At 49.1% G+C, this 57,671-nt stretch carries 42 protein-coding genes and 3 pseudogenes (2 of these 45 only partly in view); 29 read left to right on the top strand and 16 right to left on the bottom strand.

From position 1 onward, the window contains the following. The 5 genes from BBP27_RS03835 to BBP27_RS03815 all read left to right on the top strand — a co-directional run. Positions 1–31, top strand: the 3' end of a protein-coding gene (locus BBP27_RS03835) for an acyl-CoA thioesterase (RefSeq protein WP_003746615.1). The gene continues 452 nt to the left of window position 1, outside the view; 31 of the gene's 483 nt are visible here — the last part of the coding sequence; its start codon lies off the left edge, out of view; its stop codon occupies positions 29–31. A gap of 127 nt (positions 32–158) precedes the next feature. Next, the gene (gene gyrA / locus BBP27_RS03830; RefSeq protein ID WP_188212004.1) at positions 159–2,930 is read left to right on the top strand and encodes a DNA gyrase subunit A; all 2,772 of its coding nucleotides are present in this window, start codon (positions 159–161) and stop codon (positions 2,928–2,930) included. A 64-nt stretch (positions 2,931–2,994) separates the two neighbouring features. Then, entirely contained in the window at positions 2,995–4,836 is a 1,842-nt protein-coding gene (gene uvrC, locus BBP27_RS03825) for an excinuclease ABC subunit UvrC (protein ID WP_188212005.1), read from the top strand. Positions 4,837–4,863: 27 nt separating this feature from the next. Then, positions 4,864–5,613 (top strand): type I 3-dehydroquinate dehydratase, encoded by a 750-nt coding sequence (gene aroD / locus BBP27_RS03820; RefSeq protein WP_188212006.1) that lies wholly within the window; start codon positions 4,864–4,866, stop codon positions 5,611–5,613. Positions 5,614–5,748: 135 nt separating this feature from the next. After that, entirely contained in the window at positions 5,749–6,318 is a 570-nt protein-coding gene (locus tag BBP27_RS03815) for an acetate uptake transporter (protein WP_188212007.1), read from the top strand. Between the two features lie 77 nt (positions 6,319–6,395). Here BBP27_RS03815 and yfaE read toward each other — a convergent pair whose 3' ends face one another. The 4 genes from yfaE to nrdA all read right to left on the bottom strand — a co-directional run bounded on the left by yfaE (position 6,396) and on the right by nrdA (position 11,148). Next, entirely contained in the window at positions 6,396–6,695 is a 300-nt protein-coding gene (gene yfaE, locus BBP27_RS03810) for a class I ribonucleotide reductase maintenance protein YfaE (protein WP_003686421.1), read from the bottom strand. Positions 6,696–6,756: 61 nt separating this feature from the next. Beyond that, entirely contained in the window at positions 6,757–7,134 is a 378-nt protein-coding gene (locus tag BBP27_RS03805; RefSeq protein WP_009427512.1) for a DUF6979 family protein, read from the bottom strand. Between the two features lie 75 nt (positions 7,135–7,209). Further along, positions 7,210–8,343 (bottom strand): class Ia ribonucleoside-diphosphate reductase subunit beta, encoded by a 1,134-nt coding sequence (gene nrdB, locus BBP27_RS03800; RefSeq protein WP_049331034.1) that lies wholly within the window; start codon positions 8,341–8,343, stop codon positions 7,210–7,212. Between the two features lie 525 nt (positions 8,344–8,868). Then, the gene (gene nrdA / locus BBP27_RS03795; protein WP_188212008.1) at positions 8,869–11,148 is read right to left on the bottom strand and encodes a class 1a ribonucleoside-diphosphate reductase subunit alpha; all 2,280 of its coding nucleotides are present in this window, start codon (positions 11,146–11,148) and stop codon (positions 8,869–8,871) included. 399 nt (positions 11,149–11,547) lie between these two features. Here nrdA and BBP27_RS03790 point away from each other — a divergent pair, with 399 nt between their 5' ends. Next, entirely contained in the window at positions 11,548–11,880 is a 333-nt protein-coding gene (locus tag BBP27_RS03790) for a stress response protein (protein ID WP_188212009.1), read from the top strand. Positions 11,881–11,931: 51 nt separating this feature from the next. Here BBP27_RS03790 and BBP27_RS03785 read toward each other — a convergent pair whose 3' ends face one another. Beyond that, positions 11,932–12,666 (bottom strand): epoxyqueuosine reductase QueH, encoded by a 735-nt coding sequence (locus tag BBP27_RS03785; RefSeq protein WP_049331023.1) that lies wholly within the window; start codon positions 12,664–12,666, stop codon positions 11,932–11,934. Positions 12,667–12,766: 100 nt separating this feature from the next. Next, a complete protein-coding gene (locus BBP27_RS03780) occupies positions 12,767–14,224 on the bottom strand; it encodes a patatin-like phospholipase family protein (RefSeq protein WP_188212010.1) in 1,458 nt (485 codons plus the stop codon). Positions 14,225–14,364: 140 nt separating this feature from the next. Here BBP27_RS03780 and recO point away from each other — a divergent pair, with 140 nt between their 5' ends. The 10 genes from recO (at position 14,365) to BBP27_RS03730 (ending at position 26,351) form a co-directional block, all read left to right on the top strand. Continuing rightward, positions 14,365–15,108, top strand: coding sequence for a DNA repair protein RecO (gene recO, locus BBP27_RS03775; RefSeq protein WP_003746635.1), 744 nt, complete (start codon positions 14,365–14,367; stop codon positions 15,106–15,108). 68 nt (positions 15,109–15,176) lie between these two features. Continuing rightward, a complete protein-coding gene (pdxJ, locus tag BBP27_RS03770; RefSeq protein ID WP_003746637.1) occupies positions 15,177–15,905 on the top strand; it encodes a pyridoxine 5'-phosphate synthase in 729 nt (242 codons plus the stop codon). A gap of 88 nt (positions 15,906–15,993) precedes the next feature. After that, the gene (gene acpS / locus BBP27_RS03765) at positions 15,994–16,371 is read left to right on the top strand and encodes a holo-ACP synthase (RefSeq protein ID WP_003746639.1); all 378 of its coding nucleotides are present in this window, start codon (positions 15,994–15,996) and stop codon (positions 16,369–16,371) included. Between the two features lie 154 nt (positions 16,372–16,525). Then, complete coding sequence (locus BBP27_RS03760) at positions 16,526–17,326, top strand: NUDIX domain-containing protein (protein WP_188212027.1); 801 nt, start codon at positions 16,526–16,528, stop codon at positions 17,324–17,326. 1 nt (position 17,327) lies between these two features. Beyond that, the gene (locus BBP27_RS03755) at positions 17,328–17,750 is read left to right on the top strand and encodes a hypothetical protein (protein WP_188212011.1); all 423 of its coding nucleotides are present in this window, start codon (positions 17,328–17,330) and stop codon (positions 17,748–17,750) included. A gap of 767 nt (positions 17,751–18,517) precedes the next feature. Continuing rightward, on the top strand, positions 18,518–19,393 hold the full coding sequence (prpB, locus tag BBP27_RS03750) for a methylisocitrate lyase (protein WP_036490908.1): 876 nt from the start codon (positions 18,518–18,520) through the stop codon (positions 19,391–19,393). 84 nt (positions 19,394–19,477) lie between these two features. Next, the gene (prpC, locus tag BBP27_RS03745) at positions 19,478–20,632 is read left to right on the top strand and encodes a bifunctional 2-methylcitrate synthase/citrate synthase (RefSeq protein WP_070837983.1); all 1,155 of its coding nucleotides are present in this window, start codon (positions 19,478–19,480) and stop codon (positions 20,630–20,632) included. Between the two features lie 400 nt (positions 20,633–21,032). Further along, complete coding sequence (gene acnD / locus BBP27_RS03740; protein ID WP_188212012.1) at positions 21,033–23,639, top strand: Fe/S-dependent 2-methylisocitrate dehydratase AcnD; 2,607 nt, start codon at positions 21,033–21,035, stop codon at positions 23,637–23,639. 117 nt (positions 23,640–23,756) lie between these two features. After that, entirely contained in the window at positions 23,757–24,926 is a 1,170-nt protein-coding gene (gene prpF, locus BBP27_RS03735; protein ID WP_188212013.1) for a 2-methylaconitate cis-trans isomerase PrpF, read from the top strand. Between the two features lie 213 nt (positions 24,927–25,139). After that, on the top strand, positions 25,140–26,351 hold the full coding sequence (locus BBP27_RS03730; RefSeq protein ID WP_188212014.1) for an acetate kinase: 1,212 nt from the start codon (positions 25,140–25,142) through the stop codon (positions 26,349–26,351). 58 nt (positions 26,352–26,409) lie between these two features. Here the strand turns inward: BBP27_RS03730 and purM are convergent, their stop codons facing one another. Further along, positions 26,410–27,444 (bottom strand): phosphoribosylformylglycinamidine cyclo-ligase, encoded by a 1,035-nt coding sequence (purM, locus tag BBP27_RS03725; protein ID WP_188212015.1) that lies wholly within the window; start codon positions 27,442–27,444, stop codon positions 26,410–26,412. A gap of 202 nt (positions 27,445–27,646) precedes the next feature. Here purM and BBP27_RS03720 point away from each other — a divergent pair, with 202 nt between their 5' ends. Continuing rightward, positions 27,647–28,717, top strand: coding sequence for an AI-2E family transporter (locus BBP27_RS03720; RefSeq protein WP_188212016.1), 1,071 nt, complete (start codon positions 27,647–27,649; stop codon positions 28,715–28,717). Between the two features lie 66 nt (positions 28,718–28,783). Further along, complete coding sequence (locus BBP27_RS03715) at positions 28,784–29,500, top strand: S-methyl-5'-thioinosine phosphorylase (RefSeq protein ID WP_188212017.1); 717 nt, start codon at positions 28,784–28,786, stop codon at positions 29,498–29,500. A gap of 45 nt (positions 29,501–29,545) precedes the next feature. Here the strand turns inward: BBP27_RS03715 and BBP27_RS03710 are convergent, their stop codons facing one another. The 3 genes from BBP27_RS03710 to BBP27_RS03700 form a co-directional block, all read right to left on the bottom strand. Next, the gene (locus BBP27_RS03710; protein ID WP_049349748.1) at positions 29,546–30,040 is read right to left on the bottom strand and encodes a hypothetical protein; all 495 of its coding nucleotides are present in this window, start codon (positions 30,038–30,040) and stop codon (positions 29,546–29,548) included. Between the two features lie 145 nt (positions 30,041–30,185). Further along, positions 30,186–30,620: a hypothetical protein gene (locus BBP27_RS03705; protein WP_188212018.1), complete on the bottom strand. Its 435-nt coding sequence runs from the start codon at positions 30,618–30,620 to the stop codon at positions 30,186–30,188. Further along, positions 30,613–31,920: a homoserine dehydrogenase gene (locus BBP27_RS03700; RefSeq protein WP_036490890.1), complete on the bottom strand. Its 1,308-nt coding sequence runs from the start codon at positions 31,918–31,920 to the stop codon at positions 30,613–30,615. The genes BBP27_RS03705 and BBP27_RS03700 overlap by 8 nt, the downstream gene beginning before the upstream one ends. A gap of 206 nt (positions 31,921–32,126) precedes the next feature. Here BBP27_RS03700 and BBP27_RS03695 point away from each other — a divergent pair, with 206 nt between their 5' ends. Next, entirely contained in the window at positions 32,127–32,501 is a 375-nt protein-coding gene (locus BBP27_RS03695) for an Mth938-like domain-containing protein (protein WP_188212019.1), read from the top strand. A gap of 279 nt (positions 32,502–32,780) precedes the next feature. Here BBP27_RS03695 and BBP27_RS03690 read toward each other — a convergent pair whose 3' ends face one another. The 6 genes from BBP27_RS03690 to BBP27_RS03665 form a co-directional block, all read right to left on the bottom strand. Then, positions 32,781–33,398, bottom strand: coding sequence for an NAD(P)H-binding protein (locus BBP27_RS03690; protein WP_049360043.1), 618 nt, complete (start codon positions 33,396–33,398; stop codon positions 32,781–32,783). Positions 33,399–33,490: 92 nt separating this feature from the next. Then, entirely contained in the window at positions 33,491–35,311 is a 1,821-nt protein-coding gene (gene hutW / locus BBP27_RS03685; RefSeq protein WP_049360044.1) for a heme anaerobic degradation radical SAM methyltransferase ChuW/HutW, read from the bottom strand. 274 nt (positions 35,312–35,585) lie between these two features. Then, entirely contained in the window at positions 35,586–36,311 is a 726-nt protein-coding gene (locus BBP27_RS03680) for an ABC transporter ATP-binding protein (protein ID WP_049360048.1), read from the bottom strand. 46 nt (positions 36,312–36,357) lie between these two features. Beyond that, entirely contained in the window at positions 36,358–37,299 is a 942-nt protein-coding gene (locus BBP27_RS03675) for a FecCD family ABC transporter permease (RefSeq protein ID WP_188212020.1), read from the bottom strand. A 139-nt stretch (positions 37,300–37,438) separates the two neighbouring features. Beyond that, a complete protein-coding gene (locus BBP27_RS03670) occupies positions 37,439–38,230 on the bottom strand; it encodes a heme/hemin ABC transporter substrate-binding protein (protein ID WP_049360052.1) in 792 nt (263 codons plus the stop codon). A 72-nt stretch (positions 38,231–38,302) separates the two neighbouring features. Continuing rightward, positions 38,303–40,501, bottom strand: coding sequence for a TonB-dependent hemoglobin/transferrin/lactoferrin family receptor (locus tag BBP27_RS03665; RefSeq protein WP_070822204.1), 2,199 nt, complete (start codon positions 40,499–40,501; stop codon positions 38,303–38,305). Between the two features lie 146 nt (positions 40,502–40,647). Between BBP27_RS03665 and BBP27_RS10640 the strand changes: the two are divergent. The 10 genes and pseudogenes from BBP27_RS10640 to BBP27_RS03615 form a co-directional block, all read left to right on the top strand. Continuing rightward, positions 40,648–40,767 (top strand): annotated as a pseudogene (locus tag BBP27_RS10640) (IS30 family transposase); the annotation flags it as partial. Positions 40,768–41,097: 330 nt separating this feature from the next. Beyond that, the gene (locus BBP27_RS03655; protein WP_188212021.1) at positions 41,098–44,289 is read left to right on the top strand and encodes a TonB-dependent receptor domain-containing protein; all 3,192 of its coding nucleotides are present in this window, start codon (positions 41,098–41,100) and stop codon (positions 44,287–44,289) included. A 132-nt stretch (positions 44,290–44,421) separates the two neighbouring features. After that, positions 44,422–45,285, top strand: coding sequence for a Slam-dependent surface lipoprotein (locus BBP27_RS03650; protein WP_070837965.1), 864 nt, complete (start codon positions 44,422–44,424; stop codon positions 45,283–45,285). 329 nt (positions 45,286–45,614) lie between these two features. Continuing rightward, on the top strand, positions 45,615–47,081 hold the full coding sequence (locus BBP27_RS03645; RefSeq protein WP_188212022.1) for a surface lipoprotein assembly modifier: 1,467 nt from the start codon (positions 45,615–45,617) through the stop codon (positions 47,079–47,081). A 615-nt stretch (positions 47,082–47,696) separates the two neighbouring features. Further along, positions 47,697–51,887, top strand: coding sequence for a DUF6531 domain-containing protein (locus BBP27_RS03640; RefSeq protein ID WP_265511160.1), 4,191 nt, complete (start codon positions 47,697–47,699; stop codon positions 51,885–51,887). A gap of 24 nt (positions 51,888–51,911) precedes the next feature. After that, positions 51,912–52,466: a hypothetical protein gene (locus BBP27_RS03635; RefSeq protein WP_265511159.1), complete on the top strand. Its 555-nt coding sequence runs from the start codon at positions 51,912–51,914 to the stop codon at positions 52,464–52,466. Between the two features lie 186 nt (positions 52,467–52,652). Continuing rightward, a pseudogene (locus BBP27_RS03630) lies at positions 52,653–54,899 on the top strand (RHS repeat-associated core domain-containing protein); the annotation flags it as partial. Between the two features lie 12 nt (positions 54,900–54,911). Then, positions 54,912–55,361, top strand: a complete 450-nt coding sequence (locus BBP27_RS03625) for a hypothetical protein (protein WP_070849145.1) — start codon at positions 54,912–54,914, stop codon at positions 55,359–55,361. Positions 55,362–55,423: 62 nt separating this feature from the next. Further along, a pseudogene (locus tag BBP27_RS03620) lies at positions 55,424–57,118 on the top strand (RHS repeat-associated core domain-containing protein); the annotation flags it as partial. 13 nt (positions 57,119–57,131) lie between these two features. Continuing rightward, a protein-coding gene (locus BBP27_RS03615; protein WP_070849153.1) for a hypothetical protein crosses the window boundary here: on the top strand, positions 57,132–57,671 show its 5' portion. The gene runs 117 nt beyond the window's last position; the window shows 540 of its 657 coding nt (coding positions 1–540); it begins with the start codon at positions 57,132–57,134; its stop codon lies beyond the right edge, outside the window.

Raw genomic sequence — 57,671 nt, 5'->3', positions numbered from 1 at the left:
GGCGTCCAATGAAGTTTCTTGCAGCCTTTAAATGATTGCTTAGAAAGAATAGAGGCCGTCTGAAACCCTGTTTCAGACGGCCTTCACGCAAAAGCCATAAACCGCTTGTTTTGTGGTAGAATCAACAAGATTTTTGCCATAAGAAATTACAGATAATCATGACCGACGCAACCATCCGCAACGACCATAAATTTGCACTCGAAACCCTGCCTGTCAGCCTCGAAGACGAAATGCGCAAGAGCTACCTCGATTACGCCATGAGCGTGATTGTGGGTCGAGCCCTGCCGGATGTCCGCGACGGTCTCAAGCCGGTACACCGCCGCGTGTTGTACGCGATGCACGAGTTGAAAAACAACTGGAACGCCGCCTATAAGAAATCGGCACGTATCGTCGGCGACGTTATCGGTAAATACCATCCCCACGGCGATACGGCCGTTTACGATACCATCGTCCGCATGGCGCAAGATTTTTCCATGCGTTATGTACTGATCGACGGTCAGGGCAACTTCGGTTCCGTTGACGGATTGGCCGCAGCAGCCATGCGTTATACCGAAATCCGCATGGAAAAAATTTCTCATGAAATGCTGGCGGATATTGAAGAAGAAACCGTCAATTTCGGCCCCAACTATGATGGCAGCGAACATGAGCCGCTGGTATTGCCGACCCGTTTCCCTGCGCTGTTGGTAAACGGTTCGTCCGGTATTGCCGTCGGTATGGCAACCAATATCCCGCCGCACAATTTGGGCGATACCATCAATGCCTGCCTGCGCTTGTTGGATGAGCCTGAAACAGAAATCGACGAGCTGATTAACATTATCCAAGCGCCCGATTTTCCAACCGGCGCGATTATTTACGGATTGAGCGGCGTGCGCGAAGGCTATAAAACCGGCCGCGGCCGCGTGGTCATGCGCGGTAAAACCCATATCGAGCCTATCGGCAAAAACGGCGAGCGCGAAGCCATTGTAATCGATGAAATCCCATATCAAGTAAACAAAGCCAAGCTGGTTGAGAAAATCGGCGAATTGGTACGCGAAAAAACGCTGGAAGGCGTATCCGACCTGCGCGACGAGTCCGACAAATCCGGTATGCGCGTCGTGATTGAATTGAAACGCAATGAAAATGCCGAAGTCGTTTTGAACCAACTCTACAAACTGACCCAGCTGCAAGACAGCTTCGGTATCAACATGGTGGCCTTGGTTGACGGCCAGCCGCGTTTGCTGAACCTGAAACAAATCCTGTCAGAATTCCTGCGCCACCGTCGCGAAGTCGTTACCCGCCGTACTTTGTTCCGCCTGAAAAAAGCGCGTCATGAAGGCCATATTGCCGAAGGTAAAGCGGTGGCCTTGTCCAACATCGACGAAATCATCCGTCTGATTAAAGAATCTGCCAATGCGCCGGAAGCCAAAGAAAAACTGCTGTCCCGCCCATGGCGCAGCAGCTTGGTTGAAGATATGCTCAGCCGTACGGATTTGGACCTGCAAATGATGCGCCCTGAAGGCTTGCCAGAGAATTTGGGTCTGCACAGCCAAGGCTATTACCTGAGCGAATTGCAAGCCGATGCCATCCTGCGCATGAGCCTGCGCAACCTGACCGGCCTTGATCAGGAAGAAATTGTCGGTGAATATAAAAATCTGATGGGTAAAATCATTGATTTCGTGGATATTCTTTCCAAACCAGAGCGCGTTACCCAAATCATCCGCGAAGAATTGGCAGACATTAAAGCCAACTTCGGCGACGAGCGTCGCAGCGAAATCAATCCGTTTGGCGGTGATATCGCCGATGAAGACCTGATTCCGCAACGCGAAATGGTCGTTACCCTGACTCATGGCGGCTATATCAAAACCCAGCCGACAACTGATTATCAGGCGCAGCGTCGCGGCGGCCGCGGTAAACAGGCAGCGGCCACCAAAGACGAAGACTTTATCGAAACCTTGTTCGTTGCCAATACGCATGATTATTTGATGTGCTTCACCAATTTGGGCAAGTGCCACTGGATTAAGGTTTACAAACTGCCGGAAGGCGGCCGTAACAGCCGTGGCCGTCCGATTAACAACGTCATCCAATTGGAAGAGGGCGAAAAAGTCAGCGCCATCTTGGCCGTCCGCGAGTTCCCGGAAGACCAATACGTCTTCTTCGCCACCGCACAAGGCATGGTGAAAAAAGTCCAGCTGTCTGCGTTTAAAAACGTCCGCAGCCAAGGCATCAAAGCCATCGCGCTTAAAGAAGGCGATTACTTGGTCGGCGCAGCGCAAACCGGCGGTGCGGACGATATTATGTTGTTCTCCAACTTGGGCAAAGCCATCCGCTTTAACGAATATTGGGAAAAATCCGGTAACGATGATGCAGAAGATGCCGATATCGAAACCGAAAACGAAGATTCAGACGGCCTGGATGATGAAAATGCCGAAAACGCATTGCCAAGCGGCAAACACGGTGTCCGTCCGTCCGGTCGCGGCAGCGGCGGCCTGCGCGGTATGCGCCTGCCGGCCGATGGCAAGATTGTCAGCCTGATTACCTTCGCACCCGAAGCCGAGCAAAGTGATTTGCAAGTATTGACCGCTACCGCCAACGGCTATGGCAAACGTACCCCGATTGCCGATTACAGCCGTAAAAACAAAGGCGGCCAAGGCAATATCGCCATCAATACTGGCGAGCGCAACGGCGATTTGGTTGCCGCGACTTTGGTCAGCGAAACCGACGACCTGATGTTGATTACTAGCGGCGGCGTCCTGATTCGTACCAAAGTTGAGCAAATCCGCGAGACCGGCCGTGCTGCCGCAGGTGTCCGCCTGATTAATCTGGATGAAGGCGAAACCTTGGTCAGCTTGGAACGCGTGGCTGAAGAGGCCGAAGATGAAGCCCCTTTAGAAACCGATGCAGCCGAAAACCAAGTGGTAGAAGCTGAAGATACTCCGTCTCAAGAATCTTAAACGTCAATGAAAAAGGCCGTCTGAAAAGTTTTCAGACGGCCTGCTTATTCCAAAAGAAAATCCCGTGAGCGCAACCGAACCGTTCGATTTACCTCTTTTTCTGAAAAATCTGCCCAATCTTCCGGGCGTGTACCGTTTTTTTGACGAAGACAACAATGTTTTGTATGTCGGCAAAGCGGTCAATCTCAAGCGGCGCGTTTCCAGCTATTTCCAAAAAAACGACCATTCGCCGCGCATCGCATTGATGGTAAAACAGGTTCATCATATCGAAACCACCATCACGCGTTCCGAAGCCGAAGCGCTGATTCTCGAAAACAACTTCATCAAAGCCTTGTCGCCGAAATACAATATCCTTTTCCGCGATGACAAAAGCTATCCTTATTTGATGCTCAGCGGCCATCAATATCCGCAAATGGCATATTACCGCGGCACGCTGAAGAAGCCTAATCAATATTTCGGCCCGTATCCGAACAGCAACGCCGTGCGCGACAGCATTCAAGTGTTGCAAAAAGTCTTTATGCTGCGTACCTGCGAAGACAGCGTGTTTGAACACCGCGACCGTCCTTGTCTGCTGTACCAAATCAAACGCTGTACCGCACCTTGTGTCGGTCACATCAGCGAAGAAGATTATCGCGACAGCGTGCGTGAAGCCGCGACTTTCCTTAATGGCAAAACCGACGAACTGACGCGCACCTTGCAACACAAAATGCAAACCGCCGCCGCGAATTTGCAATTTGAAGAAGCTGCCCGTTACCGCGATCAAATTCAAGCGCTCGGCATCATGCAGAGTAATCAGTTTATCGACAGCAAAAATCCGAACAATCCAAACGATATCGATTTGCTTGCGCTGGCGGTTTCAGACGGCCTGGTCTGCGTACACTGGGTCAGCATCCGCGGCGGACGGCATGTCGGCGATAAAAGCTTTTTCCCCGACACTAAAAACGATCCCGAGCCAAACGGACAAGATTACGCCGAGGCCTTCGTTGCCCAACACTATCTGGGCAAAAGCAAACCCGACATCATCATCAGCAACTTTCCCGTCCCCGACGCGTTGAAAGAAGCCTTGGAAGGCGAACACGGCAAACAGATGCAGTTCGTGACCAAAACCATAGGCGAACGCAAAGTCTGGTTGAAAATGGCGGAGCAAAACGCACAAATGGCGATTGCCCAACGCCGCCTGCAACAAAGCAGCCAGCAACACCGCATCGATGAACTGGCCAAAATCCTCGGCATGGATTCAGACGGCCTTAACCGCCTTGAATGTTTCGATATCAGCCACACGCAAGGTGAGGCTACTATTGCGTCTTGTGTTGTGTACGATGAACAAAACATCCAGCCTTCGCAATACCGCCGCTACAACATCACTACCGCCAAACCCGGCGACGACTACGCCGCCATGCGCGAAGTGTTGACGCGCCGTTACGGCAAAATGCAGGAAGCCGAAGCCAACGGCGAGGCCGTCAAATGGCCGGATGTCGTGTTGATTGACGGCGGCAAAGGACAAATCGGCGTAGCCGTATCGGTATGGGAAGAACTCGGGCTGCACATACCTTTGGTCGGTATCGCCAAAGGCCCCGAGCGCAAAGCCGGTATGGAAGAACTTATATTGCCTTTTACCGGAGAAGTTTTCCGCCTGCCGCCCAACAGCCCGGCTTTACATTTATTGCAAACCGTACGCGATGAATCGCACCGCTTTGCCATTACAGGCCACCGCAAAAAACGCGACAAAGCACGCGTTACTTCCTCACTCAGCGAAATCCCCGGTATCGGCAGCAAACGCCGCCAAGCATTGCTCACCCGATTCGGCGGCCTGCGCGGCGTGATTGCAGCCAGCCGAGAGGACTTGGAAAAAGTGGAAGGCATCAGCAAAGCCTTGGCGGAAACCATTTACGATCATCTGCACTGATTGGCTTGAACAGCAAAAAGGAACAATATGAAACCTGTCATCATCAAAAATATTGAGATCGGCAAAGGCCTGCCTAAAATTGCCGTGCCGCTGGTGGCCGCCAATACGCAGGAATTGGAGCAGGCTTTGCACGTATTAAAAGAGACGGCTTTTGACATCATTGAATTTCGTGCGGATTTTTTTCAAGAGGCGCTTGATGCCGATTTTATTGCCAAGCACTTAGGCATTGTCCGACAGGCTTTTCCTGCCAAGCCTTTGCTGTTTACATTTAGAAGGGCGCAAGAGGGCGGTAATACGCCTTGTTCGGAAGACTATTATTTTGAATTATTGGAAAAAATCATCTGTTCCAAACAAGCCGATATTATCGACATCGAGCTTTTTGCCGAGGAGGGCGGCGTAAAACAAACCATTGCTTTGGCGCATGAGTATCAAACTGCCGCCTTACTTTGCAATCACGATTTTCAAGCCACGCCGTCTTTGGCAGACATTACAGGCCGTCTGAAAACAATGGCCGAGTGGGGCGCGGATATCTGCAAAATTGCCGTTATGCCGCAATCGCCGCAAGATGTGTTGACCCTGTTGCAGGCAACATATGATGCTTCACAAATTATCGACCGCCCGATTATTACCATGTCCATGGATAAAACCGGAGCCGTCAGCCGCTTGGCCGGCTCGACTTTCGGCTCAGCCGTTACCTTTGGCGCGGCACAAAAAACGTCGGCACCCGGCCAAATTGATGCTAATGAATTGAGGAAAATCTTGGCAATTTTGGGATAGTTTAATTATTAATATTCAAGGCCGTCTGAAAAATATTTTTCAGACGGCCTGATTTTTTTAAATTTATTTCTTTTAATTTTAAATAAAACCTGTAACAATGGGTTTCCTATTTCTAATAACTAGAGGAGAAATAAAATGATTACTACTAAAGAAAACCTGGCGAACCCAGGTCCAGTAGGCCTGGGTGGCTTTGCATTGACAACTTGGTTGCTCAGTCTGATTAACGGCGGCTTTTTTACTGCTCAAGAGGGTGTCGGCTTAGTTTTGAGCATGGCTCTCGCCTTTGGTGGTATCGCCCAAGTTATTGCCGGTATGTTTGAGTTCAAGAAAGGTAATACGTTTGGCTTTACCGCTTTTATCAGCTATGGTGCATTCTGGTGGACATGGGCTTTGTTTACCATCTTTTTTAAAGGTGAAACAGCCCCGGCATTTATCGGCTGGTATCTTTGCGCATGGGGTATGTTTTCACTGATGATGTTTGTGGCTACCTTGACCAAGCCTAAAGTATTGAGCGGTATTTTCTTTTTCTTGACACTGACTTTTTTTGCTTTGGGTATTGGCGATGGCATGGAAAATCATAGCATCGTCCATATCGGCGGTTGCTTAGGCTTGGTAACTGCACTTGGTGCGTTCTACTTGGCCGCTGCGGAAGTCATTAACGAATCTTTCGGCAAAACAGTTTTGCCGGTTGGCGAGCGTAAATAAGCTTTGTCATACAAAATGCCGTCTGAACGGTGGACATGAAATCAAAGATTTCGGCCATAATGTTCAGACGGCATTTTTTATTTGTCTTCAAATAAATCGACATCAAATAAATCCGGCTCTTTGATGCGCTCACGACAATCAAGCTTGATGTCTTCAGTAACCCGGCAGCAGCACGGCAAAATTTCTCCGGGCGCGACAAAAGCGAGTGGAAAATTATCATAAGAGACTTTCCCATCCAAGATTTTAACCCGGCATGAACCGCAATAACCGCTGCGACATTGGTATTCAACTTCGTGTCCAGTGCGCTCCAAGCCCTCCAATAAGGTTTCGCCTTGTTGGAGTTGGAAGGTTTTGTCGTGTGTGCTAATGAGTGCCATGTGTGTTTTAGGGCATAGAGGCCGTCTGAACAATGTTTCAGACGGCCTTAAATATATAAATTCAAATAATCAAGCCTTTTTCCCACAAGGCCAAAACGACATGAAGCTGGCTGTTATATTTTTTTTCATTACCCACAATTTCGCGCCAGAAAACGGATTTTTTCTGATTTGCCCATTCGGGATCATTTTTTAAAAGGCTGACCGCTGCAACGGCATATTCTCCGTTTTTGGAATGTTTGGTTTTGACTTTTTCCGGGTTGATTCCTTTAACCAACCCCGCACGACACAATCCCAAAAATGCATTCTTTGGGCATCCTTTTTTTCTAATTGACTCCTTGATGGGAAATGATGCCGCAATCTCTGTCCAAGCTTGTTCCATATCTTCATATTTAGAATATGATTCAGCTGCTTTTACCGCAATGTCGCCATAAATCTTCATTTTTGGTTATACCTTGAGGATTGAAAAGAGATTTTCAGACGGCCGGTTACGCCCAAAGGCCGTCTGAAACGCGGTTTACAGCTCGAAATCGCCCAAATCGTCCGCGCTGACTTCCGAATCAATCTGACCGATTAAGTAAGAAGAAATTTCCACTTCCTGCGGCGCAACCTGTACATTGTCAGAAGACAGCCACGCGTTAATCCAAGGAATCGGGTTTTGGGTCGCACCTTCAAATCCGGCAGGCAGGCCAACCGCCTGCATACGCAGATTGGTAATATATTCAACGTATTGAGCCAAAATTTCTTTGTTCAGGCCAATCATTGAGCCGTCTTTAAACAGATAGGCCGCCCATTCTTTTTCCTGCTCGGCTGCTTTTTTGAAGAGGTTGAAACACTCATCCTGCAATTCATTCGCAATTTCAGCCATTTCAGGATCATCGGCACCGGCGCGCATTAGGTTGAGCATATGCTGGGTGCTGGTCAAATGCAAGGCTTCGTCACGGGCAATCAGCTTGATGATTTTGGCGTTGCCTTCCATCAATTCGCGCTCGGCAAAGGCAAACGAACAGGCGAATGAAACGTAGAAGCGGATGGCTTCCAATACATTGACGCACATCAGGCAGAGATAGAGTTTTTTCTTCAACTCGCGCAAAGATACGGTAACAAGCTTGCCGCCGATATTGTGCGAACCTTCGCCCAACAGATTGTAATACTGGGTGTATTCAATCAAATCATCGTAATAGCAGGCAATGTCTTCCGCACGGGCGATGATGTATTTGTTTTGCACAATATCATCGAACACGACTGAAGGATCATTCACGATATTGCGGATGATATGAGTGTAGCTGCGCGAGTGGATGGTTTCGCTGAAGCTCCACGTTTCAATCCATGTTTCCAGCTCGGGAATAGACACCAAAGGTAAGAACGCAACATTCGGGCTGCGGCCTTGGATTGAATCGAGCAGGGTTTGATATTTCAGATTGCTGATGAAAATATGTTTTTCGTGTTCGGGCAGATTGGCGTAGTCAATACGGTCGCGCGACACGTCGATTTCTTCTGGACGCCAGAAGAAAGACAATTGTTTTTCAATCAGTTTTTCAAATACTTCGTATTTCTGCTGGTCATAACGGGCGACATTTACCGGCTGACCAAAAAACATCGGCTCTTTTAGCGCATCGTTTTTAGTTTTGGAAAAAGTGCTGTAGGACATAGTTAAATGTTCGCATGACATTGTAGAAATCCTTTAAATAAAAAAGCCCGCAGTAAAAACTGCGAGCTGGTTATTATAACCGATTACCGTAATGGTGGTCGGCGAAAATGCTTGCGAACATGTTCGAAGTTACCATTACGGAAACGACGATAAGCTCTTACAGGAACAGTTTTCCCGTGCATTCAAGCTCCTTTCATAAAGCACAAAGTGTATTTTTTGTGTAGAAAACTAAACTCTACAAAAAATAAATACTTATATTGAGCTCATGAGATTTAGCTTGTACTAACCTTAAAATCGCAGTATCATTCGAATTCCAGCAATAAATCTAATGAAATCATACGATTGAGTTAGGTCTTTAGGTTCTCATGAATGACCTAAAGAAATTTTTAACGTACGCCAATACGTTAAAAATCTTTCAATAGCTTGATACACGCCAATGTATCAAGCTATTTTCATTTTTTAGAGAACTTCTTAATTTCAGACGGCCGTTTAGATATGCAAAAGGCCGTCTGAACTCCTTCCTTATCAAATCTTACAAGCCCCACCAGCGCAACCATCATCCTGAATATCGGTCTGCGTATCGTCCGCGCCATCGCGGGTGTTATGGTAGTACAGGGTTTTGACGCCGTATTTGTAGGCGGTCAGCAGGTCTTTCAGCATTTGTTTCATGGAAACTTTGCTGCCTTCAAATTTGTTCGGGTCGTAGGCAGTATTCGCGGAAATCGATTGATCGACGAATTTTTGCATTACGCCGACGAGTTTCAGGTAGCCTTCGTTGCCGGGAAGCTGCCACAGGGTTTCGTAGGCATCTTTCAGGGTTTCAAACTCCGGTACGACTTGTTTCAAAATACCGTCTTTTGATGCTTTAACGCTGACCAGGCCGCGTGGAGGCTCGATGCCGTTGGTGGCGTTGGCAATTTGCGAGCTGGTTTCAGACGGCATGAGTGCGGTCAGGGTAGAGTTGCGCAGGCCGTATTTGACGATGTCGGCGCGCAGGCTTTCCCAGTCGTAGTGCAAAGGCTCGTTGCACACGGCATCCAAGTCTTTTTTGTAGGTGTCGATAGGTAGTTTGCCTTGCGAATAAACGGTTTGGTTGAACAGCGGGCATGCGCCGTATTCTTTGGCAAGGTTCACCGATGCTTTGAGTAGGTAATACTGCATAGCTTCAAAGGTGCGGTGGGTCAGGCCGAGCGCGGAATCGTCGCTGTAACGGACGCCATTTTTCGCCAGATAGTAGGCGTAGTTGATGACGCCGATGCCGAGTGTGCGGCGGTTCATGGTTGCGGTGCGTGCGGCTGCAACCGGATAGTCTTGATAATCCAACAGGGCATCAAGTGCGCGTACGGTCAAATCGGCGAGTTCTTCCAGTTCGTCCAAGTCATTTAATGCGCCCAAGTTGAAGGCGGACAAGGTACACAGGGCGATTTCGCCGTTCGGATCGTTGATGTTGTCCAAAGGTTTGGTCGGCAGGGCGATTTCCATGCACAAGTTGGACTGATGAACAGGCGCAACGCGTGGATCAAACGGGCTGTGCGTGTTGCAGTGGTCAACGTTTTGGATGTAGATACGACCGGTACCGGCGCGCTCCTGCATCAGAGTGGAGAACAGTTCTGTTGCCGGCAAAGTGCGTTTGCGGATGTTTGGGTCTTGCTCGTATTGAGTGTAGAGGCGCTCGAATTCGTCTTGGTCGGCGAAGAAGGCATCATACAAACCCGGAACCTCATTCGGCGAGAACAGGGTAATGTTGCCGCCTTTAATCAAACGGGTGTACAGCAGGCGGTTGATTTGTACGCCGTAGTCCAGCTGACGGATACGGTTGTCTTCTACGCCGCGGTTGTTTTTCAATACCAACAGGCTTTCGGCTTCGATGTGCCACAATGGGTAGAACAAGGTTGCCGCGCCGCCGCGCACGCCGCCTTGCGAGCAGGATTTAACCGCCGCTTGGAACATTTTGAAGAATGGGATACAGCCGGTGTGTTGCGCTTCACCGCCACGGATTTCGCTGCCCAAGCCGCGGATACGGCCGGCGTTGATGCCGATGCCCGCACGTTGGGAAACGTATTTCACAATTGCGCTGGTGGTGGCGTTGATGGAATCGAGGCTGTCGTCGCATTCAATCAATACGCAGCTTGAGAATTGACGGGTAGGCGTGCGCACGCCGCTCATGATAGGCGTAGGCAGCGATACTTTGAATGTGGAAACGGCGTCGTAAAAGCGTTTGACGTAATCCAAACGGGTCTCTTTCGGATATTTGCTGAAGAGACACATGGCCACCAAAATGTATAAAAATTGCGGCGTTTCATAAATTTGGCGGGTAACACGGTTTTGAACCAGATATTTGCCTTCGAGCTGTTTCACGGCAGCATAAGAGAAGGTCATATCGCGACTGTGGTCGATATAGGCGTTCAGCTCGTCGAATTCTTCGCGGCTGTAATCTGCGATGATGTGGCGGTCGTATTTGCCTGCCTCGGTCAGTTTTTTAACGTGATCGTAGAGGTGAGGCGGTTCGAACTCGCCGTAAGCGATTTTGCGCAGATGGAAAATGGCGAGGCGGGCAGCGAGATATTGATAATCAGGCGTGTCTTGTGAGATCAAGTCGGCCGCGGCCTTGATGATGGTCTCATGGATGTCGTCGGTACGGATACCGTTGTAAAACTGAATATGTGATTTGAGCTCGACTTGCGATACGGAGACGTTTTGTAAGCCTTCCGCCGCCCAAGTAACAACACGGTGGATTTTGTCTAAATCGATATCTTCCAAGCGTCCGTCGCGTTTGGTTACTTTAATATTCGTTGCTGCATTCATTATTCAGTCTTCCCATTAAAAAACACAAGATACGGTATTTGATTGCTTTGAACGGCACAATATAATGTATTTTTCTTTGTTTAACTAGACTTGACAATGCGCTTTTTTCGGGGGTTGATTAAAGAGGGGAATGGCTCAGGCTAGATTTTATGTGGGTTTGTGGCAGTCAGGCATTATTTTGTGTTTGCATCACATTTGTTCAAAATTTTTCTAGAGGCTTATGAAATAAAGAGATTTATATTCAGGTTTCGTCTAAATGGAAGGTGTGTTAAATTTTGCAAAGCAAGTAGTATGATGTAGTAATTAACCACATTTTTGTCATGTGAAAAATGGGCGTTTTGCCGGTGCCCAGGCGAAACATATAATGGAATAATGGAAAAACTATTTAGGAGGAGAATCATGTTGATGCTGAAAAATTTAGGTTCCGCACTGGCGGCGGTTGCCGTATTGAGCTTGGGTGCTTATTCTGTCGAGGTGGCAGCCAAGCCGCATGGCTCTCATGTGAGCAAACACCAGCCAGCGAAGAAAAACAAATTGCATCCTGCCTGTAAGAGATATCTTGAACGCCGTGCCGCTTGGTATCGCTATAAAGGCAACAAGGCCGAGTTGAGGGAAAACCGTAAAGCGGCAAAAGCGTTCCACGGTTTGCCTTATGCCGAGCAAAAAATCCAATGCCAAGCCGCTTATCAGGCATATGATGATTTTGATCACGGCAAATTCCGCCGCCGTTAATCGGTTGATTTGAATAAAGGCCGTCTGAATGTTTCAGACGGCCTTTAATTTTTATTTCTCAACGATGATTTTGTTTTCGGCTTGAGGCTCGTATTGAGTGGATTCATCACCGTAATACAACACGCCCAGCTTGATGGGGATGCGGCCTTGCGATTTGCGGTGGGCGTTGGAGTCGCGCAGGGAGTAGGCGCATCCGCAGTATTCTTGTTGGTAGAAATGTTCGCGTTTGCTGATTTCAATCATGCGTGCGCTGCCGCCGCCTTTGCGCCAGTTGAAATCCCAATAAACCAGGTCATCGTAGGGCTCGGCAGCGCGATGGCCGCAGCCGTTGATCTGTTTCATGTCTTTCCAGCGTGAAATGCCCAGTGAGCTGGTGAATACATGAAAGCCGTTTTCATGGGCATATTGTGCCGCTTTTTCAAAACGCATGTCGAAACACATGGTGCAGCGGATACCGCGTTCGGGTTCGAATTCCATGCCTTTGGCTTTGGCGAACCATTCTTTGCGGTCGTTTTCGTAGTCGTCGTCTTTGTCGATGAAGGGAATGCCGAATTTATCCGCAAAGCGCATGTTTTCTTCTTTGCGCAACATATATTCTTTGTGCGGATGGATATTGGGGTTGTAAAAATAAATGGTGTAGTCGATGCCGCTGGCAAGCAGGGCTTCCATTACTTCGCCGCTGCACGGGGCGCAGCAGGAATGCAGCAGGACTTTTTTATGGCCGCCGGGCGGAACGAGGATGGGGCGGTCGATATCGGTAACGATAGGCTTGTTTTTTTCGGTCATGGTTGTATTCTGTTTTTGATATTTTGTTTCAGACGGCCTTTATCTCTGAGGCCGTCTGAAGGGGTTGAAATCTATTTGTCTATTTTAACAGAGCAATACTTTATGGAACAGATTGTTTCTGTGTTTCTTTTTCGTTTAACGGTTTGAAATCTTTAGCGTCCGGCGGCGGTTCTGCAAAGATGGCATCGGGATTGTGGTGTGCTGCAAATTCTGTCAGCAGGTTGCGGTAGTCCAGCGACTGCTTCATTAATTCGGCAGCGGCGGTACGCAGGTTGTCCACGTCTTCCGGCGGCAGATAAAAACTGGTCGGAATATTCAATACTTTTTCCCTCAACTCGGAAGGAGGGAGGTCTTTGAGGTTGAGGCTGACGAAGGAGAAACTGATGCCGTCAGTCTGTTTGTCTTTATTCCACTGATCGACGAAGGCGCGGAAACGGCGCAGGGATTCTTGCGAGTTTTGGTCGATGGGGATATTGACGATGGAGGAGACAACGTCGCGGAAACCGGGAACGGCCGCGGTTTTGTCCAAATTGCTGCTAACTTGGTTTTGCGCATTGACGTTGATGACGACGATATGGCGGATGTTGTTTTGCAGGATTTTGTTTGTCAGGATTTTTTCCGGATACATTTCCGTCATATCCAAAAGGCTGCGCATGCCTAGATTGTCGGTCAGGCCGCCGTCTATCAGGTGGATGTAGGGGCGGTTTTTCCCGTCTGCGTATTTTTGGAATCGCTCGTAAAACTCTTTTATAGTGCGGCTTTGTTGTCTGCCTGTTTCACTGTCGTCTACGTCTTCGATTTTAATCGGCGGCGTGTAGTTGCAGCGTCCGCCGTTGTTGTTTAGGGTGATCGGTGCAAAGACCATGGGGACGGAGCTGGATGCGGCGACGGCTCTGGCGATGCGGAGGTTGCCCAGGTCGATACACATCGGATCAAAGTATTCCTGCGTGAAGTTGAAGCGTTCGCCTATGCCCATATCGGTGGCGGAAATGATGGCAAACGGGCCTTTACCGTGTTTTTCCAAATCGCGGAAAGTGGTTTTGCCGAAAAGGTAGTTTTCAAACTGCTCCTGCAACAGATCGCCGCGTCCGTATTCAGGCGAGGCCAGTCGGGGCAGGTTGGACATGGAGAATGCCTGTTTGACGACTTGGCGTTGGAAGTTTTGGTGTAGGAAACGTTTATAAAACAAGGGAATGGTTTCTTCACCCTTGAGTGCAAAATAAGCTGCCAAAACCGAGCCTCCGGATACGCCGAACACCACATCGACATTTGACATCAAAGATTGTTTTTTGCCGCCGATGGTGATCTGCTGCTTATGAAGCTGCTCCAACACGCCATAACCCAAGGCCGCCGCGCGCGTCCCCCCGCCGGAGAACATCAATACAATAAGCGTATCATCTTCGTCGTTGCGCTGAAGTTGGCTGGTTTCAAAGCGGTAGCCGCGTTTCAGGTCGACCGTATCAATGCCGGCAAGAGGCTGATATTTCACCAGCGAGCAGGCGGATAATAGGGCTACGGAGAGCAGGGAAAGTGCGGATTTAAAAGGGAATTTCGGCATAAACACAGGAAGGTTGGTTGTTCATTCAAAACGGATTATAAAGGTTTTCAGACGGCCTTTATAGAAGGCGGACTTTTAGACGGCCTTTTTGCATCGATTTTCCGTTATAATCGACACAATCTTTATCTTTCCAAACCCTTATGGCGCAACCGAACCGCATCAACCACGAACCTGTCTTTCTGCTTGCTTCCGCCCCTTGGCGCGAGAGCAGCTTGTGGGTGGAGGCCTTCAGCCGCCGTTATGGACGGGTGGCTTTGTTGGCCAGAAGCGCGCGCAAACGGCAGAGCGAATTGCGCGGCGTGTTGGTGCCGTTTGTGCCGGTGAGTGCGTCTTGGTATGGTTCGCAAGAGTTGAAGACCCTGCATCGCGCCGAATGGATAGGCGGTTGGCCGCAGCCGCAGGGCAGGGCTTTGTTCAGTGGATTGTATGTGAACGAGTTGATGCTGAAGTTGACCGTCCGCGAAGACCCGTTGCCCGAGCTTTACGATGTGTTAGCGGAAACCATGAAAACCATTTGCTGCGAGGCCAACCACATTGCCGCTTTGCGCCGTTTTGAATGGACGTTGCTGACACGCTTAGGATTTGCCCCCGATTTGTTCCATGACGGCAATGGCAATGAAATCAACGGCGAAGAAACGTATTGGCTCACGCCGGAAGAGGCTGTGGTGCCCTTGGCCGAGGCCGACCGCTTTCACGCGCTCAATAAAGGCGTTGCCGTATCGGGCGCGACTTTAATCGATTTGAGGGAAGGTAGTTTCGTTCATCAGGAAAGTCTGGGGCAGGCTTTGAAAGTAACGCGGCTTTTGATTGACAACCTTCTGCCCGAGGGCATCAAGTCTCGGCAGGTTTTGCAACAGTTGCAGCAGTTTGGTTTGGGCAGTTGAATTTTTCAGACGGCCTGTGAATATGAGCAGGCTCAGGCCGTCTGAAACTTTAAAGAAAGGACATTATTATGTTGTTAGGCGTAAACATCGACCATATTGCCACCGTCCGCAATGCGCGCGGTACGATTTATCCCAGCCCTGTCGAAGCGGCGCTGATTGCGGAAACCCACGGCGCAGATTTGATTACCATGCACTTGCGTGAAGACCGCCGCCATATTAAAGATGCGGACGTGTTTGCCGTTAAAAACGCCATCCGCACGCGCCTGAATTTGGAAATGGCGCTGACGGAAGAAATGCTGGAAAACGCGCTCAACGTCATGCCGGAAGATGTGTGCATCGTGCCTGAAAAACGCCAAGAAGTAACCACCGAGGGCGGTTTGGACGTATTGGCGCAACAGGATAAAGTGGCCGAGTTCACCAAAATCCTGACCGATGCAGGCATCCGCGTGTCCTTGTTTATCGATGCCGACAACGCGCAAATCCAAGCCGCCTATGATGTCGGCGCACCCGTTATCGAGTTGCACACCGGTGCGTATGCCGATGCACACGGCCACGCCGAGCAGATGAAACAATTCGAGCGCATTCAAAACGGTGCGCATTACGCCAGCGATTTGGGCTTGATCGTCAACGCCGGACACGGCCTGACCATTCACAACGTAACGCCGATTGCCCAAATTCTCGCCATCCGCGAGCTGAACATCGGCCATTCGCTGATTTCCCAAGCACTCTTCCTCGGCCTGCCTGAAGCGGTCCGCCAAATGAAGGAAGTCATGTTCAGGGCCAGAATGCTGCCTTAAGGGCATCAGCCATACCGGCTAAGGCAATTTGCTTTGGCCGGTAGCCGCATTTTCAGACGGCCTGACTATTTAAACAAGGAGCAGACCCATGATTTACGGAATTGGTACAGACATTGTTTCCCTCAAACGCATTATCCGCCTGAACAAAAAATTCGGACTGGCATTTGCGCAACGCATTCTCAGCCCGGAAGAGCTGTTGGAATTTCCGCAGGCAGGCAAGCCGGTCAACTATCTTGCCAAACGCTTTGCTGCCAAAGAGGCTTTTGCCAAAGCCGTCGGGACGGGCATACGCGGCGTGGTGTCTTTCCGCAATATCGGTGTCGGACATGACGCATTGGGCAAACCTGAATTGTTTTTTGCACCGGCTTTGAGCAAATGGCTGGAAGAGCAGGGCATCCGCGGCTGTCATCTGAGCATGAGCGATGAAGAAGATACCGTCATGGCTTTTGTCATTGCGGAAAAATAAGGCCGGATTTAAGTATTCTGGAATAGAACATCCTTTTCAGACGGCCTGAAGGGTTAGGTATTTGTTGAAGGTCGGGCGTATAAGCCCGACATCGTTTTTTTACGCACAAATCGGCAGGTGTCGCCGCCTGCCGCATATTAAGAATAATCTCATGATGGCTGAAGACACACGTCCATTGGTGCAGGTGGTTGCCGGAATTTTGCTCGACAAAAACGGCCGCTACCTGCTCAGTTCCCGCCCGGAGGGTAAACCGTATGCCGGTTATTGGGAATTTGCCGGCGGCAAGGTTGAGGTAGGCGAAAGCGATTTTCAAGCCTTGCAACGCGAGTTTGAAGAAGAACTCGGTATCCGTATCCTTGCTGCTACGCCGTGGCTGACCAAAGTCCATTCCTACGAACACGCACATGTACGCCTGCATTTTTTATGGGTGGAAGCCGACCAATGGACGGGCGAAATCCAATCGAGGGAAGGGCAGAAATGGGCATGGCAAAAGGCCGGGGATTTTACCGTTGCGCCGATGCTGCCAGCCAATAGCGCATTGTTACGCTCCCTATCCATTCCGCGCCGGCTTCAAGGCCGTCTGAAAAGCGGCTTCAGCGGTCAAAACAGCATGGGCGAATATCATGTTGCGCCATATGGATTGGCTCATCAAACCGCATCGGCGGTATTGCTGGAGTTCGCCGATTGGCAACAAGGCAAGCCGATAGCAGCGTCCAGCGTGTGGCCAATCATTGAAAATGCCGAACAATGGCGGCAGGTGCAAAATGCGGATGCCGTTGTTTGGAAAGTGGCTGACGAAGCGGCTGCCGGGCAAGTTATCGATATTTTGGCGCAAGGCGTGGCGATGCCGCTGATTGTGGCAGCTCCGGAAAGTCTGGTTTCCATTTATCGCGAACAGTGGCAGAGCATGGGTGCGCATGCCGTTTTGATCGATAATGACATTGAGGCCGTCTGAAATGAGTAAAAATCAAAAGCTTTTGATTGCCGCTGTTTTACTGATTGTGTTTGCGGCGGCCAAACTGCTGCTCTTGGATTGGTGGCAGCAACAGCAATCAAAAACGAAAGTAGTCGAATGTAATTTAATACAGGGCTGCGTCCTGCCTGACGGTTCAAAAGTGCGTGCAACATCCATCAATACGCACGAGCCGTTTGATATTGTGATAGAGAATGTTCCGCAAAATACGGGCGCGGTCAGTATCAGTTTCAGCATGAAAAACATGGACATGGGCTTCAACCGCTATAACCTGACTAAACAATCTCCGCAAAGCTGGCAGGCTTTGCAAATCCGCTTGCCGTTTTGTGTCGAGGGCCGCCATGATTACACTGCCGATATTACCGTCGGCAAACAGACTTTTCAGACAGCATTTAGCGCGAAGTAGCCATCCGATAGAGGCCGTCTGAACGGCCATAGGCAAAAAAAATCTAATTTTTTAGATAATGTATTTAAAAATTCCTTATAAATGAATCAATTATAAATTATTTTTTGATGGATTGTTTACAATCATTCTGACTATAAACCAAAAATACAAAACGGACAGAAGCCAGGCTACATCAGGGTTTGATGTGGCAGGGACTGTCCGCTTTTTATGTTTATTGCTAAAGAATCATTTATTAGTAACTGAATTTTTTATAAAATTTTTGAAAAAAGTGTTTGACAAGTCTGGTTTTATTTTTTAAATTTGTTTCCATAAATAAAAAACTACATCGCACTACAAAGGAACATCATCATGAATCTGTATCAAACCACTCTCTCTTGTTATAGATTTTCCCCTCTCTCCGCCGATCCCGTCGTCGTCTGCTTATTGCCAGTCGCGGCGGTCTGAAGGCTCCCAACCCGAATCCAGTTTCCGCATTTCCACAAACACTTCGGGTTTTAAAACTTCTTTCCCCTGTTGCATTCATATACTGATTAATAATATTTAAAAAACAAATACCTCCGCTTCAGCCTTATTGTATTTATTGGTTTTAATAACTATTTGTTTTTATTAATTTTAAATTTTTAGATGGTTGATAATGGAAATTTTACAGGCCGTCTGAAAACAGTTTTTGAAATGATTGTTTCTTTTTAAACGGTTCGTTTCTGGTTTGGAGAAAACTGAACCGGCCGATTGATACTGACAAAAGTCTATAAAGGAGAAATATTATGATGAGCCAACACTCTGCCGGAGCGCGTTTCCGTCAAGCCGTAAAAGAATCGAATCCTCTTGCCGTCGTCGGTTGCGTCAATGCTTATTTTGCGCGATTGGCTACCCAAAGCGGTTTCAAGGCGATTTATCTGTCTGGCGGCGGCGTGGCAGCCTGCTCTTGCGGTATCCCTGATTTGGGTATTACCACAATGGAAGATGTGCTGATTGATGCGCGGCGGATTACGGACAACGTGGATACGCCTTTGCTGGTGGACATTGATGTGGGTTGGGGCGGGGCGTTCAATATCGCTCGTACGATTCGCAACTTTGAACGCGCCGGTGTTGCAGCGGTTCATATCGAAGATCAGGTAGCGCAGAAACGCTGCGGCCACCGTCCGAATAAAGCCATCGTTTCTAAAGATGAAATGGTTGACCGTATCAAAGCTGCCGTTGATGCGCGCGTGGATGAGAACTTTGTGATTATGGCGCGTACCGATGCGCTGGCGGTGGAAGGTTTGGATGCCGCTATCGAACGCGCTCAGGCTTGTGTCGAAGCCGGTGCAGACATGATTTTCCCTGAAGCCATGACCGATTTGAACATGTACCGCCAATTTGCAGATGCAGTGAAAGTACCTGTATTGGCCAACATTACCGAGTTTGGTGCTACACCGCTTTATACGCAAAGTGAGCTGGCTGAAAACGGCGTGTCGCTGGTGCTGTATCCGCTGTCATCATTCCGCGCAGCAAGCAAAGCCGCTCTGAATGTTTATGAAGCGATTATGCGCGATGGCACACAGGCGGCGGTGGTTGACAGTATGCAAACCCGTGCCGAGCTGTACGAGCATCTGAACTATCATGCCTTTGAGCAAAAACTGGATAAATTGTTTCAAAAATAAGTAACCGCTTTCAGACGGCCTTTCAACAAATCCGCATCGGCCGTCTGAAAAATAAAACCCATAAAAATACAAAGGAGAAATACCATGACTGAAACTACTCAAACCCCGACTTTCAAACCTAAAAAATCTGTTGCGCTTTCTGGCGTTGCGGCCGGTAATACCGAATTGTGCACCGTCGGCCGTACCGGCAACGATTTGAGCTATCGCGGTTACGACATCTTGGATTTGGCACAAAAATGCGAGTTTGAAGAAGTCGCCCACCTGCTGATTCACGGCCATCTGCCCAACAAATTCGAGCTGGCCGCTTATAAAACCAAGCTCAAATCCATGCGCGGCCTGCCTATCCGTGTGATTAAAGTGTTGGAAAGCCTGCCTGCACATACCCATCCGATGGATGTGATGCGTACCGGCGTATCCATGCTGGGCTGTGTTCACCCCGAACGTGAAAGCCATCCGGAAAGTGAAGCGCGCGACATTGCCGACAAACTGATCGCCAGCCTCGGCAGCATCCTCTTGTACTGGTATCAATATTCGCACAACGGCAAACGCATTGACGTTGAAAGCGACGAAGACACCATCGGCGGTCATTTCCTGCACCTGTTGCACGGCAAACGCCCAAGCGAATCACACATCAAAGCCATGCACGTTTCACTGATTCTGTATGCCGAACACGAGTTCAACGCTTCTACCTTTACCGCCCGCGTGATTGCCGGTACAGGCTCGGATATGTATTCCTGCATCACCGGCGCCATCGGCGCGTTGAAAGGTCCGAAACACGGCGGCGCGAACGAAGTGGCTTACGATATTCAAAAACGCTACCGCAATGCCGACGAAGCTGAAGCTGACATCCGCGAACGCATCGGCCGTAAAGAAATCGTGATCGGTTTCGGTCATCCGGTGTACACCATTTCCGACCCTCGCAACGTTGTCATTAAAGAAGTGGCACGCGGTTTGAGCAAAGAAACCGGCGATATGCGCCTCTTTGACATTGCCGAACGCTTGGAGAGCGTGATGTGGGAAGAGAAAAAAATGTTCCCGAATCTGGACTGGTTCTCTGCCGTTTCCTACCAAAAATTGGGCGTACCGACCGCTATGTTCACACCGCTGTTCGTAATTTCCCGTACAACCGGTTGGAGCGCACACGTTCTCGAGCAACGCAAAGACGGCAAAATCATCCGTCCGAGCGCAAACTACACAGGCCCTGAAGATTTGGCATTCGTGGAGATTGAAAACCGCTAATACGCGTCACAGCAGGGTGGGCCGCCAGCCCGCCCCATCTCGAAATGCCGTTTGAAAACAATGAATAAATGATGTTTTCGTTTTTCGACGGCCTAGTGCAGTATGCGAGAGAGAGAGCCGGCCGTTTGGAAAACATGCTGCTCTGCTGTCGTCATTCCCATACAGGCAGAAATTCAAAAGTTGAAATGTTCTGCTGTAAAGAGTGCTGAAAGATTTAAGTTTGGATTTCCGTCTATACGGGAATGATGGTAGCAGAGCGGCAATTTTTTTTCATACTGCGAATAGATTTCAAATCACAAGCAATAAAACAGAATTTATGGTTTCAGACGGCCTTAAGGTCCGAATCAACAGGCCGTCTGAAACCCAAAACCAAAAAAAGAATAGATTTAGGAGAACCAACATGACTGCCAACCAACGCTACCGCAAAGCTTTGCCCGGTACGGATTTGGAATATTACGACGCGCGTCAGGCGTGTGAAGACATCAAACCAGGCTCTTACGACAAGCTGCCTTATACAAGCCGTATCTTGGCTGAGAACTTGGTCAATCGCGCAGACAAAGTCGACCTGCCTACGTTGCAAAGCTGGCTGGGTCAGCTGATTGAGGGAAAACAGGAAATCGACTTCCCTTGGTATCCGGCGCGCGTGGTGTGTCACGATATTCTGGGGCAGACAGCGTTGGTGGATTTGGCAGGCCTGCGCGATGCGATTGCCGAAAAAGGCGGCGATCCTGCCAAAGTGAATCCTGTGGTGCAAACCCAGCTCATCGTCGACCACTCTTTGGCCGTTGAATGCGGCGGCTACGATCCTGATGCTTTCCGCAAAAACCGAGAAATCGAAGACCGGCGCAACGAAGACCGTTTCCACTTTATCAACTGGACGAAAACCGCCTTTGAAAATGTGGACGTGATTCCGGCTGGCAACGGCATTATGCACCAAATCAACTTGGAAAAAATGTCTCCGGTTATTCAAGTCAAAAACGGCGTGGCGTTCCCTGATACTTGTGTCGGCACAGACTCACATACGCCGCACGTCGATTCATTGGGCGTGATTTCCGTGGGCGTAGGCGGTTTGGAAGCGGAAACCGTGATGCTGGGGCGCGCGTCCATGATGCGTCTGCCCGATATTGTCGGCGTTGAGCTGACCGGCAAACGCCAGCCGGGCATTACTGCCACCGATATCGTGTTGGCACTGACCGAATTCTTGCGTAAAGAGCGCGTGGTTGGTGCATTTGTCGAATTCTTCGGCGAAGGCGCAAGAAGCCTGTCGATCGGCGACCGTGCCACCATTTCCAACATGACCCCTGAGTTCGGCGCGACTGCCGCGATGTTCGCTATCGACGAGCAAACCATTGATTATTTGAAACTGACCGGACGCGACGACGCACAGGTGAAATTGGTGGAAACCTATGCAAAAACCGCAGGCTTGTGGGCAGATGCCTTGAAAACCGCCGTTTATCCGCGCGTGTTGAAGTTTGATTTGAGCAGCGTAACGCGCAATATGGCAGGCCCAAGTAACCCACATGCCCGTTTTGCGACCGCCGATTTAGCCAGCAAAGGCTTGGCTAAACCTTATGAAGAGCCTTCAGACGGCCAAATGCCTGACGGAGCAGTGATTATTGCCGCGATTACTTCATGTACCAATACTTCCAATCCGCGCAACGTCGTTGCCGCCGCGCTGTTGGCACGCAATGCCAACCGCCTCGGCTTGAAACGCAAACCTTGGGTGAAATCTTCGTTTGCCCCCGGCTCAAAAGTAGCCGAAATCTATTTGAAAGAAGCAGGCCTGCTGCCTGAAATGGAAAAACTCGGCTTCGGTATCGTTGCCTTCGCATGTACCACCTGTAACGGCATGAGCGGTGCGTTGGATCCGAAAATCCAGAAAGAAATCATCGACCGCGATTTGTACGCCACTGCCGTATTGTCAGGCAACCGCAACTTTGACGGCCGCATCCACCCGTATGCGAAACAGGCTTTCCTCGCTTCGCCTCCGTTGGTCGTTGCCTACGCGCTGGCAGGCAGCATCCGTTTCGATATTGAAAACGACGTACTCGGCGTTGCAGACGGCAAAGAAATCCGCCTGAAAGACATCTGGCCTACCGATGAAGAAATCGATGCCATCGTTGCCGAATATGTGAAACCGCAACAATTCCGCGACGTGTATGTACCGATGTTCGACACCGGCAAAGCGCAAAAAGCCCCGAGCCCGCTATACGACTGGCGTCCGATGTCCACCTACATCCGCCGTCCACCCTATTGGGAAGGCGCATTGGCAGGGGAACGCACATTAAGAGGTATGCGACCGCTGGCGATTCTGCCCGACAACATCACCACCGACCACATTTCGCCATCCAATGCGATTTTGGCCAGCAGTGCCGCAGGCGAATATCTGGCGAAAATGGGTTTGCCCGAAGAAGACTTCAATTCCTACGCCACCCACCGCGGCGACCACCTCACCGCCCAACGCGCTACCTTCGCTAATCCGAAACTGTTTAACGAAATGGTGAGAAACGAAGACGGCAGCGTACGCCAAGGTTCGCTGGCACGCGTTGAACCCGAAGGCAAAACCATGCGCATGTGGGAAGCCATCGAAACCTATATGAACCGCAAACAGCCGCTCATCATCATCGCTGGCGCGGACTACGGACAAGGCTCAAGCCGCGACTGGGCTGCAAAAGGCGTACGCCTCGCCGGAGTGGAAGCGATTGTTGCCGAAGGCTTCGAGCGTATCCACCGCACCAACTTGATCGGTATGGGCGTGTTGCCGTTGCAGTTCAAACCGGGTACCAACCGCTACACCCTGCAACTGGACGGTACGGAAACCTACGACGTTGTTGGCGAACGTACACCGCGCTGCGACCTGACCCTCGTGATTCATCGTAAAAACGGCGAAACCGTTGAAGTTCCGGTTACCTGCCGCCTCGATACCGCAGAAGAAGTGCTGGTGTACGAAGCCGGCGGCGTGTTGCAACGTTTCGCACAAGATTTCTTAGAAGGAAATGCAGCGTAAGGTAAATCGGGCATCGTCAAAATGCCCGGGCTACGCTCAAAAAGGTTTTCAGACGGCCTCGAATGTTTGAGAGGCCGTCTGAAAAAACCATACTAAAAATACAAAGGAGAACCCGAAATGCCGCAAATCAAAATCCCCGCCGTTTACTACCGCGGCGGTACATCTAAAGGCATTTTCTTCAAACGCACCGATCTACCGGACGCTGCGCGGGAAGCAGGCGAGGCACGCGACAAAATCCTGTTGCGCGTACTCGGCAGCCCCGACCCCTACGGCAAGCAGATAGACGGTTTGGGTAATGCCAGTTCGTCCACCAGCAAGGCGGTGATTTTGGACAAGTCCGAACGTGCCGACCACGACGTTGATTACCTCTTCGGACAAGTTTCCATCGACAAACCTTTTGTCGATTGGAGCGGCAACTGCGGCAACCTGACCGCCGCCGTGGGCGCATTTGCCATCGAACAAGGCTTGGTCGATAAATCCAAAATCCCTTCAGACGGCCTGTGTACCGTCAAAATCTGGCAGAAAAACATCGGCAAAACCATCATCGCCCATGTGCCGATGCAAAACGGCGCAGTTTTGGAAACAGGCGATTTTGAGCTTGACGGCGTAACGTTTCCGGCAGCCGAAGTACAAATCGAATTTCTTGATCCGGCCGACGGCGAAGGCAGTATGTTCCCAACCGGCAATTTGGTTGATGAAATTGATGTGCCGAATATAGGCCGTCTGAAAGCCACGCTTATCAATGCCGGTATTCCAACCATTTTCCTGAATGCCGCAGATTTGGGCTACACAGGCAAAGAGTTGCAAGACGATATCAACAACGATGCCGCGGCTTTGGAAAAATTTGAAACCATCCGCGCGTATGGTGCGCTGAAAATGGGCTTGATCAGCGATGTATCCGAAGCCGCCACCCGCGCCCATACTCCGAAAGTCGCTTTTGTCGCCCCTGCGGCCGATTACACCGCTTCAAGCGGCAAAACCGTCAAAGCTGCCGACATCGACTTATTGGTACGCGCACTGAGCATGGGCAAATTGCACCACGCCATGATGGGTACCGCTTCAGTTGCCATCGCTACCGCCGCCGCCGTGCCCGGTACGTTGGTCAACCTTGCAGCCGGAGGCGGAGCGCGTAAAGAAGTCCGTTTCGGCCATCCGTCAGGCACACTGCGTGTCGGTGCAGCCGCCGAATGTCAGGATGGACAATGGACGGCCACCAAAGCAGTCATGAGCCGTAGCGCACGCGTGATTATGGAAGGACAAGTCCGAGTGCCGGAAGATTGCTTTTAAGTTTTCAGACGGCCACGCCATTAAACAAGGCCGTCTGAAAACCAAATAAGCAAATTTTAGTCAGGTAGCGATACCTGCAATGGAGATTAGGGTTGGGCATGAAGCCTGACTAAACACAAAACCAAAGGCAATCTGGAAAGCTCTCAAATGTTTTTGCTCTTTTCAGACGGCCTGAAGCCAAAAAAACAATCAAAAATTCAAAGGAGAAACACCATGTCCAACCAACTCATTCTTGTTCTGAACTGCGGCAGCTCTTCACTCAAAGGTGCCGTTATCGACCGTAAAAACGGCAAAGTTCTCTTAAGCTGTCTCGGCGAACGTTTGGGTACGCCCGAAGCAGTCATTACGTTCAGCAAAGACGGCAAAAAATGCCAAACAGCTTTGATCGGCCGTAACGACCATGCCGGTGCCGTAGGTATGCTGTTGAAAGAGCTTGAAAAACACGGCCTGCACGACCGCATTAAAGCCATCGGCCACCGCATCGCACACGGCGGCGAAAAATACAGCGAATCTGTTTTGATCGACCAAGCAGTAATGGACGAACTCAATGCCTGCATTCCGCTCGCTCCGCTGCACAACCCTGCCAATATCAACGGTATTTTGGCTGCGCAAGAGCATTTCCCAGGCCTGCCCAATGTCGGCGTGATGGATACTTCGTTCCACCAAACCATGCCGGAGCGTGCCTACACTTATGCCGTTCCGCGTGAATTGCGTAAAAAATACGCTTTCCGCCGCTACGGTTTCCACGGTACCAGCATGCGTTACGTTGCCCCGGAAGCCGCACGGATTTTGGGCAAACCACTGGAAGACATCCGCATGATTATTGCCCACTTAGGCAATGGCGCATCCATTACCGCCATTAAAAACGGCAAATCCGTTGACACCAGTATGGGCTTCACGCCGATTGAAGGCTTGGTAATGGGTACCCGTTGCGGCGACATCGATCCGGGCGTATACAGCTATCTGACTTCCCATGCCGGTTTGGATGTTGCCCAAGTTGATGAAATGTTGAACAAAAAATCAGGATTGCTCGGGATTTCCGAACTTTCCAACGACTGCCGTTCTTTGGAAATCGCGGCGGACGAAGGTCATGAAGGTGCGCGTTTGGCCCTGGAAGTCATGACCTACCGCCTTGCCAAATACATTGCTTCGATGGCTGTGGCTTGCGGCGGCGTAGATGCGCTCGTGTTTACCGGCGGTATCGGCGAAAACTCGCGTAATATCCGTGCCAAAACTGTTTCCTATCTTGATTTCTTGGGTCTGCACATCGACACCAAAGCCAATATGGAAAAACGCTACGGCAATTCAGGCATTATCAGCCCGACAGGTTCTTCTCCGGCTGTTTTGGTTGTGCCAACCAATGAAGAGCTGATGATTGCCCACGATACGGCGCAGTTGGCAGGATTTTTGGAAGAAGTAGGCTAGGGCAGTGTAAACAAAAAAGTGCGGATTCATCATCCGCACTTTTTTAATTACATCTCAATCAAGCCACTTGGGTTTGATGTTCGTCGCCGTTGCGCTCACGAACTGCACCCAAACGGTAAACGGTTTCGCCTTGTTCGCTCAAGAATGTCTGTACCGCATCGGCATCTTCTTTGGCAATAATAACAACCATACCGATACCGCAGTTGAATGTACGGTACATTTCTTGGGTTTCCACATTGCCTGCTTTTTGCAGCCATTGGAACAGTTTAGGCAATTCCCACGCTTTGGCATCGATTTGTGCAACGGTATTTTCAGGTAAAACGCGAGGTACGTTTTCGGTAATGCCGCCGCCGGTAATGTGGGCCATGCCTTTAATGGTGAATTTTTCCAAAGCGGCAAGGATAGGTTTCACATACAGACGGGTAGGGGCGATGATGGCTTCGCGCAAGGTTTTGCCGTTGTCAAATTCTGCATCCAAATCGGGATTGTCGCGCTCGATGATTTTGCGTACCAAAGAGTAGCCGTTGGAGTGTACGCCGTTAGAAGCCAAGCCCAAAACAACGTCCCCGGCCTGAATGCTGCGGCCGTTAATGACGCGTTCTTTTTCAACCACGCCGACGGCAAAACCTGCCAAGTCGTATTCTCCTTCGGGATACATACCCGGCATTTCGGCAGTTTCACCGCCAATCAAAGCGCAACCGGATTCTTCGCAGCCTTGTGCAATGCCTTTAATCACATCAGTCGCGCGGGCAACATCCAGCTTGCCGCAGGCAAAATAGTCCAAGAAGAACAAAGGTTCTGCGCCTTGAACCAAAATGTCGTTGACGCTCATGGCAACCAAATCGATGCCGACAGTATCGTGTTTGTCCCAGTCGAAAGCCAGTTTCAGCTTGGTGCCGACGCCGTCCGTACCGGAAACCAATACCGGATTTTTGTATTTCTTGCCGATTTCGACCAAAGCGCCGAAACCGCCCAAATCACCCAACACTTCAGGGCGCATAGTACGTTTGGCAAAAGGTTTGATGTTTTCGACCAGTTGATCGCCTGCGTCGATATCCACGCCTGCGTCACGATAGCTCAAAGAAGTGCTCATTGGATTTCCTTATTCGGGTATGGGTAGATTGTCGGAGCGTATTTTATCTTAAATTGGAGGATTCAGGCTGAATTTTTTGGCGTTATTGTTAACAATTTTATTTTGCCTTGATTGGTGTCGCACTTTCAGACGGCCTTTGTGAATCTGTTATACTGCTTATTTATTTTGAAAACCTTAAACATCAATTGGGAAATACCTTTTTATGTATCAAAAGAAAGAGCGTGGCGCAAAACCGTGGGTAATTATGGCTTGCGTCGTTGCAGCCTTTATTTGGCTTTTATATGCCTTGGGCGATGTTTTGACGCCGTTTATTGTGGCCGCCGTTTTGGCCTATGTTTTGAATCCCTTGGTCGAGTGGCTGCAATTGAAGCGTATCCGTCGCGCGCCGGCTTCGATGATTATTATGGCGTTTGCCTTGCTGGTATTGCTGTCGTTAGTGCTGATTATCGTGCCTATGTTGTTGAACCAGTTTAACAATCTGGCCGAACGCCTGCCGCAAATCGTGGGCTTTGTTCAAAACAAATTGCTGCCGTGGCTCAACAGCGTCAGCGGGGATTATATTCAAATCGATCAAGAATCAATCATCGCATGGTTGCAGTCGCATACGGATGAGTTGAGCAATACGCTCAAAGCATGGATTCCTACCTTGATGCGTCAAAGCGGCAACGTGATCAGCGGCGTCAGCAATTTGGTATTGCTGCCTTTGCTGCTGTATTACTTCTTGTTGGATTGGAAACGCTGGTCTTCCGGAATCAGCAAACTGGTTCCACGCCGTTTTATCGAGACCTACACGCGTATCAGCAGCAATATGGACGAAGTATTGGGCGAGTTTCTGCGCGGCCAGCTAATGGTTATGCTGATTATGGGCTTGGTCTATGGCTTGGGCTTGATGTTGGTCGGTTTGGATTCCGGCTTTGCTATCGGTATGATTGCCGGTATTTTGGTATTTATTCCGTATTTGGGCGCATTTACCGGCCTTTTGCTGGCAACAGTTGCCGCGCTTTTGCAATATGGCTCATGGCAGGGTTTGTTGATGGTCTGGGCTGTATTCGGTGTTGGACAATTCCTGGAAAGCTTTTTCATTACGCCTAAAATCGTCGGCGACCGCATCGGCCTGTCGCCTTTCTGGGTGATTTTCTCGTTGATGGCTTTCGGGCAACTGATGGGTTTTGTCGGTATGCTTGCCGGCCTGCCGCTTGCCGCTGTAACGCTGGTTTTATTGCGTGAAGGCGCATCTGCCTATTTCGGCAGCCATTTCTACAAACATAAATAAATCGATGATATTAAGGCCGTCTGAAATCTAAGTTTCAGACGGTCATTGATAACAAAGGAAGTTTATATGTTAGCCATTATTGGCGGCAGCGGTTTGACCAAACTGCCGGAACTCGAAATTACTGAACGAAAAATCGTACGCACCCCATACGGCTTAACCAGCAGCCCTATTTTGTTCGGCAGGTTGGGGCGCTTGGATATTGTTTTTCTTGCCCGACACGGCTTCAGCCATACCATCGCGCCGCATGAAATCAACTACCGCGCCAATATCTGGGCGTTGCACTCTTTAGGCGTTGAAAACATCATTGCCATTTCCTCAGTCGTCGGCATCAATCCTGATTTTGAAAACGGCAGCCTGGTGCTGCCGGACGATTTGATCGACTATACCTATGGCCGCAAAGATACCTTTTTTGAAGGCCAAGAATGCCCTGTCGTCCATACCGATTTTTTCAACCCTTATAGCAATGAGTTGCGGCAAGAATTATTGAACATCACAAAAGCACACAATGTGCCGATTTACGACTCCGCCGTTTATGGCTGCCTGCAAGGCCCACGCCGCCCGACCCATGCCGAAATCGCCCGTTATCGCCGCGACGGCGTAGATGTACTCGGGATGACCGGTATGCCAGAAGCCGTTTTGGCCAGGGAGTTGAAAATGGCCTATGCCCACTTTTGCAGCGTCAGCAGCATTGATTGTTTTGATAATGGAAAAGGGAATGAAGGCTGTAACGAACAGGTTTCTATGACAATGACCAAAATCCGACAATTATTGAATGGTTTGTAATTGATAATGCCGTCTGAAATGAGGTTTTCAGACGGCATTGTTTATTTAAGAAGCCGTTTCGCGCGCCCAGTAGGGCAGAGAGGCTTTTTGTTTGCGGAACGAGGCAAGTTGCATGCCCCGACATTTTTCAAAAATCAATTCAACTCCGCTTTGCAACTGCAAAATTAAGTTGGTATGCGTTTCCGTTTTAATAAAATCGATATTGCGTTGTACCAAACGTTGAATGACGGCATACACATCAAGGCAGCCATTTGCGAAAAACCACGGATTCAACTTTACCCAACGGCCGCCGCTTAAGGCCGCATCAGGCTGAAAATCAGCACGAATCTGAGTCAGTCGATTGTCGGAGAAATGCAGCTCGATGTCGCCATAAAGCCAAATATTCCAGCCTTTTTGTACCAACAAGCCTTTAGGGACGCAATCAGGCGCAGGGAACATCTGCAAAATAGACTCCGCAGATTGTCCGATTTCCAAATAATCAAACCGGCCGGTATACAAAAAATCATAAATATCAACGGCAATAGGAAAGTGGTAACGCATGGCAACAACCATAGAAAAGCAATTAACCAAGCTATCTTAAACTTAAAATATAATGAAATCAATTCCTATTACTATTTAATCAATATAAGAAAGGCCGTCTGAAATTCCAGATGGCCTTGTATCTTTGGTTTAAACCGATATTGGTTTACTCAGCCTTTAAATCAGCCACACATTGCTTATCGCGTGCCTCAAAGGCTTCCGCGCCACCCAAAAGTTTGAGTTGCTCCCCAGGGCTGATTTTACCGAAGGTTCGGATTTGCTCGTCGGAGAGTTTGCTTAAAGGCTGATCCCACATACAGACACAATAGTCTTGAGCCAATTTCTCGTTTTGCGCATCCAAACCTTTTGCCTTCAAATCAGCTTGCCATTTTTCAGCAAAAGGAATGTTTTTCACACAAGACTCCACCACATTTTGTTTCATCTGCGGCTTGTTCATGGCGCATTGCGAGAGCAGGGCGGTCAGCGCCAGCAAAGACAAAATTACCCATGCCCAAATGCGGATGGTACGGATTTTTGCCTTGGCTTTCTTTCTGGCCGCCAGTTGTTCTTCAGACGGCCTTTCTGTTTGTCGCTCAGTCATGCAGGCTTTCCATGCGGATCATGGTGATCGGAGCATCTACGCAGCTCAGTGCCTCAATCGCTGCGATAGCGCGTTTGACATTACGCTCCACAGTTGTGTGAGTCAAAATCACGATTTCGGCAGTACTTTGATCAATCACACCTTTTTGAATCAAAGCCTCGATAGAAACATTTTCTTTGGCCAAGAGGGCGGCAATCTGACCCAAAGTACCCGGCTCATCAGTTGCTTGAACGCGCAGATAGTAGCCGCTGGTAATTTCATCCATAGGCAGAATATTTTGCGCTCGAACTTGTGAAGGTTGGAATGCCAAGTGAGGGACACGGTGGTCAGTTTCTGCTTCAAGCAGGCGGGCAATATCAATAATATCGGCAACCACGGCAGAAGCAGTCGGTAATGCACCGGCGCCGGCACCGTAATACAAAGTCTCACCAACCATATCGGCATTGACACGGACAGCATTCATCACGCCGTTCACATTAGCCAACAGACGGCTTTCAGGAATCAGAGTAGGGTGTACGCGCAACTCGATGCCTTTGTCGGTTTTACGGGTAATACCCAACAATTTGATGCGATAGCCAAGCTCTTCAGCGTATTTAATATCGCGGCTGTCGAGTTTGCTGATGCCTTCCAAATAGCAGGCAGAAAAGTTCATCGGCGTACCAAATGCCAATGCGCTCATAATCGTAATTTTATGGCCGGCATCATGACCTTCGATGTCAAAAGTAGGGTCAGCTTCAGCATAGCCCAAAGCCTGAGCTTCTTTCAGTACGTCTGCAAACGCGCTGCCTTTTTCGCGCATTTCAGTCAGAATGAAGTTGCTGGTACCATTAATAATACCGGCGATACTGCGGATTTGGTTCGCAGCCAAACCTTCACGCAAAGCCTTGATAATGGGGATCCCGCCGGCAACAGCAGCTTCAAACTGCACCATGACATTTTTTTCTTCCGCCAAAGGGAAAATTTCATTGCCGTATTCAGCCAGCAGTTTTTTATTGGCAGTAACAATATGTTTGCCGTTTTCAATCGCCTTCAATACCGCATCTTTGGCAATACCGGTACCGCCAAACAATTCAACAACAACATCAACATCTTGATGCTGAACCAGCTCAAATGGGTCTTTGATAAAAGCAGCATTCGGGCAAATTTGTTTGGCTTTTTCTTCGCTCAAATCACAAACAGCAGAAATACGGACTTCACGTCCCAAACGGCGGCTGATTTCCGCAGCATTGTCCTGCAATACAGTAGCCGTACCGCCACCAACTGTACCCAAACCTAAAAGACCGATATTTACTGGCTTCATTGTGTCTCCTTTTGAGCCGATACTTTAAAATAATCACGAAAAACCAAGGCTTGTTATAATCGCTTGCAATCGTCAATTCAGAGCAAAACATCAATGCACAAGGTCAAACATTGAATCCTACCTGATATTGCTTGATTTTGCACCTTTTTTTGCAAGTTTCCAGAGGCTGTCTGAAAAATTGTTCCGCCATAAAAACAGGAATTACTATGAAAATTACAGAAAACCATATCGCCGAAGCCACATCATTTTTTTCATCCTCACAAGGCATATTGCAAATTGGTGAACAAACATACTCAGAACCCATTTGCTGGCAAGATGGCAAAATTAGCATCATTCCTCAAGCGACCATCGGAGAATTAAACGAACAAATTTTTTTATCGGCAATTGAAGCAGCAGAAAACTGTCCTGAAGTCATCATTATCGGTACCGGAGCAAAACAACAATTCATGCATCCCAAAATTGCCGCAGCCTTATCAACTTACGGAGTCGGCCTCGAATGCATGAATACAGCCTCAGCTTGCCGAACTTTAGTTTTACTGCAAGGCGAAGGCCGAAGCACATGGGCTTGGTTGTGGCCATAATTTGTGGAAAAGGCTTTTACATCATAACAGTTTAAGTTCGCATAATTTATATTATGTTAAATTCATAATGCCAACATTTTAGTCTGTTAAATCCTGTTTTACTCAGTAGTTCAATTACTTACAGAATTCAAAAGTAAAAGGTCGTCTGAAATTTTTCAGACGGCCTTTTATTTATATCCCCCAGTCTTTTCTCAGCAAATCCTTTATTGTTTGATCAGCTGCTAATCAATTACCTACTCCAACTTTAACAATGGAAAGTAGGCAATCTACTCAATCCGTTTATGCCGTACCAACGCTATACGTTTCGCCCTTGCTGTCCGCTTGACTGACAACGGCAGCAACAGCGGTGGCCAAGCCGTTGCGCGTCATGTATTTTTGCGGAATTTCTTGGGCATTTTGTGTCAAGGTATAGGCATTATCTTCGCCATCGGCAAGGCCGCAGGGGCGCAAAATGGTCCAATTCAAACCGCTTTGTTTGAGATAGATTTCGGCTTCTGTTTTAGCACGGACGGCTTCGCCGAGTGCCTGTTTGAACGGCTCACTCATCATATCCCATTGTTCGCCGCAGCCCATGCTGGTAATCAGTACAAAGCGGGCTTGCGGATTGGCGGCTTTCGTGGCGGCAATAATGTTAATATTGCCCAGAGCATCGCTGCGGATGCCCTCTTCGTTTTTGCCGCCGACAAAACTGATCACGGTGTCGGGACGATATTGTGCCAACACTTTATCAAGCGCGTCTGCATCAAGTGCATCGGCGACGACGGTTTGAATATTGTGTTCTGCAAAAAAGCTGTCTTCAGACGGCTTTCTCAATACGGCGACGGTATCGGCTGAATTGTTCAATGTACGGATATAGGCGCGGCCGGACGGGCCGTTGGCTCCGAAGATGAGTTGCATGTTTGGGGTTCCTTTGTATGGTAGATGTTTGTTGTTAGAAAATCCGCTCCTCTATGCAACAAGGAACGGATTTTCAGGCCGTCTGAAACTGTTTAAGCAGCATCAAACAGTTTGCGCATGGCTTCGATTTGATGTTGTTTCAACTCGCCTGTCTCATCGCGGCCGACGAAAATTTTAAACATGGCGCCGCCGTTGCGGTTGATAAAGTTGAGCGAGCAAGTGGCTTTGCCCATGAACGGGCGTTCCAAAAGGTAGATGGAGGCGCAGTTTTCGTAATAGATATGACCGTGTACGCCGCCGTCGGTTTCGGGATGGTCAAAGTTGTAGAAACCGCGGCCGACTTTGCCGTTAGGCAGTTTGCCGCTGACTTCGACGATGGCATCGGGGGTGTGGGCGATAAAGGTAACGGATTCATCCCATGCTGCGATGGCTTGGAGAATTTCGACAATGCGGCTGCCTTCGGTTTGGCGCACGTTCTCTTCAGGCAGGCAGCGGATAACGTCTTCAAAACTGCATTGGTTTTGCGCGGCCAGCATTTCCAGCACTTGGCCGGGATTTTTTTCCAATGATTGGCGTAACATGGTTTGTTGTTCGGCTGAAAGTTTTTGCATGGTTTGATCCTTTTCTTGAGTCGGAAGAGTGAGCATGAGTTTGCGGATAAGGGTGGGCGACCAATAACGGCCGCTGGTATTCAAACGGATCAGACCGTCTGAATCGGGTTCTTTAAAAAGCTGCATTTCCTGCCATTGGGCAATCAGCTTTTGCGCTGCTTTGTTGCCGTCGAACAATGATGGATTTAGACGGCCTGTTTCAATATCGTGCTGGACTTTGCTGAGAAGTGCTTTATTTGGGCTATGGCCGCTCATAAATGCGATGTTTTTCTCGCCTTTCGGCGTGGCAAGATAGCTCTCCAAATCGCCCTGCACCTGATAGCTGAAACCGCCGAAGTTACCACCTGCTCCGGAGCCGAATGCTAAACAGGAAATATCGGATTTGATCAGGGTATTGTAGCGGTTGCGCTCGCCGCGGCCGGGATAGGCGAAGTGGCTGTTGCTGACCTGTTCCCAGCCTTTTTCCAGCAGTGTTTCAACCGTGTAGGCATATTGGTCTGCCTGAATATCGAAACCCGGCGGTGTCGGAAATGCACCTTTTTCAATCATGCGGTTGATGGGCAGCATGGGATAAAGGTTGAACGCATACGTATCCAAACCGGACAGCGGCAGTTCGGCGGCTCGTGCAATATCGTTTTGCCAAACCTCATCGGTTTGATTGGGCAGGCCGAACATCAAATCGGCCACAATTACGGCATCAAGCTCGCACAATTTTGCCAAATATTCAAACGCCTCGTCGCCGCTGTGTTTGCGGCCGAGACGGCGGCGGATGGCGGTATTGAAGGTTTGCACGCCGATGGAAATGCGGTTGGCCCCTGCTTCGAGACAGGCCTGTGCTTTTTCCAAATTGAAATGGCTCATGCGCCCTTCGATGGTGAACTCGCAGTCTTCGGCAAGCGGCAGATATTGATAGCAGGCACGAATCAAGCGGACGATGTCTTCCGTAAGCAATGCGGTCGGCGTACCGCCCCCGAAATAAACAGCTCGGATTTTGCCCTTGCCTGTACGAACTTCGGCTTCAGCGGCCATTTCTTCGATAATTTTGTCGGTGTACACGCTGCTTTGGCTATCCTTCCACGCATTACGGTAGAAGCCGCAAAAAACGCAATGGTTGGCGCAAAATGGAATATGCAGATAAGCAAGCGCATCCACATCGGTAGCATAGGGAAGCTTTTTCTTCCAAATGTTCTGCCACTGGGGACGCGGCATTGGAACACCGCCCCAAACAGGCATTAATGCCTGACGTTCGGGAAATGCCTTGGGCGCGGATTGTTTCGGAGTCCAAACAAGCTGCTGTACCATGATAATGATTAATAAAAATTATTAATAAGATTTATATATTAAATAACCATCATCATTTTCTTGTCAATATTTTTGTGTAATTAAAAATTAGTATTATTTTAAAATATTGTATTCTATAAATAATAAAATATATTTCTATTTGATGGAAATCGGCATTTTACTTGTGAAATGCGCAAAATTTGGTTCTTCAAGCTGAGAACATCCTCCCATCTCGTTTTATTTTTGAACAATACAATAAATTTTATTTATCGTTTTTCAGACGGCCTTTTGGCGCTCAGCTTCTGAAATAAAACCCTGCCTCATCTTTGCAACGGCGTATCTGCCAACCGTAAACCGATTCAAGCAAGTCGGGGCGCATCACTTCGCCCACCTTGCCTGATGCAACTACTTTTCCCTTATTCATCAAGATAATATGTTCCGCATAACGCGCGGCGAGGTTTAAATCGTGCAATACCATCATTGATGAGGCACGGTTCAAATGCCCGACCAAATACTGCATCAGGCGGTGTTGGTGGCGGATATCGAGATGGTTGCACGGTTCGTCCAAAAGCAAGACCGGCGCGTTTTGCAACAGGGCGCGGATGATGTTGGCGCGTTGCTGTTCGCCTCCTGAGAGCTTGCCGATGCGCTTATCCGCCAAGACCGTCAAATCAAAATAATCGAGCAACTCGTCCGCCCATTCATGGTTCAGACGGCCTTTTTGTACGAATGATGCCAACGCAATGTATTCGCGTACGCTCATCGGCATGTTGTAACGGCCATGCTGCCCGACCCATGCCACCCTGCCCGTGCGGATTTGCGGCGCAACGGCCTCACCGAAAAGCGTGATTTCCCCCTGCCCTGTTTGCCCGATTAAGGCCCGCAGCAAAGTAGATTTACCCGCACCATTTGGGCCGATAATAACGGTTATGCCGTGAGGTATATCCAGTTGATCGATTTCTAGCAGGGTTTTGTCTTGGACGCGGACGGAAAGATTACGGATTTGAAATAAAGAGTGCATGGCAAAAAATATGAGGCAATGAAGTTTCAGACGGCCTGTTCAAACATCAACGGCTTTTCAAAGGCTTGATAAACAAATACATAAAAAACGGTCCGCCCAATAAGGCAATCACGATACCGACCGGCAGATCGACAGGGTATGTCAGCCAGCGCGCCGCGCCGTCCACCACCATCAAAAATACTGCGCCCAACCAAGCCGACAGCGCAATCAATTTGCGGCGGCTGCCACCGACGGTTTGCGCCAGCACATTGGGGATCATCATGCCGAGAAAACCGATGATGCCCGAAAGCGACACCGCCGCCCCCGTCATCAATGCTGCGCCAATTACGGTTTGCACACGCAATGCCCCAACCGACACCCCCATACTGGCAGCCGTGTCTTCCCCCGTCATCAAAACGTCCTGCCGCCTGCCTGCCGACAGCAAAATCAGAAAACCTGGCAACATGACCGCGATTGCCGTGACAGGCGATGAGAAACCGGCTTCAGCAAGGCTGCCCGACAGCCATGTGGTCGCGCTGCGCAATACCAAATCGTCAGATAAAAACAAAATCATGCTGACTACCGCACCCGAAAACGCGCTCAACACAAAACCCAACACCAGCAATCCCAAAGTACCGCCGCCGAGTAGTTTGTGCACCGCCAAAATCAGCAGGCACACACCCAATGCACCGAGAAAAGCCGCCGCCGGCACACCCATCGCGCCGCCGCCCAAAGCCAATAACACTATCACGCCCAAGGCCGCACCGCCCGATGTCCCGATCAAACTCGGATCGGCCAGCGGGTTCTCAAATAAAGCCTGCAATGCCGCCCCCGAAGCGGACAAACCGGCTCCGACCAAAAGCGCGGTATAGATGCGTGGTAAACGAATTTGGCGGACGGTTTCATCCATCGCCAGCGGCGACTCCCACGCGCCAAAACCGATGCCGCAGCACAAATAAACGGCGGCGGCAGTAAGCAGCAGGCAGAGGGTAAGGGTATGCGGTTTCATGACATCATGCGGTTCAAGCGGATTGAGGAACGGTTTCAGACGGCATTTTTAAGACAGCCGTTTTGCCTCCTCAACAAGAAGGAACACATCAAGGCCGTCTGAAAACAAAAATCGGGCAGTTTTTTCAAATCAGGCGCGTTTATTTCGCCAAACCGTGCAAACGCTGAATCACTTGCGGCGTATCCAGCCCGTAACGGAACATATCGTTGGCCTTCCACAAATAAATTTTGCCGTTTTTCGCGGCAGGCGAGCCGGCGATTTCGGGACGTGCGGCAAAGGTTTTGACGTTGCCTATCATGGCAGTGTTGTGGTCGGCAATAATGATGATGTCGGGTTTGGCCGCAATCCATGCCTCACGCGTCATCGGTTTGAGGCCGTCAATGGCGGCTGCGGCATTGATACCGCCGGCACGGCGGATGATTTCGTCGGCGGCAGTATTCTTGCCCGATACGATGCGCCCGTCGTAGCTGAAGAGGTAGCGTTTGCCGTTGGAAGGCTGCTGTTTCATATCCGCCTGCCACTTGCTTGCCAACTTGTCCGCCTGCGCGCTTTTACCGATAAGCTGACCGATGTTGCGGATACTTTGCGGATAGGCGGCGATGCTGTCGTCGGGTGCAACATTGACGGCTTTAATGCCTGCTTTTTGCAGGTGGGCAAAAATATCGGCAGGCTGCGCCATCCATGAACCGATGGCAATGTCGGGTTTGGCGGCCACAATCGGCTCAACCGTCAGACGGCGATGAATGCCGATACTGGGCTTGTTTTTCAACGCCGGGTTTTGAACGGTCTGATCTCGGCCGACAATTTCGTCCAATGCGCCGAGCGCAGCAACAATGTCTGCCGTATCAGGGGTTAACACGACGATGCGTTGCGCGTGTGCAGTGCCGGCCAACGAAATAAGCGCGGAAAGCAGAAGGAGTTTGAGTTTCATTGATTTTCCTTGTCGAATGCTTTCAGACGGCCTGCTCACTTTCTCAGGCCGTCTGAAAACGGTTGAATCACTTTAGAACTTCAGTTGTACGGTTGCGGCGAAATTGCGGCCGCTTTCGGTGTACAAGTCCATCACACTGGTACGGCTCATGCCGGCAACGTCTGCATGCTGCCAGTATTTTTTGTTGCCGACGTTGTAAATGTTTGCGCCGATTTCAAGGTTTTTAAACGGCTTGTACCACGCACCGACATCCCATACGCCATACCCCGGCGCTTGGAAAACAGTGTCGCTGCTGACGCGGCTGTGTTTTTTCGACCAGCGCAGCTTGGTGCCGATACCCCATTTTTCCTGCGTGTAATCCAAGCCCAAAACGCCGTTGAGCGGATAAGCGGAATCCAGCGGCGTACCGTCTTGCTGTTTGCCGCTCATCCAAGCGATGCTGCCGGAAACCTGCCAGCCCGGCAGGAATTTGTAGGCGGCAGAGGCTTCTGCACCGTAGGTTTTGACCCTATCTAGGTTTTGATATTGGTACTGGATAATTGGGCGTCTGCCAACGGTGGAGGTACCGATTTCAGTGCGGTTGATGAAGTTGCGGTAACGGTTGTAGAACGCGGTGACTTGCGCACGGGTGCGTTCGTTTTTAAATTTCATCCCCAATTCAAAGCTGTTGGATCGTTCGGATTTGAGGTTGGCATTGGGAATGACGGCATAGCCGTAGGTCGTATTGGCAAACGCCATGGTCGCGCTGTCAAACGGCGGCGTGCGGAAGCCTTGGGAATAAGTAGCGAAACCGGTGAACTGCTCACCCATCGGCACGCTCAGGCGCAGGCTGGGCGTAAACGCGGAATCACTGAAGCGCGTCGCCGTTCCGCTGGGGTTGGCGTTAAGATAAGCTTGGTCGGTCGAAGTGTTCAGCTTGTCTTTTTCGTAACGCAAGGCCGGGGTCAGGACGATGCCGTTGCCGAAGGTCAGGCTGTCTTGCGCGTAAACGCTAAACGTTTTGCGCTTACTATCGGGGAAAGTTTTATTCGGATAGGTGCTGCCTGCATAGATTTTGCTGACGGCGCCGGTCAGGTTGTCCACTGTCAGGCTGTCACGCGGACGGGCGGTCTCGGCGTGTTTATATTCTGCGCCGGCAACGACGGTTTGTTTGACCGCGCCATCAAATTCCCACACGCCTCGCCCGTTCAGTCCGCGTATGGTCTGATTGAAACCGTAGTCGGAATAACGGGTCGAGTTACCTAATAGACGCGCGCCCATGCGCGTCATGCTGACATCGACGGCATCGTCTTCTGTACGCAATTTTTGCTGATAGGCAGTCAGGTTCGCTTCTTTCAGACGGCCTTCACCAGTGTAGCGGTAGCCCGCTTCGATACGTTGACGGCGGATGCGGTCTCGGGCGTTGCTCTCGGATGTTGCAATGGTTACCGGCCCGCGCGATTGCGAACCCAAGCCGTTTGCCAATACAGTATCGTTGGCGTGGTAATACTGCTCGTACAAAGTTTCCAAGCGGTGGCGTTCGTTGCCGATATTGCCTTTCGCCAAGATATTGTAGGCATTGTTTTTCTGCGGGTTGGTAGCAGTACGTGCAGTCGAGTAGCTGGTATCGCTGCCCATGTTTTCGGTTTCATGACCTTGACGGCGCGTCAGCATCAGCAGACCTTCGGCGTTTTCATGGAAACCGGCGGCTGTCGCTGTTACGCCGTGACTGCGGTCGCGGCTGCGATAGCCGTGTTTCAAACTGAAATGACCGCGTTTATCCGCATCGACGAAATCGCTCGGTGAGAGCGTGACCATGTTCACCACGCCGCCGAGCGCATCGCTGCCGTAGAGCGCGGAATAAGGTCCTTTGACAATATCGACCTGCTTGAGCGTGTCGCTTTCGACCATATCGCGTCCCGAAATCGCACCGTTGGAGCCGCCGCCTGCATAAGATTCGGGAATGCGCACACCGTCCACCATCATCAGAATGCGGTTGCCGTCTATGCCCCGGATATTAATGCCCGCATGGCCACGGCGGTTGTTGTCAGACGGCACACTGACGCCGGATTCATACATCACGATATCGTCCAAATTCTGCGCCGAGGCTTGATTCAAGGTTTTGCGTCCGATAACCGACACATTCGGCGCGGCTTTATCCAAGGTTTGCGCATTACGGTCGGCAGTAACCACCACAGGCTCTATTTCGGCCTGCTCTACCGGCATCTGAGCCGCATATAAATGTCCGGAAAAAACCGCCCCTACTACACAGGCAATCGCTTTCTTTTTCATTACATAACCTTATTATTCGAATAAAAATGGTTTTCATTTATAAAACAAATAGGCGGTTTTTGCAAGTTTAGAAACCGTAAGACAGCACTAACAACCATTTCGAATCGCAAAATATAGTATGACGCAGCTAAATCAGTAATTCATGAACCAGGGGCAAAGTGCCCGACCTCGTCAGCGTAGAAAACCCATCCGCCGTCTTTGACCAAAAATCTCACATCGGCAATTGGGAAGCCGACACCTTCATCGGCAAAAATCAGAAAAGCGCATCGCCGAAAAAACATTTAGCTTATGAAACGCCAAGTATTTTATTTTTAAATCTGTTCCAACCACTGGTGCCCGAGTGTTGCATTTGAAATCCGAATCAAAAGCTATCTGAAATTTTCAAACAAGTTTTTATTTGTTCCTCTTATCCCTCATCCTTCTATTTACTTCAGACTCAAAAACATTTCCATATTATTAAAAATTAGTTAGAATTACACAAAATTATAAATAATAATCAAACTTATTTACCTAAATTCAGTCAGAGTGTAATCGCATCTATTTTCGGTCTGTCTTGTTCAGACGGCCTTACCAATCAAGCCATATGGATACATTCTATGCAACCGATCAAAATTACAACCCTCTCCGCCTGTATCGCCGCCATTGGTTTTGCACCTACCGTTTATGCTGCAGATAATTCGACAGTTATTCTCGATACCATCACTGTCAAAGGAACTCGAAATAAGGATGAAATCGGTAAAAACCGAGTTTATACCCGCGAAATCGTCAATCTTTACAAAGGCAAAAACGAAGTCGAAACCTTCAAAGGCAACACCGTATCCGACCTTTTAAGCGGTATGTCCGGCGTGTACAGCGGCGACGCGCGCAACAGCGGTGCGCTGGACCCAAATATACGCGGCGTACAGGGACAGGGACGGATTCCCGTTACCATCGACGGCACCGAGCAGGCGATTACCGTCTGGCGCGGCTACGCAGGCGCAAACAACCGCAACTACGTCGACCCCAACATCATCAGCAGCGTTTCCATCGAAAAAGGCCCCTCGTTCAGCCGCGATATGAAAAGCGGCATAGGCGGCTCCGTCGCCCTGAAAACCATTGATGCCGACGATATTGTCCCCGAAGGGCAGAAATACGGATTTGAAGTGAAGGCGGAGGCTTCCAATAATTCCATCAAACAACGTGCCAATGTCTATGAAAAATCGGTCGATTATCGGACATTGGATGCGCCTGTTGTCGCACTCGGCGGTATTTGGCGGGCGATGTTGGACGATACCGACCGAATCGACCAGCGTTTCAACGGACGCAATAAATTTGGGAAGGATAAAGCCTACCGCATTGCCGCCGCCACCAAGCAGGACAATTTCGATGCCATGCTTGCCTATGCCTACCGCAGTAAAGGCAATTATTTTTCCGGTAAAAAAGGTGCGGAACGCTACGGTTACATCGGTCCTTGGACGATGGAAACGGTCAATGAATTAAACAGACGGGTTGCAGATGCCGCGGCAAGAGGCGAAAAATTTTACGGTAGTGAAAATATGTTAGGTTCACCTGACATTGCCAAGATCGGACTTTTTTATCATCCGGGCGGAGAGGTAACCAATACTTCGCTCGAAACCAAATCATGGGTAGGTAAAACCACCTTCCGTCTGCCGAACCATCAGACTCTTAAATTCGGCCTACGCCATACTGATGCTATTTTTGGCGAAATCATGCCTTCCCGCGTTATCGGTCCGATTTATGCCACGCCGGAAAACTTGAATAAGATTGCAGAATGGCCGAGGGCATGGGTTAAGCAGCGTTCCTACAATATCGATTATGCATGGAAGCCCGAGGGCAGCCGCTGGATAGATTTGAGCGCATCATTGTGGACAACCCGTACCAAATCCAAAACCAATACAGCAGGCGGTTCACCCGGCGATGCTCTGTATGAAGACAGGGTGGATAATCTGTCTCCATGGAAAACCGCCATGAATCGATGGCATACCTATGACGAAGAAACCAAGAGAATAATTGAAGAAGCAGGTTACACAAAAAAACCGGATGTCGTCGAACAGCTTCCGAATACCAACGGGCGCTTCAATACCATAGAGGGCAATGCCTACTATGCCAACAATACCCGCAACGGTTTCAATTTTTCCAACCGTATGAAATTGCACGATAAACTGACGCTGACCTTAATGGGTGATTTCCAAAATGAAAAATTGAGATCCCGTAATGAGTTTGCCGAAGAGTTGCGTAATGAGGGAAGGGACAAATACCCCGAAGAAGTGGAAGAAGGCAAAATCCGAGCCAATTATGAGTTGACCAATTTCGGAGAACCGCGCAACGGTAGGCGTAGGGAATGGAATCTCGGTTTCAATTTCCGGTATCAGCCGCTGAACTGGCTGACACTGACGGCAGGTGCGCGCTATACCAACTTCAAAATACAAGATCACAGTGAGCGTTTGAAAACGGGAATAGACAGTTGGGGGCAGCCTTTGATGATGAATCGTGGGATGGCTTACAAGCTGACACGTGTGGCTACCGAGCAGGAATATCGTGATTATCTGAATGCGGTTAACAATGACGAATTCAATGCGGCAAGAGACAGTATCGTAATAGATGAAAGAGGGTTGGCAATATTAAATCCCACCCCCCGTCATGACGAAAACAGACCAATGCTGGACAAGCTGGAATACTATTGGCTTAAGGACGATAAAGGCCGTTTGAATCCGAGTACAAATCCGATTTTCTCTACACCTAGTTTGGTTACACCTGTGGTCAACCCCGCATACGATCCAAATAACCCTGACAGTCCCCGTATGGTGTTGCCATATAAAGTGCTTGCAAGAGATGGCGGGGATAATTATCTGACTCCGATTACACCTGCGGAGTTGCAGCGCGCCCGAAAACAGGGCGGTAGCGGGTGGGCTCCAGCTTTTTCCGCGACCGTCAATTTTACCGATTATGCCCGCGCCTATCTGCGCTATACCGAAACCCTGCGCTTTCCCAGCATTTTTGAGGGGACATACGGCTTCTCGACAGCGGCAGGCTCATTCGCACGTTACGGCTACGGCTGGAAGCCCGAACACGCAAAAAACTGGGAGATCGGCTATATTCATGATTTGACAGGGTTGTTTCCGAAAATGAAAAGTGCGGATTTCCGCATCAACTACTTCCACAACAAAACAAAAAACGTCATCGACCGCGACTACAATCTCGAGTTTGAGCAGTTCGACAAATTATTGAGGACAGGCGTGGAATTGCAGACGCGTTTCGATACTGGAAAATTTTTTGGCGGATTGGGCGTACTGAGGACATTGAAAAACTGGATGTGTGATGATTCTTATGCATACAGGGATATTGATGTTGTATCAAAATATCTTCAAGAAGGAAAATTAATCAAACATCCAACCTGTAATCATGGCAGCATCACTAGCGGTTATCTTGCTACGGCGATTCAACCCCGCTGGTCTATCGATGCAGATTTGGGCGGGCGATTCTTTAGCAATAAACTGGAAAGCGGCGTCCGTTTCCATTTCCACAGTAGGGTTTATCAAAACCGCAGGGCGATTTTTCAGGCATATCACGACCAAGCAGGTAATGGAAAACAGGCAGACCCCGACTATATGAGATGGCAGCCTGTCGCTACATGGGATGCCTATCTGCGCTACAAAATCGGCAAGAACCTAACCGCCGAACTGGTTGGAACGAATTTGGGCAATCGCTATTATCTTGACCCAATCAATCCTACCCATATGCCCGCGCCGGGTAGAACCATCAGAATAGGGATTACAGGCAAGTTCTAATATAAAAAGAAACTATTATCATTACGAATATTTATGGTATGATAGTTCTGCCTGAGAAAGAAATCTTCCATATAGTTTATTTGGTGATTCTTTTTTTGGGGAATTTTCAATTATTTGACAAAGGATTTCAAAATGAAAATGAATTCATTTGCAATTGCTATCTTTGCATTGTCTTCTGTTTCTGTTGCGTATGCTGCTAATCCGGCAAGTGATAAAACTGTTGCGAATAATGCAGCAAATGTACGTCATCTGGAAACAACAGTAGAAGATTCGGGTAAATATGTCGGTAAGGCTGCTATCAATATTGTCGATAATACCCTTAAGGATACAGCGAAGAAGAAATATGCGAACAATAAACCAGTATCATTTGAACAGGTTAATGCAGTTCGTAACAATCCGTTAGTGAAGTTATTTTATTCTTCAATTGCTTCTAAGGATAGAAATGGCGTAACAGTGGCAAACCTACACCGTATGAGTGGTGGTATATGGGAACGCATTCCTATGCATGATCACTCCCATTTAGGCCGCCTGTCTTACGCACAAGTAGGCAATTTAGATGTCTATTTCGGTGATTGGTCTAATGTTGCACCTGGTGCGGCTGTCGGTACAAAAGGTACGAATTACACCGCCTTCTATAGCGGCACGGGCCGAACCACCAATCTGCCGACTACGGGTACTGCCACTTATACGGTTAAGGGTATCAACCAATATCATACGCAAAATACAGCCCTCTTGAATGGTACGTTGAAAGCTGATTTCGGTAAGCGAACGCTGAACGGAGAAATGGAACGCGCAGGTTTGAATGTCACCATCAACAATGCCACGATTAATACGGTTCAGGCTTCCTTCTCCGGTAAAGCTACAGCAAACAAAGTGGCCGGTACGACCCGTGGTCATTTCTTCGGCAACCAAGGCGCAGCGATTGCGGGCGTGGCTGATTTTGGCCGAAACAGTGAACTCAACACTGCCTTTGGCGGTACGAAAACCGGCAAATAATGAATCATAATGCGATAAGGCGGACGGTTTTTGACGTTCCTCATTCCGTCCGCCTATAAAACACAAATCATCCGACACACAATGCACATCGTACAGGGCCGTTCGGAAATATCGGGCTTCGCAATGCGTTTAAGCCGGTATTTTCCGAACGGCCCGTGAGTTTGAAGGCGTGCTGCTTCGATGGGCTTGAGAAGCTCATTTTTCAGACGACCCGGCAGGGGCTTTCATTCAAATAAAAAATGTTTTTGCCCGGTAAAGATGAAATGTCAGCTTTTCTTTGAAAAGGTCGTCTGAAAAACAAAGCCGCCCGATACACAGGAAAGAATTTTATGAAACGCCTTTTGCTCCTTCCTTTTTTTATCAGCCTGCTGCCCCACGCGCTTGCCGACGACAGGGAAGACCGCTTCATGCAGCTCAAACAGGGGACGGAACTCCGCCGCGCGCAGCAGGAAAGGAACGAAGCGGACAATACGGCGGTTGAGTTCGGCGCGGGAGAAGTGCAGGACGGCGAAGATTTGGCGTTGTCGCTGATGAAGGCGGTCAACGCGCAAAACGAAGAGGAAACGGTGCGGCTGTTGGACATTTACCGCCGTCAGGATGTTTACGATCCCGATATAGTGCTGTTTGCCGAGGCCAATCAGGCGGTGTTCCGCGACGATTTGAAGGCCGCGCTGGCGAAATACCGCAAGCTTTACCACCAAAATCCCGAATTTCTGCGCGGCCGCCTGGATTTGGCGCGGCTGCTGTTTATAGACAAACAAAACAAAGAATCGGCGGCATTGTTCGACGGCATCGATATTCCCGAAGTGCCCGCCGTCAATGAGAAAATCAAAGTGTTTGCCGACGCTTTGAAGAAACGCGATGCGTGGAGCGGCTCGGTTTCGTTCGGCGCGGGTTACGACACCAACTTAAACCAGTCGTCGGGCGCGACGGTTGTCCGCAATCAGACAAGCTGCGGTTTCGATTCGAACGGGCAGCCGATTCTGGACGATGCCGGAATGCTGTCCTGCCGCAACGAACAGCTTGACGCCTACGCGCCCGATGCGTTGAAAAACCGGATGTGGGTATATGAAGCCAACTTGAGCAGACGCATTTCACTCAACGGCCACCACGGTCTGCAACTGGGCGGCTACGCATGGGGCCGGCTCTATCCCGGCAACAAAGAATACGGCGAACACAATATCAACGTCAGCCCCGCCTACAGTTTTCAGAACAAAGACCATTCCTTCAGTGTCGGCCCGCAGGTGCAATACGAATGGTCGGGCGGCAAACTGCGCGACAGCAGCGCCGGCATCAGCACGGCATACAGCCGCACCTTTTCCGACCAAGCCTCGCTGGGCGTGCAGCTCGACCACAAATACGACCGCTACCGCGGCGAATTAAAACATTTCAACGGCCCGCAGACGCTTCTGTTCACCACCGCCATCTACGCCCTGCCGAAAGACTGGCTGATATTCGGCGGCTACGACTATCTACGCAAAAACAGCCGCGAAAAAGTGGATTCCTACCGTCGACACGGCCTGCGCGCGGGTGTCAACAAACGTTTCGAATCCGGCATCGACGCCACCTTTCAGGCAATCTGGCGTAAAACAGCCTATCAGGACTACCATGCCTGGCTGGAAACCCGCCGCCATGATTTCGAACGCACCTATCAGTTAGACATCAAATTCGATCGCCCTTTCCTTCGCGGCATCACGCCCGTTTTCAGCATCAAACACACCGACAACAAAAGCTCGTCCTGGCTAAATCGTTATAAACGGAATGAATTTCTAATTAAAATAGAACATAGGTTTTGAAATTAAAGGTCGGCCAGATGAGATCTTGTAAGATTATTATTTTATATTCATAATGTAATTAACTTGCAAATTTCTTATAGTTTAACTTATCAGCTTGCCAAAAAAATTTGCAAAATAGGCCGTCTGGACTTAATGTTTCAGACAGCCTTTGCAGTATAAATTAGCTATCCTCGACGCTTTATTTATTTCACAAGAGTTTGATGCTACTTGGTATTCTTATACCTCCCCTATTCCACTACACAATAAATTAGGTAGTAAAGGTAAGGTAAAATTAAGTAGCCAAATTTATCTTAAAACCTATTGATTACATACTAAAAATTGGAGTACTATGAGCACTCTCTCTAGAGTATCATTAATTCTCATTTGACATATAGGAACAATAAGCGGAATTTGTAGAAGAATAGAGAAAAGGAAATTAATTTATATTATGTTAAATTTATAATACTAGTATTTTAGTCTATTCATTCCTGTTTCTCCTAGCCGTACAATAACTTTTACAAAAAGCTTACCTGAAATTTTTCAGATGACCTTTTTATTCATATCTAAATAAAGTAAGATTCAGTCAACGGATATCAATCTTCATATCATCATCCAATCTCTGGAGTAAAGCACCCCATGGCCGTCAATAAAATCGCCCGTAAAAGCAGCAAGTTCCGCGTTGTCTTTACCATCCCCGATTTCTGTTGGCCGCCTCCGCCCGCTCCCCCTTCCGTTCCACCCATTCCCTTCCCGCTCTTTGCCGACCTCGGCGGTGCCAAAACCGTCGCCAAAGACGTACGCCTCAACCGCAAGCCTGCTTTTGTCTTTAAAGCCAGTAAAACGGATAAAACTTATGGCGACGAAATCGCCCTTCCTGGCCGCAAAGGGGTAAAGAGCCGCACCGCCACCAAACCTGCCTGGCCGATGCGCCATTCTTCCTCGGTTAAAATCCGCAAACGCTATATCGTGCGTACCGGCGATATGTTCCATATGAACGGCAAGTTCAGCAAAAGACTCCCCCCTAAAACCTGTCTGTCCTGTAAGGGTGCGGTAGGTGCCGGCCGTCCGGTCAATCCGATACATGGTTTGAAGTTTTTGACAAATGAAACCGACTTTGCCTTTGAAGGCATCCTGCCGCTGGTTTGGAGCCGCAGTTATTATTCCGACCAGGACGGTACCGGCTGGCTCGGTGAGGGCTGGAGCGTACCGGGCTGCCAACGCATCATCCGCGATGCGGCCGGATTGGCCTATATCGACGATCAGGGCCGTCTGTTCCCTTTGCCGGAAGTGGATGAAGATGACGAAGAGCCGGTATTGTTCGAGAGCGAACAGATTTGGTTCAGCAAGAATCCGGACGGCCATTACGTCATTGCTTCGCTGGACGGTTCGATAGCACTGCGTTTTGCCCCTTTAACCGTAGCGGAAGACGGTTCGGACGAAGATGCCACCCTCTTCCCTTTGGTCGCGGTAGAAGACACCAACGGCAACCATCAGCGTTTCGTCTATCATCCGCTGACCGGTCTGCCGCAATACATTATTGACGGCAACGGCCGGGTATTCTCACTGAACTTCGGCAATGTGGCCGATGAGCAGTCACCCAAAATGCGGCTGCTGTCGGTGTCGCTGTTGGAAGGTTTGCCATCCTTCGGCGAAACCATTCGGGTCGGCAATCCACTGGTCCGCTACGAATACAACGGCAGCGGTGACTTAATCCACGTCATCGGTCGCGACGGCAACGTCAAACGCAGCTTCGGCTATAAAAACAATCTGATGGTGTCGCATACGGATGCGGCCGGATTGGTATCGGAATACGAATATGACCATTACACCCCAACCGGCAAAGTCATCCGCAACTGGACTTCTTTGGGCGAGGAATGGCGTTTTACCTATCACGAAGGTTACACCGAGGTAACCGACATACTGGGCCGTACCGAGCAATACCATTACGATTACAACAACGAGCTGACCAAACGGGTGTTTGCCGACGGCAGCACCAACCTGATGGAACGCGACGACTTGGGCCGTCTGCTCAGCCATACCGATGCAATGGGACGCGTTACCCGTTATCAGTACAGTAATGAAGGCCAGGTAGAAAGTATTACCCGTCCGGACGGCGTTATCCTGCATTTCGACTATGACGACAGCTACCGTCTGATCCGTAAAAGTGATGCCGAAAGCCGTTACCACGGCTATACCTATGACGAAGCGGGCAACCTGCTGACCCATACCGACCCGCTGAAACACATCACCCGTTTCGAATATGCCGGCAACGGTCTGTTGCTGTCGGTAACCGATCCGAACGGCAGCAGTACCGCCTACCACTATAACGAAAACCATCAGCCCGACCGGATTACCGACTGTTCGGGTTACGAAACCAAACTCTCTTATACCCCCGAAGGACAGCTGGCGCGTATTACCGATGCGCTGGGACAGCACACCGAATACCACTACGATGCCGATCAAAACCTTACCCTCGCCCTCTATCCCGACGGTAGCAAAGAGACCTTCGGCTACGATGGTGCAGGTCGTCTGACCACCCATACCGACGGCGAAGGTCATACCACCGCCTACGAATACGGCCAAGACGGTCTGCCGACCCAACGCACCAACGCCTTGGGCCATACTTTCGGCTACCACTACGACCAAGCCCGCCGCTTAGTCGGCCTCACCAATGAAAACGGTGCGCGCTACCGCTTTGCCTACGACGTCCTCGACCGCCTGATTGCCGAAAGCGGTTTCGACCATAAACTGACCGGCTACCGCTACAACGCCGGCAACGAGCTGGTCGAGCAGCGCGAATTCGGCGACGACGCCTCCCTCGCCGCCAAACTGATGGCGCAGCTGGGCGGACAGCCCGTCCCCAAAAAAGACGCCGCCCCGCTTTCAGACGGCCTCGACAGCCAAACCCCGCTGCGGATTACCGAGTTCAAACGCGATATATTGGGACGCTTAATCCATACCCTCGCCCGCAACAACGACAAGGTTCAGGAAACTGCTTACCAATACGACTTGGACGGCAACCTCGTCCGTGCCGCCAACCGCCACAGCATCACCTGCTTCGACTACAACGGCAACGGCCAAATCATCGGCCAGCACCAATGGAAAGTACCGACTAAGGAAGAGAACACTCGAAACGGATTGCCCGAAACTGACTGGCGCGATGCGCAGTACGACATGCTGTACCTGCCCGTTACCGAAAGCATCCGCTACCACTACGACTTCAACGGCAACCGTACCGCCACCGTCCTGCCCGACGGCAGACAGATCAACTACCTGTATTACGGCAGCGGCCATCTGCACCAAATCAGCCTCGACGACGAAGTCATCTCCGACATCGAACGCGATAAGCTGCACCGCGAAATCTACCGTACTCAGGGTAAACTCGCCAGCCGTTACGAACTCGATCCCTTAGGCCGTCTGAAAAGGCAAATTGCCGCACTCAACGAGCTGACGCAGACCGAGACAGCTAAAAATGCAGTAACATCGGTCTATGCCGTCAAACGCAGCTACGGCTACGACCGTACCGGCAACCTGACCCACAGTACCGACCAGCGGACGGGCACAACCCGGCTCGAGTACGACAAACTGGGCAGGATTACCCAAGCGGGTAATGAAGTGTTCGCCTTCGACCCCGCGCACAATATCCTTTCAGACGACCTCAATGCCGTCACCGACAACCGCCTGAAAACCTACAACGGCAGCAGCTATTACTACGACCACTTCGGCAACCTGATCCACCGCGAACTGGCCGACGGCGAAGTACAGAACTACTTCTACGATCTGCATGACCAACTGGTTAAAGCGGAAATCTTCAAAAAAGACGGCACGAAAGAGACTTGGGCCTACACCTACGACGCTTTGGGTAGAAGGATAGGCAAAGGCCGTCTGAAAAACGAAGAAGTTTCAGACGGCCTCGAAGAAGAAACCCGCTTCGTTTGGGACGGCAGCCACCTCTTGCAGGAAATCCAACCGGACGGCAGATATACCTATCTCTACACCGATCCGGATTCCTACGAACCCTTGGCGCAGGTACGCAATTGGACCAACGAAGACGGCGAAAGCAAACAGGAAATCCACTACTTTCACTGCGACCAAATCGGCATCCCGAGAGAGATGACCGATAAAGACGGCAACCTCTTATGGTTTGGCAACTACACCGGCTGGGGTCGTCTGAAAGAGGAAACCAAGGTAACGGCTAGCGCATACCAGCCCTTCCGCCTGCAAAACCAATACGCCGACCATGAGACGGGGTTGCATTACAACTTCTTCAGGTACTATGAACCTGATGCGGGTCGGTTTGTGAATCAGGATCCGATTGGGTTGTGGGGTGGCTTTAACGTTTATCAGTTTGCACCGAACGTTCAAGGTTGGCTTGACATATTAGGATTAAAAAATAAATTTGCATTTGACCATCCTGATTGTATTGCTAGACGTAAAAAGATTAGCAATATAGAAAATGATATTATTAAAAGAAATCAAGAAATCAAAGCTAATCCTGGAAATTTACCATATAAGCACAAACCTGGTATGAAGCCTAGAGATTCAGTTGAAGGACATATTCAACTAGTTGAACAACTTAAAGAAACTTTGAAAAAACATAAACAATGGTTAAATGATAATTGCGATGATTTACCTCCACCATCCCCTGGTAAATGTACCTCACCTTCTTCAGTACCTAATAGTCAAACCCAAGAAAATTTGAAAACTGTGGGGAAAGCAGCGGGAACCGCCGCTGCAATCTACATAGGGTATAAAATTGTAAGAGCTGTTGCTATATCATTTGTTGCCACCCCCGTAGCAGGAGCTGGTAGTTTAGCATTGCCATAATTTTAAAATATAAAGGCTATGAAAATGAACTATAAAATAATTAGTGCAATGAGCAATCTAGAAATAATTAAATATTTACACTCATTAGAAAATAAAAAGGATTTACAAGATGCTTTGGAATATATTTCTCTAAACTTAGATAGCACAATATTTCAACCTACTATTGATAACGACACATTCTTTTTTATATATCACCTCCTCAGTAATAAAAAAATAATCCAAAATAGGGGGCTTTGGGAATTTATTATTACCCTAGAAAGTTCAGATCTTGACTTTTCCCAAATAACTAAAGCTAAAAGGTTTAAATTAATAAATAAAATTACTTCAGCGTCTGAGCTTTATGAAAGTTCAGTGGCTTGCGAAATAGGAAGATTTATTATTCGATATTTATTAATTAATAAACCTGAAAGACTAAAATATATCTTAGATATTAAAAAAGAGTTAGATAAAAAAAAAGCCAAGTGTAATTATTTAGATATGTTATATTTTATGCTTTTGGACTATCAAGATAATTCTGAAATTAATCAAAGCGAAAAAGAAAATATTACTAAACTATTAAAAAAAATTAGTAAATCATAGTTTTTCTTGCAAACATTGTTCCCTTTTTAAAACTAAGTTGCTCCGTATCATTAGATATAACGATAGCAAGCCGCAATTCGCATGAAACCTCCACAACATAGGGTGTTGCGGTTTCTGCTTTTCAAACGACCTCACTCCTTTTTCGAGGTCGTCTGAAATATTTCTTCCATAACAATCCAAGCCAAAACCACCTACGAATACAGCCAGGACGGTTTGCCGACCCGACGCACCAATGCGCTGGGCCATACCTTCGGCTACCATTACGACCAAGCCCGCCGCTTAGTCGGCCTCACCAATGAAAACGGTGCGCGCTACCGCTTTGCCTATGACGCCCTTGACCGATTGATTGCCGAAAGCGGTTTCGACCATAAACTGACCGGCTACCGCTACAACGCCGGCAACGAACTGGTCGAGCAGCGTGAATTCGGCGATGACGCCTCCCTCGCCGCCAAACTGATGGCGCAGCTGGGCGGACAACCCGTCCCCAAAAAAGACGCCGCCCCGCTTTCAGACGGCCTCGACAGCCAAACCCCGCTGCGGATTACCGAGTTCAAACGCGATGTATTGGGCCGCTTAATCCATACCCTCGCCCGCAACAACGACAAGGTTCAGGAAACCGTTTACCAATACGACTTGGACGGCAACCTCGTCCGTGCCGCCAACCGCCACAGCATCACCTGCTTCGACTACAACGGCAACGGCCAAATCATCGGCCAGCACCAATGGAAAGTACCAACTAAGGAAGAGAACGCCCGAAACGGTTTGCCCGAAACCGACTGGCGCGATGCGCAGTACGATATGCTGTATCTGCCGGTTACCGAAAGCATCCGCTACCACTACGACTTCAACGGCAACCGCACCGCCACCGTCCTGCCCGACGGCAGACAGATCAACTACCTGTATTACGGCAGCGGCCACCTGCACCAAATCAGCCTCGACGACGAAGTCATCACCGACATCGAACGCGATAAGCTGCACCGCGAAATCTTCCGTACACAAGGTAAACTCGCCAGCCGCTACGAACTCGATCCCTTAGGTCGTCTGAAACGGCAAATCGCCACCCTTAACGATTTGACGGAAGGCGGCAAAGGCAAAACCAAAGTAGCGGCGGGCTATGGCCAAACCGCCGTCAAACGCAGCTACGGCTACGACCGTACCGGCAACCTGACCCACAGTACCGACCAACGGACGGGAACGACCCGGTTCGAATACGACAAACTGGGCCGGATTACCAAAGCCGGAAACGAGCTGTTCGCCTTTGACCCCGCGCACAATATCCTGTCCGATCACAACAGCCCTACCGTCCCCGACAACCGCCTGAAAACCTACAACGGCAGCAGCTATTACTACGACCACTTCGGCAACCTCATCCACCGAGAACTGGCCGACGGCGAAGTACAGAACTACTTCTACGACCTGCATGACCAACTGGTTAAGGCGGAAATCTTCAAAAAAGACGGCACGAAAGAGACTTGGGCCTACACCTACGACGCCTTGGGCAGGAGGATAGGCAAAGGCCGTCTGAAAAACGAAGAAGTTTCAGACGGCCTCGAAGAGGAAACCCGCTTCGTTTGGGACGGCAGCCACCTCTTGCAGGAAATCCAACCGGACGGCAGGTATACCTATATCTACACCGATCCCGACAGCTACGAACCCTTGGCACAGGTACGCAATTGGACCAACGAAGACAGCGAAAGCAAACAGGAAATCCACTACTTCCACTGCGACCAAATCGGCATCCCGAGAGAGATGACCGATAGCGACGGCAACCTGGTTTGGTTTGGCAACTACACCGGTTGGGGCTGTCTGAAAGAGGAAACCAAGGTAACGTATAACGCATACCAACCCTTCCGTTTACAGAATCAGTATTGCGATGAAGAAACAGGGTTGCATTACAACTTCTTCAGGTATTACGAGCCTGATGCGGGGCGGTTTGTGAATCAGGATAGGATTGGGTTGCTGGGTGGAGAGAATCTTTATCGGTTTGCAAAAAATACACAAGTATGGGTTGATTTACTAGGTTTATCTCCTACTCCTGGTGCATGCAATACCCCATGTTCTAGAGAAGACATTATTGAGTACACTAAACTTGAGGTAGGAAAACGTGAAAATGATATTAAAAGTATTGCCTCTGATGCGAGAGTTGGAATAAGAGGTAGTACCGCTTCAGGGAAAAGTAGTTATAAGGGTACGAACTGGAGTCCATCTTCAGATATTGATGCTTTTATTGCTACTGATATGCTAACAAAAGGAGCAATGGGAAAAGATTTGCCTAGTGAATTGAAGAATATAGAATCAGACATAAACAAGGCATTAAAAGAAAAATGCCCTAATAATGGAAAAGGAAATGACTTATTTTCATTTAAGGTTCAAAAATCACGATTCCCTGAAAATGCTCAGCGGTTTGCTGAGAAAATCATACTTATATTTTAAGGAGGAAATATAATGAAGTTACCTTATAAACCGCAAGATATTAGAAATTTTTTTGCTTATTCATATGAGTTTATTGATTGTCTTGATTTTATGAGAAATCCTGATGAGATAATTGAAAATTATATAGAGTATGAAAAATTTATTATTGAAAGAATAAAAAATATTGGAATATCAGATAATTTTTATTTTGAATTATCTGATACTGACTCCTACGCTATACAAGCAATGTGGATACCACCTTTTGCTATTGTTGGTATTCTAGTAAATGGATTAATTCAGTTTGAAAATAAACAGGGAATTCATTTTTCAATTAATGAACAGGAACAGTGTGATTTAGATATTCAAACTGATAAACGCTGGACAATGGGTCTTGTACTGTTTCATGTAAAAAATATTAAAAGCGGAGAGTCTTTAATATTGTCTCCATTTCAATTATCTATTCCTGATTATGGACTTGAATGAAGTAGCATAGAAGCCATCGCAAGGTTCTCTGAAAATTTTCAGACGACCTTTCCCTAAACGTCATCCGCTACCACTACGACTTCAACGGCAACCGCACCGCCACCGTCCTGCCCGACGGCAGACAGATCAACTACCTGTATTACGGCAGCGGCCACCTGCACCAAATCAGCCTTGACGACGAAGTCATCACCGACATCGAACGCGACAAACTGCACCGCGAAATCTACCGCACACAGGGTAAGCTCGCCAGCCGTTACGAACTTGACCCCTTAGGTCGTCTGAAAAGGCAAATCGCCACCCTCAACGACCTGACGGAAGGCGGCAAAGGCAAAACCAAAGTAGCGGCGGGTTATGGCCAAACCGCCGTCAAACGCAGCTACGGCTACGACCGCACCAGCAACCTGACCCACAGCACCGACCAGCGGACTGGGACGACCCGGTTCGAGTACGACAAACTGGGCAGGATTACCCAAGCGGGCAGCGAACGGTTCGCCTTCGACCCCGCGCACAATATCCTTTCAGACGACCTCAATGCCGTCCCCGACAACCGCCTGAAAACCTACAACGGCACGACCTATTACTACGACGACCTCGGCAACCTGATCCACCGAGAACTGGCCGACGGCGAAGTACAGAACTACTTCTACGACCTGCATGACCAACTGGTTAAAGCGGAAATCTTCAAAAAAGACGGCAGCAAAGAAACTTGGCTCTACACCTACGACGCCTTGGGCAGAAGGATAGGCAAAGGCCGTCTGAAAAACGAAGAAGCTTCAGACGGCCTCGAAGGGGAAACCGGATTCGTCTGGGACGGCAGCCACCTCTTGCAGGAAGTCCACCCGGACGGCAGATATACCTATCTCTACACCGACCCGGATTCCTACGAACCCTTGGCACAGGTCCGCAACCACACCAATGCCGAAGGCGAAAGCAAACAGGAAATCCACTACTTCCACTGCGACCAAATCGGCATCCCGCGTGAGATGACCGATAAAGACGGCAACCTGGTTTGGTTTGGCAACTATACCGGCTGGGGCAAACTGAAGAGTGAAACCAACATATCCGGAACTGCTCACCAACCCTTCCGCCTGCAAAACCAGTATTGCGACCGTGAGATGGGGCTGCATTACAACTTCTTCAGGTACTATGAGCCGGAATGTGGAAGATTCATCAATCAGGATCCGATTGGGTTGTTGGGTGGGGAGAATATATATAGATTTGGTAATTCAATACAAAGCTGGATAGATCCTTTAGGATTGGATGGTTTTCAACTACTTCGAGATTATGGAAATTCTCCAGGTGTTCAAGCTGAATATCATAAAGCACTAGCAGCAGCCATGGCAAATCATCCAAAAACTCTACCAGCCTCTTCACACACATTAAGTATAGTTGCAGAAGGACAAGGGGTTGCAGGAGGTAGCGGTCGTTTATCTGTGATACACAATAATTTTCCAGACGGAACAACAGGTAAATGTTTAGCAGCGACTATCTGTGGAGAAACAGGAGCTGCAGAACGTTTAACGTTAGGGGGAGAATACTCATATAGCGCAAGCAACGTTTCTACTGGGTGGTCAAATTCAACATGCGTCAATGGTAGTGTAGCGACCCCAGTAGGTGGAGCTGGAGGTGGTGTATGTACTTCAGATCCTACTCGTGGGCAAGCTGCAAGTAATACCTTTAATGCAAATATTTTATTTGGTGGCGGTGGCGGTGCTAGTTTAGGTAGATGTACAACATATTCATTGTGTAATAAATAAAGGAGTAAACTTAATGATTCATTCGTGTATAAAGAAAGTAATATACTTAACATTATTTTTAATATCAATAGTTTCTTGCTACCCTACAGATAACAATCTAGATGAAAAATCATTAATTAAAAATAAGAAGTATGCATTCTTGACAAATGTCGCTCACCCCTCTCAAAAAGAAGTTGCCCCATTTGGATTAACTATAGGCAAGATTACTGTTAATGAGGCGCTATCCAAATATCCTCAATTAATAAAGGCAGATAGTTCTTACATTAGTTATGGAAAAAAAGAAATACCAATGCCAAACACATACGCATTACCTGTTTCTGATAATCTAACGGCGTTTTTACAGTTTGATGAATCAACTAATATCCTACAGAATGTTTTAATTTTCGGACTAAAGAGCGTAGATTTCGACATAATAAAACAAGAATTTAAGAATATATACTCTCCTTATGAAGAATATAATCCATCTGAATTTGAAGCTTTTTCTAGAGGAGAAACCACCTTTGAAGATCAAAAAAAGTTTTTGGAAAAACATAAAAATGAAATAGCCCTATTT

It is taken from the genome of Neisseria sp. RH3002v2g (assembly GCF_014596425.2).
Classification (GTDB): Bacteria; Pseudomonadota; Gammaproteobacteria; order Burkholderiales; family Neisseriaceae; genus Neisseria.
This window is presented reverse-complemented; position numbering and strand designations above follow the sequence as displayed.

What these genes read in the sequence shown, in the direction of transcription:
- gyrA (WP_188212004.1), top strand. Translation starts at nt 159, where the DNA reads ATGACCGACGCAACCATCCGCAACGACCATAAATTTGCACTCGAAACC.
- aroD (WP_188212006.1), top strand. Translation starts at nt 4,864, where the DNA reads ATGAAACCTGTCATCATCAAAAATATTGAGATCGGCAAAGGCCTGCCT.
- BBP27_RS03815 (WP_188212007.1), top strand. Translation starts at nt 5,749, where the DNA reads ATGATTACTACTAAAGAAAACCTGGCGAACCCAGGTCCAGTAGGCCTG.
- yfaE (WP_003686421.1), bottom strand. Translation starts at nt 6,695, where the DNA reads ATGGCACTCATTAGCACACACGACAAAACCTTCCAACTCCAACAAGGC.
- BBP27_RS03805 (WP_009427512.1), bottom strand. Translation starts at nt 7,134, where the DNA reads ATGAAGATTTATGGCGACATTGCGGTAAAAGCAGCTGAATCATATTCT.
- nrdB (WP_049331034.1), bottom strand. Translation starts at nt 8,343, where the DNA reads ATGTCCTACAGCACTTTTTCCAAAACTAAAAACGATGCGCTAAAAGAG.
- nrdA (WP_188212008.1), bottom strand. Translation starts at nt 11,148, where the DNA reads ATGAATGCAGCAACGAATATTAAAGTAACCAAACGCGACGGACGCTTG.
- BBP27_RS03790 (WP_188212009.1), top strand. Translation starts at nt 11,548, where the DNA reads ATGTTGATGCTGAAAAATTTAGGTTCCGCACTGGCGGCGGTTGCCGTA.
- BBP27_RS03785 (WP_049331023.1), bottom strand. Translation starts at nt 12,666, where the DNA reads ATGACCGAAAAAAACAAGCCTATCGTTACCGATATCGACCGCCCCATC.
- BBP27_RS03780 (WP_188212010.1), bottom strand. Translation starts at nt 14,224, where the DNA reads ATGCCGAAATTCCCTTTTAAATCCGCACTTTCCCTGCTCTCCGTAGCC.
- recO (WP_003746635.1), top strand. Translation starts at nt 14,365, where the DNA reads ATGGCGCAACCGAACCGCATCAACCACGAACCTGTCTTTCTGCTTGCT.
- pdxJ (WP_003746637.1), top strand. Translation starts at nt 15,177, where the DNA reads ATGTTGTTAGGCGTAAACATCGACCATATTGCCACCGTCCGCAATGCG.
- acpS (WP_003746639.1), top strand. Translation starts at nt 15,994, where the DNA reads ATGATTTACGGAATTGGTACAGACATTGTTTCCCTCAAACGCATTATC.
- BBP27_RS03760 (WP_188212027.1), top strand. Translation starts at nt 16,526, where the DNA reads ATGGCTGAAGACACACGTCCATTGGTGCAGGTGGTTGCCGGAATTTTG.
- BBP27_RS03755 (WP_188212011.1), top strand. Translation starts at nt 17,328, where the DNA reads ATGAGTAAAAATCAAAAGCTTTTGATTGCCGCTGTTTTACTGATTGTG.
- prpB (WP_036490908.1), top strand. Translation starts at nt 18,518, where the DNA reads ATGAGCCAACACTCTGCCGGAGCGCGTTTCCGTCAAGCCGTAAAAGAA.
- prpC (WP_070837983.1), top strand. Translation starts at nt 19,478, where the DNA reads ATGACTGAAACTACTCAAACCCCGACTTTCAAACCTAAAAAATCTGTT.
- acnD (WP_188212012.1), top strand. Translation starts at nt 21,033, where the DNA reads ATGACTGCCAACCAACGCTACCGCAAAGCTTTGCCCGGTACGGATTTG.
- prpF (WP_188212013.1), top strand. Translation starts at nt 23,757, where the DNA reads ATGCCGCAAATCAAAATCCCCGCCGTTTACTACCGCGGCGGTACATCT.
- BBP27_RS03730 (WP_188212014.1), top strand. Translation starts at nt 25,140, where the DNA reads ATGTCCAACCAACTCATTCTTGTTCTGAACTGCGGCAGCTCTTCACTC.
- purM (WP_188212015.1), bottom strand. Translation starts at nt 27,444, where the DNA reads ATGAGCACTTCTTTGAGCTATCGTGACGCAGGCGTGGATATCGACGCA.
- BBP27_RS03720 (WP_188212016.1), top strand. Translation starts at nt 27,647, where the DNA reads ATGTATCAAAAGAAAGAGCGTGGCGCAAAACCGTGGGTAATTATGGCT.
- BBP27_RS03715 (WP_188212017.1), top strand. Translation starts at nt 28,784, where the DNA reads ATGTTAGCCATTATTGGCGGCAGCGGTTTGACCAAACTGCCGGAACTC.
- BBP27_RS03710 (WP_049349748.1), bottom strand. Translation starts at nt 30,040, where the DNA reads ATGCGTTACCACTTTCCTATTGCCGTTGATATTTATGATTTTTTGTAT.
- BBP27_RS03705 (WP_188212018.1), bottom strand. Translation starts at nt 30,620, where the DNA reads ATGACTGAGCGACAAACAGAAAGGCCGTCTGAAGAACAACTGGCGGCC.
- BBP27_RS03700 (WP_036490890.1), bottom strand. Translation starts at nt 31,920, where the DNA reads ATGAAGCCAGTAAATATCGGTCTTTTAGGTTTGGGTACAGTTGGTGGC.
- BBP27_RS03695 (WP_188212019.1), top strand. Translation starts at nt 32,127, where the DNA reads ATGAAAATTACAGAAAACCATATCGCCGAAGCCACATCATTTTTTTCA.
- BBP27_RS03690 (WP_049360043.1), bottom strand. Translation starts at nt 33,398, where the DNA reads ATGCAACTCATCTTCGGAGCCAACGGCCCGTCCGGCCGCGCCTATATC.
- hutW (WP_049360044.1), bottom strand. Translation starts at nt 35,311, where the DNA reads ATGGTACAGCAGCTTGTTTGGACTCCGAAACAATCCGCGCCCAAGGCA.
- BBP27_RS03680 (WP_049360048.1), bottom strand. Translation starts at nt 36,311, where the DNA reads ATGCACTCTTTATTTCAAATCCGTAATCTTTCCGTCCGCGTCCAAGAC.
- BBP27_RS03675 (WP_188212020.1), bottom strand. Translation starts at nt 37,299, where the DNA reads ATGAAACCGCATACCCTTACCCTCTGCCTGCTGCTTACTGCCGCCGCC.
- BBP27_RS03670 (WP_049360052.1), bottom strand. Translation starts at nt 38,230, where the DNA reads ATGAAACTCAAACTCCTTCTGCTTTCCGCGCTTATTTCGTTGGCCGGC.
- BBP27_RS03665 (WP_070822204.1), bottom strand. Translation starts at nt 40,501, where the DNA reads ATGAAAAAGAAAGCGATTGCCTGTGTAGTAGGGGCGGTTTTTTCCGGA.
- BBP27_RS03655 (WP_188212021.1), top strand. Translation starts at nt 41,098, where the DNA reads ATGCAACCGATCAAAATTACAACCCTCTCCGCCTGTATCGCCGCCATT.
- BBP27_RS03650 (WP_070837965.1), top strand. Translation starts at nt 44,422, where the DNA reads ATGAAAATGAATTCATTTGCAATTGCTATCTTTGCATTGTCTTCTGTT.
- BBP27_RS03645 (WP_188212022.1), top strand. Translation starts at nt 45,615, where the DNA reads ATGAAACGCCTTTTGCTCCTTCCTTTTTTTATCAGCCTGCTGCCCCAC.
- BBP27_RS03640 (WP_265511160.1), top strand. Translation starts at nt 47,697, where the DNA reads ATGGCCGTCAATAAAATCGCCCGTAAAAGCAGCAAGTTCCGCGTTGTC.
- BBP27_RS03635 (WP_265511159.1), top strand. Translation starts at nt 51,912, where the DNA reads ATGAACTATAAAATAATTAGTGCAATGAGCAATCTAGAAATAATTAAA.
- BBP27_RS03625 (WP_070849145.1), top strand. Translation starts at nt 54,912, where the DNA reads ATGAAGTTACCTTATAAACCGCAAGATATTAGAAATTTTTTTGCTTAT.